Source organism: Thioalkalivibrio thiocyanoxidans ARh2 (genome assembly GCF_000385215.1).
Classification (GTDB): Bacteria; Pseudomonadota; Gammaproteobacteria; order Ectothiorhodospirales; family Ectothiorhodospiraceae; genus Thioalkalivibrio; species Thioalkalivibrio thiocyanoxidans.
The window spans coordinates 1-55,570 of the sequence record NZ_ARQK01000049.1; the positions used below are offsets into that span (position 1 = coordinate 1).

The 55,570-nt window shown below is 67.5% G+C and carries 55 protein-coding genes and 2 pseudogenes (1 of these 57 cut by a window edge); 30 read left to right on the top strand and 27 right to left on the bottom strand.

From position 1 onward, the window contains the following. Positions 1 to 955 precede the first annotated feature (955 nt). From G372_RS0106585 to G372_RS14340, 3 genes are read right to left on the bottom strand one after another with little or no spacing between them, the layout of a single operon-like run. Positions 956 to 3,316 carry an ABC transporter permease gene (locus G372_RS0106585; protein ID WP_019624737.1) on the bottom strand — a complete coding sequence of 787 codons (2,361 nt, stop codon included), beginning with the start codon at positions 3,314 to 3,316 and terminating at the stop codon, positions 956 to 958. Positions 3,317 to 3,331: 15 nt separating this feature from the next. Then, positions 3,332 to 4,066 carry an ABC transporter ATP-binding protein gene (locus tag G372_RS0106590; RefSeq protein WP_026182188.1) on the bottom strand — a complete coding sequence of 245 codons (735 nt, stop codon included), beginning with the start codon at positions 4,064 to 4,066 and terminating at the stop codon, positions 3,332 to 3,334. Further along, entirely contained in the window at positions 4,063 to 4,221 is a 159-nt protein-coding gene (locus tag G372_RS14340; RefSeq protein ID WP_019624738.1) for a hypothetical protein, read from the bottom strand. Before G372_RS14340 ends, G372_RS0106590 begins: the two co-directional genes overlap by 4 nt. A 646-nt stretch (positions 4,222 to 4,867) precedes the next feature. Here G372_RS14340 and G372_RS0106600 point away from each other — a divergent pair. Next, a complete protein-coding gene (locus G372_RS0106600; protein ID WP_019624739.1) occupies positions 4,868 to 5,800 on the top strand; it encodes a carbohydrate kinase family protein in 933 nt (310 codons plus the stop codon). Positions 5,801 to 6,008: 208 nt separating this feature from the next. On the opposite strand, the gene G372_RS0106605 is transcribed toward G372_RS0106600, so the two are convergent. Then, the gene (locus G372_RS0106605) at positions 6,009 to 6,485 is read right to left on the bottom strand and encodes a YbhB/YbcL family Raf kinase inhibitor-like protein (protein WP_019624740.1); all 477 of its coding nucleotides are present in this window, start codon (positions 6,483 to 6,485) and stop codon (positions 6,009 to 6,011) included. Between the two features lie 99 nt (positions 6,486 to 6,584). Between G372_RS0106605 and G372_RS0106610 the strand changes: the two genes are divergently transcribed. Next, positions 6,585 to 7,016 carry a hypothetical protein gene (locus G372_RS0106610; RefSeq protein ID WP_019624741.1) on the top strand — a complete coding sequence of 144 codons (432 nt, stop codon included), beginning with the start codon at positions 6,585 to 6,587 and terminating at the stop codon, positions 7,014 to 7,016. A gap of 10 nt (positions 7,017 to 7,026) precedes the next feature. Further along, positions 7,027 to 7,989, top strand: a complete 963-nt coding sequence (locus G372_RS0106615) for a patatin-like phospholipase family protein (protein ID WP_019624742.1) — start codon at positions 7,027 to 7,029, stop codon at positions 7,987 to 7,989. A 102-nt stretch (positions 7,990 to 8,091) separates the two neighbouring features. Here G372_RS0106615 and G372_RS0106620 read toward each other — a convergent pair whose 3' ends face one another. Further along, a complete protein-coding gene (locus tag G372_RS0106620) occupies positions 8,092 to 8,346 on the bottom strand; it encodes a Smr/MutS family protein (RefSeq protein WP_018864801.1) in 255 nt (84 codons plus the stop codon). 7 nt (positions 8,347 to 8,353) lie between these two features. Further along, positions 8,354 to 8,842 carry a universal stress protein gene (locus G372_RS0106625; protein ID WP_019624743.1) on the bottom strand — a complete coding sequence of 163 codons (489 nt, stop codon included), beginning with the start codon at positions 8,840 to 8,842 and terminating at the stop codon, positions 8,354 to 8,356. Positions 8,843 to 8,985: 143 nt separating this feature from the next. On the opposite strand from G372_RS0106625, the gene corA reads away from it, so the two are divergent. Continuing rightward, positions 8,986 to 10,056: a magnesium/cobalt transporter CorA gene (corA, locus tag G372_RS0106630; protein WP_019624744.1), complete on the top strand. Its 1,071-nt coding sequence runs from the start codon at positions 8,986 to 8,988 to the stop codon at positions 10,054 to 10,056. Between the two features lie 234 nt (positions 10,057 to 10,290). Here corA and G372_RS0106635 read toward each other — a convergent pair whose 3' ends face one another. Beyond that, positions 10,291 to 10,665, bottom strand: a complete 375-nt coding sequence (locus G372_RS0106635; protein WP_018864798.1) for a PilZ domain-containing protein — start codon at positions 10,663 to 10,665, stop codon at positions 10,291 to 10,293. 658 nt (positions 10,666 to 11,323) lie between these two features. Here G372_RS0106635 and G372_RS0106640 point away from each other — a divergent pair. The 3 genes from G372_RS0106640 (at position 11,324) to G372_RS0106650 (ending at position 14,180) form a co-directional block, all read left to right on the top strand. After that, complete coding sequence (locus tag G372_RS0106640) at positions 11,324 to 12,271, top strand: Acg family FMN-binding oxidoreductase (protein ID WP_019624745.1); 948 nt, start codon at positions 11,324 to 11,326, stop codon at positions 12,269 to 12,271. A gap of 204 nt (positions 12,272 to 12,475) precedes the next feature. Next, positions 12,476 to 13,654: a trypsin-like peptidase domain-containing protein gene (locus G372_RS0106645; protein WP_019624746.1), complete on the top strand. Its 1,179-nt coding sequence runs from the start codon at positions 12,476 to 12,478 to the stop codon at positions 13,652 to 13,654. A gap of 193 nt (positions 13,655 to 13,847) precedes the next feature. Beyond that, positions 13,848 to 14,180, top strand: a complete 333-nt coding sequence (locus tag G372_RS0106650) for a DUF3634 family protein (protein ID WP_018864795.1) — start codon at positions 13,848 to 13,850, stop codon at positions 14,178 to 14,180. Positions 14,181 to 14,440: 260 nt separating this feature from the next. On the opposite strand, the gene katG is transcribed toward G372_RS0106650, so the two are convergent. Continuing rightward, positions 14,441 to 16,633: a catalase/peroxidase HPI gene (gene katG / locus G372_RS0106655; protein ID WP_019624748.1), complete on the bottom strand. Its 2,193-nt coding sequence runs from the start codon at positions 16,631 to 16,633 to the stop codon at positions 14,441 to 14,443. 798 nt (positions 16,634 to 17,431) lie between these two features. Here katG and G372_RS0106660 point away from each other — a divergent pair. The 3 genes and pseudogenes from G372_RS0106660 to G372_RS0106675 all read left to right on the top strand — a co-directional run bounded on the left by G372_RS0106660 (position 17,432) and on the right by G372_RS0106675 (position 19,858). Beyond that, the gene (locus G372_RS0106660; RefSeq protein WP_019624749.1) at positions 17,432 to 17,686 is read left to right on the top strand and encodes a YlcI/YnfO family protein; all 255 of its coding nucleotides are present in this window, start codon (positions 17,432 to 17,434) and stop codon (positions 17,684 to 17,686) included. A 22-nt stretch (positions 17,687 to 17,708) separates the two neighbouring features. Further along, a pseudogene (locus G372_RS13540) lies at positions 17,709 to 18,007 on the top strand (type II toxin-antitoxin system RelE/ParE family toxin). Positions 18,008 to 18,658: 651 nt separating this feature from the next. Beyond that, a complete protein-coding gene (locus tag G372_RS0106675) occupies positions 18,659 to 19,858 on the top strand; it encodes an NnrS family protein (RefSeq protein WP_019624751.1) in 1,200 nt (399 codons plus the stop codon). Positions 19,859 to 19,886: 28 nt separating this feature from the next. On the opposite strand, the gene G372_RS0106680 is transcribed toward G372_RS0106675, so the two are convergent. The 3 genes from G372_RS0106680 to G372_RS0106690 all read right to left on the bottom strand — a co-directional run bounded on the left by G372_RS0106680 (position 19,887) and on the right by G372_RS0106690 (position 22,125). Further along, the gene (locus G372_RS0106680) at positions 19,887 to 21,317 is read right to left on the bottom strand and encodes an RtcB family protein (RefSeq protein ID WP_019624752.1); all 1,431 of its coding nucleotides are present in this window, start codon (positions 21,315 to 21,317) and stop codon (positions 19,887 to 19,889) included. Positions 21,318 to 21,393: 76 nt separating this feature from the next. Continuing rightward, complete coding sequence (locus tag G372_RS0106685) at positions 21,394 to 21,840, bottom strand: archease (protein WP_018864788.1); 447 nt, start codon at positions 21,838 to 21,840, stop codon at positions 21,394 to 21,396. 15 nt (positions 21,841 to 21,855) lie between these two features. Beyond that, positions 21,856 to 22,125, bottom strand: coding sequence for a hypothetical protein (locus tag G372_RS0106690; RefSeq protein ID WP_231362424.1), 270 nt, complete (start codon positions 22,123 to 22,125; stop codon positions 21,856 to 21,858). A 321-nt stretch (positions 22,126 to 22,446) separates the two neighbouring features. Here G372_RS0106690 and G372_RS0106695 point away from each other — a divergent pair, with 321 nt between their 5' ends. The 5 genes and pseudogenes from G372_RS0106695 to G372_RS13940 form a co-directional block, all read left to right on the top strand. Beyond that, positions 22,447 to 23,076, top strand: coding sequence for a MarC family protein (locus G372_RS0106695; protein WP_018864786.1), 630 nt, complete (start codon positions 22,447 to 22,449; stop codon positions 23,074 to 23,076). Between the two features lie 116 nt (positions 23,077 to 23,192). Beyond that, positions 23,193 to 24,026 (top strand): M48 family metallopeptidase, encoded by an 834-nt coding sequence (locus G372_RS0106700; protein WP_018864785.1) that lies wholly within the window; start codon positions 23,193 to 23,195, stop codon positions 24,024 to 24,026. 82 nt (positions 24,027 to 24,108) lie between these two features. Next, positions 24,109 to 24,675, top strand: a complete 567-nt coding sequence (locus G372_RS0106705) for an endonuclease dU (protein WP_018864784.1) — start codon at positions 24,109 to 24,111, stop codon at positions 24,673 to 24,675. Positions 24,676 to 24,782: 107 nt separating this feature from the next. Continuing rightward, the gene (locus G372_RS0106710; RefSeq protein WP_019624753.1) at positions 24,783 to 25,517 is read left to right on the top strand and encodes a DUF72 domain-containing protein; all 735 of its coding nucleotides are present in this window, start codon (positions 24,783 to 24,785) and stop codon (positions 25,515 to 25,517) included. A 13-nt stretch (positions 25,518 to 25,530) separates the two neighbouring features. After that, positions 25,531 to 25,629 (top strand): annotated as a pseudogene (locus tag G372_RS13940) (DUF3012 domain-containing protein); the annotation flags it as partial. Between the two features lie 108 nt (positions 25,630 to 25,737). On the opposite strand, the gene G372_RS0106715 reads toward G372_RS13940, so the two are convergent. Beyond that, a complete protein-coding gene (locus G372_RS0106715; protein ID WP_018864782.1) occupies positions 25,738 to 26,502 on the bottom strand; it encodes an SDR family NAD(P)-dependent oxidoreductase in 765 nt (254 codons plus the stop codon). A 142-nt stretch (positions 26,503 to 26,644) separates the two neighbouring features. Beyond that, positions 26,645 to 27,013: a nucleotide pyrophosphohydrolase gene (locus G372_RS0106720; RefSeq protein WP_019624754.1), complete on the bottom strand. Its 369-nt coding sequence runs from the start codon at positions 27,011 to 27,013 to the stop codon at positions 26,645 to 26,647. A gap of 282 nt (positions 27,014 to 27,295) precedes the next feature. Between G372_RS0106720 and G372_RS0106725 the strand changes: the two genes are divergently transcribed. After that, entirely contained in the window at positions 27,296 to 27,715 is a 420-nt protein-coding gene (locus G372_RS0106725; protein WP_051075147.1) for a hypothetical protein, read from the top strand. Positions 27,716 to 27,761: 46 nt separating this feature from the next. On the opposite strand, the gene G372_RS0106730 is transcribed toward G372_RS0106725, so the two are convergent. Both G372_RS0106730 and G372_RS0106735 read right to left on the bottom strand, forming a co-directional pair. After that, positions 27,762 to 28,508, bottom strand: coding sequence for an RES family NAD+ phosphorylase (locus G372_RS0106730; protein ID WP_019624755.1), 747 nt, complete (start codon positions 28,506 to 28,508; stop codon positions 27,762 to 27,764). A gap of 14 nt (positions 28,509 to 28,522) precedes the next feature. Beyond that, the gene (locus tag G372_RS0106735) at positions 28,523 to 28,882 is read right to left on the bottom strand and encodes an MbcA/ParS/Xre antitoxin family protein (RefSeq protein ID WP_018864778.1); all 360 of its coding nucleotides are present in this window, start codon (positions 28,880 to 28,882) and stop codon (positions 28,523 to 28,525) included. Between the two features lie 236 nt (positions 28,883 to 29,118). On the opposite strand from G372_RS0106735, the gene G372_RS0106740 reads away from it, so the two are divergent. Further along, entirely contained in the window at positions 29,119 to 29,961 is an 843-nt protein-coding gene (locus G372_RS0106740; protein WP_038070671.1) for a M48 family metallopeptidase, read from the top strand. Positions 29,962 to 29,973: 12 nt separating this feature from the next. Continuing rightward, complete coding sequence (locus tag G372_RS0106745; protein ID WP_026279054.1) at positions 29,974 to 30,300, top strand: DUF3634 family protein; 327 nt, start codon at positions 29,974 to 29,976, stop codon at positions 30,298 to 30,300. Positions 30,301 to 30,341: 41 nt separating this feature from the next. Here G372_RS0106745 and G372_RS0106750 read toward each other — a convergent pair whose 3' ends face one another. Further along, entirely contained in the window at positions 30,342 to 30,908 is a 567-nt protein-coding gene (locus G372_RS0106750; protein ID WP_026340446.1) for a Spy/CpxP family protein refolding chaperone, read from the bottom strand. Between the two features lie 126 nt (positions 30,909 to 31,034). Further along, complete coding sequence (gene parE / locus G372_RS0106755; RefSeq protein WP_019624757.1) at positions 31,035 to 32,921, bottom strand: DNA topoisomerase IV subunit B; 1,887 nt, start codon at positions 32,919 to 32,921, stop codon at positions 31,035 to 31,037. Between the two features lie 333 nt (positions 32,922 to 33,254). On the opposite strand from parE, the gene trxA reads away from it, so the two are divergent. Then, a complete protein-coding gene (gene trxA / locus G372_RS0106760) occupies positions 33,255 to 34,130 on the top strand; it encodes a thioredoxin (RefSeq protein ID WP_019624758.1) in 876 nt (291 codons plus the stop codon). A 105-nt stretch (positions 34,131 to 34,235) separates the two neighbouring features. On the opposite strand, the gene G372_RS0106765 is transcribed toward trxA, so the two are convergent. The 4 genes from G372_RS0106765 to G372_RS0106780 form a co-directional block, all read right to left on the bottom strand. Beyond that, entirely contained in the window at positions 34,236 to 34,949 is a 714-nt protein-coding gene (locus G372_RS0106765) for a DsbC family protein (RefSeq protein ID WP_019624759.1), read from the bottom strand. A gap of 96 nt (positions 34,950 to 35,045) precedes the next feature. Then, on the bottom strand, positions 35,046 to 35,951 hold the full coding sequence (gene xerD / locus G372_RS0106770) for a site-specific tyrosine recombinase XerD (protein WP_018864771.1): 906 nt from the start codon (positions 35,949 to 35,951) through the stop codon (positions 35,046 to 35,048). Positions 35,952 to 35,965: 14 nt separating this feature from the next. Continuing rightward, a complete protein-coding gene (locus G372_RS0106775) occupies positions 35,966 to 36,781 on the bottom strand; it encodes a slipin family protein (RefSeq protein WP_018864770.1) in 816 nt (271 codons plus the stop codon). 39 nt (positions 36,782 to 36,820) lie between these two features. Next, complete coding sequence (locus G372_RS0106780) at positions 36,821 to 38,341, bottom strand: NfeD family protein (protein ID WP_019624760.1); 1,521 nt, start codon at positions 38,339 to 38,341, stop codon at positions 36,821 to 36,823. 137 nt (positions 38,342 to 38,478) lie between these two features. On the opposite strand from G372_RS0106780, the gene mobA reads away from it, so the two are divergent. The 3 genes from mobA to moeA all read left to right on the top strand — a co-directional run bounded on the left by mobA (position 38,479) and on the right by moeA (position 40,922). After that, on the top strand, positions 38,479 to 39,045 hold the full coding sequence (gene mobA / locus G372_RS0106785) for a molybdenum cofactor guanylyltransferase MobA (protein WP_019624761.1): 567 nt from the start codon (positions 38,479 to 38,481) through the stop codon (positions 39,043 to 39,045). Between the two features lie 76 nt (positions 39,046 to 39,121). Further along, on the top strand, positions 39,122 to 39,658 hold the full coding sequence (gene mobB, locus G372_RS0106790; protein ID WP_019624762.1) for a molybdopterin-guanine dinucleotide biosynthesis protein B: 537 nt from the start codon (positions 39,122 to 39,124) through the stop codon (positions 39,656 to 39,658). Between the two features lie 19 nt (positions 39,659 to 39,677). Next, positions 39,678 to 40,922: a molybdopterin molybdotransferase MoeA gene (gene moeA / locus G372_RS0106795; RefSeq protein ID WP_019624763.1), complete on the top strand. Its 1,245-nt coding sequence runs from the start codon at positions 39,678 to 39,680 to the stop codon at positions 40,920 to 40,922. Positions 40,923 to 40,973: 51 nt separating this feature from the next. Here moeA and G372_RS0106800 read toward each other — a convergent pair whose 3' ends face one another. After that, the gene (locus G372_RS0106800; protein ID WP_018864765.1) at positions 40,974 to 41,339 is read right to left on the bottom strand and encodes a PilZ domain-containing protein; all 366 of its coding nucleotides are present in this window, start codon (positions 41,337 to 41,339) and stop codon (positions 40,974 to 40,976) included. 62 nt (positions 41,340 to 41,401) lie between these two features. Between G372_RS0106800 and G372_RS0106805 the strand changes: the two genes are divergently transcribed. Beyond that, on the top strand, positions 41,402 to 41,938 hold the full coding sequence (locus G372_RS0106805) for an RDD family protein (protein WP_019624764.1): 537 nt from the start codon (positions 41,402 to 41,404) through the stop codon (positions 41,936 to 41,938). Positions 41,939 to 41,981: 43 nt separating this feature from the next. Here the strand turns inward: G372_RS0106805 and G372_RS0106810 are convergent, their stop codons facing one another. From G372_RS0106810 to lptF, 3 genes are read right to left on the bottom strand one after another with little or no spacing between them, the layout of a single operon-like run. Next, positions 41,982 to 42,638, bottom strand: a complete 657-nt coding sequence (locus G372_RS0106810; protein ID WP_019624765.1) for a GDSL-type esterase/lipase family protein — start codon at positions 42,636 to 42,638, stop codon at positions 41,982 to 41,984. Further along, positions 42,635 to 43,708: an LPS export ABC transporter permease LptG gene (lptG, locus tag G372_RS0106815; protein WP_018864762.1), complete on the bottom strand. Its 1,074-nt coding sequence runs from the start codon at positions 43,706 to 43,708 to the stop codon at positions 42,635 to 42,637. The genes G372_RS0106810 and lptG overlap by 4 nt, the downstream gene beginning before the upstream one ends. Next, positions 43,705 to 44,820: an LPS export ABC transporter permease LptF gene (gene lptF, locus G372_RS0106820; protein WP_018864761.1), complete on the bottom strand. Its 1,116-nt coding sequence runs from the start codon at positions 44,818 to 44,820 to the stop codon at positions 43,705 to 43,707. Before lptF ends, lptG begins: the two co-directional genes overlap by 4 nt. Before the next feature lie 89 nt (positions 44,821 to 44,909). Between lptF and G372_RS0106825 the strand changes: the two genes are divergently transcribed. Both G372_RS0106825 and G372_RS0106830 read left to right on the top strand, forming a co-directional pair. Continuing rightward, on the top strand, positions 44,910 to 46,388 hold the full coding sequence (locus tag G372_RS0106825; RefSeq protein ID WP_019624766.1) for a leucyl aminopeptidase: 1,479 nt from the start codon (positions 44,910 to 44,912) through the stop codon (positions 46,386 to 46,388). Positions 46,389 to 46,404: 16 nt separating this feature from the next. Next, positions 46,405 to 46,824: a DNA polymerase III subunit chi gene (locus G372_RS0106830; RefSeq protein ID WP_019624767.1), complete on the top strand. Its 420-nt coding sequence runs from the start codon at positions 46,405 to 46,407 to the stop codon at positions 46,822 to 46,824. A gap of 30 nt (positions 46,825 to 46,854) precedes the next feature. On the opposite strand, the gene G372_RS0106835 is transcribed toward G372_RS0106830, so the two are convergent. Next, complete coding sequence (locus G372_RS0106835; RefSeq protein ID WP_019624768.1) at positions 46,855 to 47,454, bottom strand: DUF938 domain-containing protein; 600 nt, start codon at positions 47,452 to 47,454, stop codon at positions 46,855 to 46,857. A gap of 90 nt (positions 47,455 to 47,544) precedes the next feature. Here G372_RS0106835 and G372_RS0106840 point away from each other — a divergent pair, with 90 nt between their 5' ends. Next, complete coding sequence (locus tag G372_RS0106840) at positions 47,545 to 48,411, top strand: bifunctional nuclease domain-containing protein (RefSeq protein WP_018864757.1); 867 nt, start codon at positions 47,545 to 47,547, stop codon at positions 48,409 to 48,411. Between the two features lie 19 nt (positions 48,412 to 48,430). Here the strand turns inward: G372_RS0106840 and pgi are convergent, their stop codons facing one another. After that, positions 48,431 to 50,089: a glucose-6-phosphate isomerase gene (gene pgi, locus G372_RS0106845; protein ID WP_019624769.1), complete on the bottom strand. Its 1,659-nt coding sequence runs from the start codon at positions 50,087 to 50,089 to the stop codon at positions 48,431 to 48,433. Positions 50,090 to 50,246: 157 nt separating this feature from the next. Between pgi and glgA the strand changes: the two genes are divergently transcribed. The 4 genes from glgA to G372_RS0106865 all read left to right on the top strand — a co-directional run. Next, positions 50,247 to 51,722 carry a glycogen synthase GlgA gene (gene glgA, locus G372_RS0106850; RefSeq protein ID WP_019624770.1) on the top strand — a complete coding sequence of 492 codons (1,476 nt, stop codon included), beginning with the start codon at positions 50,247 to 50,249 and terminating at the stop codon, positions 51,720 to 51,722. An 84-nt stretch (positions 51,723 to 51,806) separates the two neighbouring features. After that, on the top strand, positions 51,807 to 54,647 hold the full coding sequence (gene ppc / locus G372_RS0106855) for a phosphoenolpyruvate carboxylase (protein ID WP_019624771.1): 2,841 nt from the start codon (positions 51,807 to 51,809) through the stop codon (positions 54,645 to 54,647). Positions 54,648 to 54,715: 68 nt separating this feature from the next. After that, entirely contained in the window at positions 54,716 to 54,997 is a 282-nt protein-coding gene (locus G372_RS0106860; protein WP_018864753.1) for a PP0621 family protein, read from the top strand. Positions 54,998 to 55,018: 21 nt separating this feature from the next. After that, positions 55,019 to 55,570, top strand: the start of a protein-coding gene (locus tag G372_RS0106865) for a sensor histidine kinase (protein ID WP_019624772.1). It continues 1,083 nt past the right edge of the window; only the first 552 of its 1,635 coding nucleotides appear in the window; it begins with the start codon at positions 55,019 to 55,021; its stop codon lies off the right edge, out of view.

Here is a 55,570-nt window from a genome sequence, read left to right on the forward strand (position 1 = left end):
CTCATCGCCATAGGCTCAGTCTCGCAAATCCCGCCATCCGGCGCTCCCCCTCATCGCCCGGCACACCGGGGCGCCGATATACAAGCTGCCACCCTCGGTTATCACCTGAACTGTGGTGGGCGACCAGCCGCTGTGAGGCTAAGCATGGTTCGGCATCCGGTGTTTATGGTGCCTTCGTCTGGCCGCCTGCCTGCGCTGTCTCGGCAGCGCACCCCGAGGTACTTTCTTGCTTGCCCAAGAAAGTACCCAAAGAAGGGCACCCGGATTCCGCCCGGGAACCTTGCTCCAGGGCCCTCGGGCCGGCGGCGCTGAAACTCGCTTCGCTCAGACAGTCAGCGCCTCTCTTCCGTCCCGAGGACCCTTCCGCAAGGGGCTTCATACGGGGGATGAAGGTCAAAACAGAAGGTATCCCCACGCCTGCAGCCAATCTGGCCTCTGTAGGGTGCAGTTGAGCGCAGCGAAACGCACCGTTCCGACGTCGGGGCAACCCTGATGCGATTCGCTACGCTCATCTGCATCTACCCCTGACGCCCGCTGGCGGGCGCGGCACGCCATGGCCGTAGGCCGCGCGTGCCCAAGATGTCGGAAGACCCAACCTCCATCCATGTGCTACGCCGCTGGGACAGCCGTTGTTTGGACCTTCACCCCCGTTGTCGTCGCGCCGAGTGGAGAGGGTTTTCGCGGGAAGAGAGGCGCTGACTGTCTGAGCGAAGCCGAAGGCGCAGCGAGTTTCAGCGCCGCCCGCGAAAAGCCTCGGAGCGAGGGAAAGCCCGGCCCGCGCAGCGGGCCGGGGTCGCGGCAGTCGGGCGTGTTTCTTGGGTACTTCTTTGCACGAGCAAAGAAGTACCTCGGGGCGCGCTGCCGAGACAGCGCTTGGCAGGCGGTGGACCAAAGCCACCGTAAACACCAGATGCCGAACCAGGACCAGCCACAAAAAGGCGGGCAATAACGACCGCTACTCCGCTGCCTTCAGGGCCTGTACGCGGTCGAGCTGCTGCAGGCGTCGCCAGGCGAGGAAGGCGGTCAGGCTGGCCGCGACCAGGATGCCGAGTGCGGCGAAGCCGTAGGCCTGCGGCGTGATCACCAGCGGCACGCGGAACAGGTCCATCGCAAAGGCCTGGTTCAGCAGCCAGGCGAAGCCCGTGCCGGTCAGCCAGGCGACCGGGATCGCCGCGATGGTGAGCACCGCGATCTCGCCGAGCAGGATCCAGCTGACCTGACCGCGCGAGTAGCCGAGCACCTCCAGCGTGGCCAGGTCGCGGGCGCGTTCGGCATAGGTGATGCGGGCGTTGTTGTAGGTCACGGCAAAGGCAATGGACACGGCCAGCGCGACGAACACCATCGCGAACACGATGACGGTCTCGCCGATGTACTCGCGGATGTTGCGCTCGGCCTCGGCGATCAGTCCGACGCTGGCGACCCGCGGGCGGTCGGACAGGCTGCGGAACAGCGCGTCCTCCTGTGCGCGGTCGGTCAGCAGCCATGCGCCGGAGACGGCCGGCCCCTCGCCGATCAGGCGGTTCAGCGCCGGGCGGTGCATATAGGCGCCGACACCGATGGGCTCCTCCACCACGCCGGCCAGCGGCACCGTGACCGTGCGGCGGCGGCCCTCCAGGATCTCCACCTCCACCGGGTCGCCCACGCGCAGCCCGAGCTGTTCGGCCAGGTAGTCGGTCAGCAGGATGCCCTCCTCCGGCAGTCGGCCGCGCCCGCCGCCCATCGGCAGCTGACGCAGGCGCGGCTCGGCGTCCAGCCCCAGCAGGCGCACGCGCTCCTCGCGGTTCACGCCGACCAGCCGCACCGGTACCGCCCGGAAGGTCTCCACCGCCAGCACGCCCGGCTCGTGGCGCAGCTCGCCGGCCGCGCGCGCCGGCACCGGGTCGGTGAACTGCAGGTCGATGTCCATCTGCAGCACCTGCCCGTACTGGGTGTCCAGCATCTGGGTCACCGCGTTCAGCTGGTAGGCGCCCATCAGCAGCAGCCCGCCGGACAGGCCGATACCGATCACCGACAGCACGGACTTGAGCCGGTGGCGCGCGAGGTTGCGCAGGATGATCCGGGTCGGCTGATCGAACGCGCCCCAGGCCGCCGAGCGCTCCAGCCAGCCGCGGTGAAAGCGCTCCGGTGCCGGCGGACGCATGGCCTCGGCCGGTTGCATGCGCACCGCCTGCCAGACCGCGCGGAAGGTGCCGAGCATGGCCGCGCCCATGGCCACGCCCACCGCCAGCACCATCACCCAGCCCTGCAGGCGAAAGCTCATCTCGGGGAAGCGGAAGTATTCCGCATAGATCCCGGCCAGTCCCTGTGCGGCCCAGGCCCCGAACGCGAGCCCCAGCGCACAGCCCACCAGCACGATGCCGCCGGTCAGCAGGGCATAGTGTCCGGCGATCGCGCCGTTGCCGTAGCCGAAGGCCTTGAGCACGGCGATCGGTTCGCGCTGGGAGCGAATGATGCGCCCGACGACGACGTTCAGCAGAAAGGCCGCGACGGCCAGGAAGATGGTCGGCAGGATCGCCGCCTGCGCCCGCAGCTGGGTCAGCTCCTCGGACAGAAAGCGATGCGAGAACTGGTCGTCGCGGCCATAGGCCCCCATGCCGCCATAGCGCGCCAGCTCCCGGTCCATCGCCTCGATCACGGGGGCTGGGTCCGCACCCGCCTCCAGGCTCACGGCCACCGAGTTGAACGCCCCTTCCATGCCGTGTGCCGCCGCGAGCGCACGGCGGTTCATCCACAGGATGCCGTAGCGCTCGTAGTCCGGCAGCAGATCGGTGGGGCTGATCTGATAGACGAACTCCGGCGACAGCGCGATGCCGCTGATCTGCAGATCGGTCAGGCGCCCGTCGATGATTGCGCGCAGGGAGTCGCCGGCCCGCAGCTCGTGAGCCTCCGCGAAGGCCTCGCTGACAACCACCTCGCGCTCGCGCCCGGCCTCCGGCAGCCGCCCCTCGCGCAGATAGAGCCGGTTCAGCAGCGGCTCGCCCCCGTCGGGTATGGAGAGCACGGTGCCACGGATGGGATCGTCAAAACCGGCGACCTCCAGACGCACCGGGGCCTGCACCCGTGTCTCGATCTGGTTGATCCCCGGCGTATCGCGAAAGCGCTCCACCGCGCTGTCCGGCGCGCGCGTGATCTCCGCGAACACGTCGGCGAACTGGTATTCCGAATAGAAGCGGTCCTTGGTAATCGTCAGGGCATCGAGGCTGGTCACGGCGATCACCAGGGTCATCACGCCGCTGGCGATCACCAGCGCAATCGCGGCCGCCTGCCCCTTCAGGTGGCCGAGATCGCGCAGGATCTTGCGGTTCAGCGCGCGCATGGTCGGCCGCGGTCGCTACCAGTGCAGCTCGGCCGGCGACTGGCGCGTGGCGTTTTCGTGGATCTCGCTCACGCGCCCGTCGCTCAGGTGGATCACCCGGTCGGCCATCTCGCCGATCACTGCGTTGTGGGTGATGATCGCCACGGTCGTGTCCAGGCGCTCGTTGATGTGCTGCAGCACCTCCAGCACGCGGATGCCGGTCTTCGAGTCCAGCGCGCCGGTCGGCTCGTCGCACAGCAGCACGGCCGGCTGCTTGGCGATCGCGCGGGCAATCGCCACGCGCTGCTGCTCGCCGCCGGAGAGCTGCGAGGGAAAGTGGTCCATGCGGTCCTCCAGCCCGACCAGCGCCAGCGCCTCCTCCGGTGACATCGGGTCGCGCGAGATCTCGGTGACGATCGCCACGTTCTCACGCGCCGTCAGGCTGGCAATCAGGTTGTAGAACTGGAACACGAAGCCGACATGGTCGCGGCGAAAGGCCGTCAGCGTGCGCTCGGAGGCCTGCGCCAGGTCCTGGTCGCGGTAGCGCACCTCGCCCTCGGTCGCGGTGTCCAGCCCGCCCATGATGTTCAGCAGCGTCGACTTGCCGGAGCCCGAAGCCCCCAGCATCACCACCAGCTCACCGGTGTACAGCTCCAGGTCCACCCCGCGCAGGGCGTGGATGGTCACCTCGCCCATGCGGTAGACCTTGGTCACCCCCGCCGCGCGAAAGATCGTCTCCCGCGTGGCCACGGGGGCCGGAGACGCGCTCATGCGGGAGCGGCCACCACGTGCGTAGTCTGCGGCGCCGAGGCCCCGGGCTCGGGCGCGCTCGGCAGGATGCCGCCCTCGCCATCCAGGCTCATGGACCACAGGCTCAGCAGCAACAGCAGAATGATCAGGATCGGGATCAGGACACGTGGTTTCATCGGACAGGCCTTCGTTCGCGGCAATACCTCCATGCTGCCACAAAGCCTTCGGCGCGGCGTCGGCAAAAGCAGCGCCGCCACCCCGGCCGGACCAGCGTCGGGGTTGCGTCCGGAGATCGCCACATCGCTTCGCGACTCGCGATGACGTTGTTTCCTGTCCCGTTATTGCGAGGCCCCTTCAGGGGCCGTGGCACACAAGCGCGCAGCGCGTTGAACGGCCGCAGGCCGGCCCGCATGGAGAGCGAAGCGAATAATCTCCTGACGCTGTCACCCACGGCGAATCGTGGACGCCCCGCCGGCTTTCGGAGGTTGCTTCGTCGCTGCGCTCCTCGCAATGACGGGGGCAAAAGCAAAGTCATTGCGAGGAGCCGAAGGCGACGTGGCAATCGGCCAAAGCTGTCTGCACGCAGGAACAGGTGGCTTCGAACGGAGATCGCCACATCGCTTCGCGACTCGCGATGACGGGGGGTACGAACGACGTCGCGCGAGCCCCCGATTTGTTGTTTTGCGCCCAAATACTTACCCTATGCACACCATTCGGCCCGTTTTCGGCGCGCAATCGAGGATTTCAGCGCGCGCCACGGGACCATCTGTGCCGCCTGCAAGGGCGCGCGACAACGATTTCCGCCAACGCTAAGGAGTAACAATGTCCGCATTGATCTGTGGGTCCATCGCCTACGACACCATCATGGTGTTCCCCGACCGCTTCAAGAACCACATCCTGCCGGACAAGGTGCACATGCTGAACGTGTCCTTCCTGGTCCCGGACATGCGGCGCGAGTTCGGCGGCTGCGCCGGCAACATCGCCTACAACATGAAGCTGCTGGGTGGCGATCCGACCATCATGGCCACCGTCGGCGGCGACTTCGCCCCCTATGCCGACTGGATGGACAAGCACGGCATCTCGCGCAAGCACATCAAGGAGCTGAACGACACCTACACCGGTCAGGCGTTCATCACCACCGACCAGGACGACAACCAGATCACCGCCTTCCACCCGGGCGCGATGAGCTTCTCGCACCAGCAGAAGGTCACCGAGGCCGACGGCATCAAGGTCGGCATCGTCTCCCCCGACGGCCGTGACGGCATGATCGAGCACGCCCAGCAGTTCGCCGAGGCCGGCATCCCGTTCATGTTCGACCCGGGCCAGGGCCTGCCGATGTTCGACGGCGATGACCTGAAGCGCTTCCTGGACCAGGCGACCTATGCCGCGTTCAATGACTACGAGGCACAGCTGACCTCCGACCGCACCGGCCTGAGCCTGGACCAGATGGCCGAGATGGTCGACGCGATGATCGTCACCCGTGGCGGCGAAGGCTCCGACATCTACACCGGCGGCAAGAAGATCACCATCCCGTCGGTCGAGCCGGCCGCGATCAAGGACCCGACCGGCTGTGGCGATTCCTACCGCGCCGGCATCCTGTTCGGCCTGGAACAGGGCTATGACTGGGAAACCACCGGCCGCATCGCCTCGCTGATCGGCTCGATCAAGATCGCCCACTCCGGCACCCAGAACCACCACTTCACCGCCGACGAGTTCGCCGACAAGTTCGAGAAGGCCTTCGGCTACCGCTACTAAGCGACCACACGCCGCCCCGGGCACCCGCCTGGGAACGCAAAAGGCCCGGCCCGAGCTCCCTCGGTCCGGGCCTTTTTTGTGGATGGCACTTGCTCCGACCCCTGCCCCCGTGGGAGCGTGCTTGCACGCGAAGCCCCTGCCGGCATCCGACTTTGGCGGGAGCTTCGCGTGCAAGCACGCTCCCACAACAAGAACTGTGACTCCAGGGCTAGTCGCGCTGGTAGGTGCCAACCAGACGGTTCATGCCGATCACATGGGGCTCGGCGCGGTCCAGGAACTGCCAGAGCGTGAGGCCGGCAGGAAGCTGCAGGTCGCGATCCAGCGCCAGCAGCCAGAAGAAGTAATGGTGCTTGCCGTGACCCTCCGGCGGCATCGGGCCTCCGTAGCCGGTACCGCCAAAGTCGTTCTCGCCGACATCGCCCAGTTTGGCCGCCTCGGGCAGACCGTCGGTATCCGGCGGCACGTTGTACAACACCCAGTGCACAAAGCCGTAGGTGCCGGACTTGATCAGCGGGGCATCCGGGTCATGGCAGATGACGGCCAGCGAGCGGGTTTCCTGCGGGAGGTTGCTCCACTGCAGCGCCGGAGACGTGTCCTCGCCCTCGCCCGTGTGGCGCTTCGGGATCGGCTGGCCGGGGCCGAACGCGGAACTGGACAGCTGCATGTCGGACAGTGCAAAACCCATGACCAATCTCCTGTCGAAACGTAGCCACCACCCTACCGCGCACGGCGGACCCAAACCAACCGCTTGCAGCCGATCGCCGTCACGCGGATCATCTAAGCCATGCTGAACGCCGTAAAACGCTGGCTGGGTCGCGAAGACCCCCTGACCGGGGCCGCGCGAGCGATCGACCGCGGCCGCTCGGGGATCGAGACCGTGCTGGGCCTGCCCCACCGGCTCGCGGTACCGCTGCTGCGCCGCCACTTTGGCGAGGCAGTGCATCCCTCCGACGAAGAATTCCGCGAGACGGGCAAAAACGGATACTGGTCCCTGCCCACACCCGGTTCGGAGTTCGAAGTCCGCCTGTTCGGCGATGATACTGGGCGCGTCACGGTCGGCACGATCCGCGGTACCAGCGTCTACTCGGGTCTGGTGGTCGTCAGCGAATGGTCACCGGAAAACCCTGTCGCCGTATGGCAGGTGCGCCTGGAAGAGTCGGCCACGGACTCCGCGCGGGCCCTGCACGACTTCCTTCTGGGTGACGCCTCGTCCTGACGATCCGACGATGCGCGACCATGAACAGTCCATCTCGCTGGTACTGGGCAGCGGCGGGGCCCGCGGCCTGACACAGATCGGGATCATCCGCTGGCTGGAGGAACACTCGGACTACCACATCCGTTCCATCTCGGGCTCCTCCATGGGCGCGCTGATCGGCGGCATCTACGCGGCGGGCAAGCTGGATATCTACGAGGACTGGGTAAAGACCCTGCGCCGCCAGGATGTCTGGCGGCTGCTGGACTTCTCGTTCAGCGGCGCCGGGCTGATCCGGGGCGATCGCCTGATCGAAAAGCTGCGCGACATGCTCGGCGACATCGACATCGAAGAGCTGCCGATCTCCTTCACCGCCGTGGCTACCGACATCGAGCGCGAACGCGAGGTCTGGCTGAACACCGGCTCGCTGTTCGGCGCCATTCGTGCCTCCATTGCCATCCCCACCGTGTTCACCCCGGTGCGCCACCAGGGGCGGCTACTGGTGGATGGTGGCCTGCTGAACCCGGTGCCCATCGCGCCGACGCTGAACGATCACACCGACATCACGGTGGCCGTCAGCCTCAACGGGCGCATGGGCGACGAGCTCACGCGCGTCACCCGCCCCAATGCTTTCGATGACGCCGACGTGGACAAGCTCGCCCGCAGCGGACTGAACAAGCGGTTGCAGGAGGTATTGCCGGACCGGGTCGGTGGCTGGCTGCAGGACTGGCAGGACAAGCTGGGCCTGGGATCCACCACCGAGGGCATGAGCCGCGCCCAGGAGGCGCGGGCGCTCGGCCTGATCGATGTTGTCTCCCACTCCATCGAGGCCATGCAGGGCTCGATTGCGCGCTTTCGCATCGCTGCCTACAACCCCGAGCACCTGATCGAGGTCCCGGTCAACGCCTGCGGCATCTTCGACTTCCACCGCGCCCAGGAGATGATCACTCTCGGCCACCACCTCGCCGAACGCAGCCTGGGCCACCAACAGCGTTAGCTCCACCCCCCGTAGGAGGCCAGCCCCCTGGCCGACGGGGTTTTACCCGCGCCCCATCGGCCAGAGGGCTGGCCTCCTACACGGGAAAGGGAACGGCCTTGTTCAGTGCTTGAAATGCACGAACAGGCGCCCGTGATTCTTCGAATCCTTCTCCACCCGGTGATAGCGCTGCTTGACCTCCGGCTGCTGCAAGAAGCGCAGCACCCGCTTTTTCAGCTGCCCGCTCCCCTTGCCGTGGATGATCTCCACCGTCTTGATGCGCTTGTCGCAGGCCTCCTCGATCACGCCGTTGAGCGCTGCATCGATCTTGCGCCCGTCGCGAAAGCACTCGTGCAGGTCGATCGACAGCCGCGACATCCCGAACTCAGTTCACCGTCACCACGATGCAGCGCGCCAACTGCTGCACCTTGTTCGACACACTGCCTGACACCAGCCCCTTCAAGTTGCCCAGGCCGCGCGCGCCCATCACGATCATGTCCGCGTGGTGATATTCGGCCTGCTGCAGGATCACCCTGGCCGGCGAGCCGTCCTGGACGTGTCGCTCGATATCCGTCACGCCCCGTTCCGTGAAGTACTCGCTGGCCTTTTCGGTCAGTTTCTTCGCGATATCGTGAAGCACCTTCGGCGGTACAGCACCCGCGACCGCCGCACCGCCTAGCGCCACGGGCGGATCGTCCGGATCGGGCAGATCCGACAGCTTGCGGATGTGCGGGGGCACCTCCTCGCCCTGCAGTAGCACGCTAAGCAGGACCACTCGTGCCTGGTACTTCGCGGCCAGATCCGCGGCCACCTCCACCGCCCGCCAGGCGTTGTCCGAGCCGTCCACCGGCACCAACATGGTCTTCAGCTCCATTGTCCCCTCCCCATCCACTGCTGCTTGGCCAGACCGCTCCGGCGACAGCTCCAGCCTGCCAGACTTGCTGGACGGGCGCACGGCCGGCCCCCGCCCCCTATACTCCCGAACAGGAACGACCATCCCGGCCAAAGAGAGCCCCGATGACGCGACTGTTCGAGAAGACCTACCCCCAGCCCGGAACCGCCCCCGGGCACGGCGCACACAGCCCCGAACACCCCGCCGGAGAGGTCCGGCTTGAAGCCTGGCGCTACCACAACGAACAGCTCGAACCGCTGGACCCGCAACAGGCCCTGGCCGAGGGCGAACCGGAATCAGGCTTCGTCTGGCTGCACCTGCAGGGCTGCCCCGGCCCGGAACAACTGCACGCCCTTGGCGAGGCCTTCGGGCTGCACCCGCTGGCGCTGGAGGATGTGCGCCATCGCGGCCAGCGCCCCAAGCTCGACTACTTCGGCGAGCACGCGGTAATCATCCTCAACCAGCCGCAACTGGACGGCGATAGCGTGCGCCTGGACCAGTTCAACCTGTTCGTGAATCCGCGCTTCGTCATCAGCGTGCACAGTGGCGAGACCGACCCGTTCGAGCCCATCCGCCAGCGCATGCGCGGCACCAACCGCAACTTCAACCGCCTGGGGGCCCCGTATCTGGCCTATGCCCTGATGGACGTGGTCGTGGATCAGGCCTTTCCGCTACTGGAGGAACTCGGCGACCGCATCGAAGCCCTGGAAGAACGAGTGCTCTCGCAGCCCGACCACGACACCCTCGGCCGCATCCATGTCGTGCGCCGCGAGCTGCTGGTGCTGCGCCGACAGCTCTGGCCCACGCGCGACGTGATCACCCGCCTGATGCGCGACGACCAGGACCCGTTCGGCCCCGAGATGATGCCCTGGCTGCGGGACGTCCACGACCACACTATCCAGATCATGGACCTGCTGGAGTCCTACCGCGACATGGCCTCCAGCCTGATCGAGGCCTACCTGTCGGCCGTCAACCAGCGCTCCAACGACGTGATCCGCGTGCTCACCATCATCGCCACCATCTTCATCCCGCTCACCTTCATCGTCGGCATCTATGGCATGAACTTCGACCACCCGGAAAGCCCGTGGTCCATGCCCGAGCTCTACACCTATTACGGCTACCCCATCCTGCTCGGCATCATGTTCGCCATCGTCCTCGGCATGCTCTACCTGTTCCGCCGCCGCCGCTGGCTCTAACCCCCAATCACCTGCAGGAGGCCAGCCCTCTGGCCCATCCGGCGCAGGCAGAATCCTATCGGCCAGAGGGCTGGCCTCCTACAACCCATATCCCGTCACCCAAATGGGGACAATGGCGGGGCCGGAACATGGTAAATCTCTGTCTTTAATTGCCTTTTTGCCTTTAGGATCGGACCTTGTCTATCGCGCCTGGTCGGCGCCGAAAACAAACGGCCAGGTGTGATCCCGTGGTGTCTAGGGTGTGCAGAGACTGTCATGCCGCGGACCACCCTGGACCGAGCGGAGGCCGATGCTCTCGCGCATCAGATCCAGCAGGCCATCGACCGCAAACGGATCTTCAGGCTCGAACATCGCTCCCACGCCATGCTCATCCAGTCGCATCACGATGCAATGCCAGACATGGGCCCGGCCATCCCCGGACTCCTCCGGGCTCACGGTCAGCCGCAGTCTCGTATTTTTCGAGACAACCGAATCCGTCAGTTCCAGATACAACCCGCTAAGGCTGACATCGCGGACCCGGCCGCTTGCTCTGCACTCAGAGTCGCCGGCCTTAGTCTCCACCTCGGCTTCCATACGTACGGCCCTGCGGCGCCCCTCTCGAAGATCCATTATCTAACTCCCGTCTTGGCCCCATCGGGCACTGGATTTTGATTTGGCGACCCCAGACTCTAATGCATGCGGATAGCTCGGTTAACGGTACCGGGCAGTCCGTGAGCCAAGGCTCAGGACGGGATCGCACCGTGATAACCAATTGACGTGACGCGCTTTTATATTTCGAAGTGGCACTATCGTGGTACTCGAATGCGCGTTCGGGTCCAGAAATTCCCCTCGGGGTACCAGGCTCGGCATGCCCCCCACGAGTGGGAAAAAACACGCCCACCTTTCCATTGGCAGGCCACGTCTCCCATGCACTCCGCACCTGGCGCCAGCGGGTCGGTCCACGGGCCACACGGAACCTGGTTCACTTCAGGCCGGTCTCGTCCCTCCGCCCCGACAGACCCTTTCTAGGCCTGCCACGAGTAAACATACAAGCCTGCTTGCAGGCGAAGCCCCGGCCAAAGCCGGACACGGGCAGGAGCTTCGCGTGCAAGCACGCTCCTACAATTTGTGCCCCCTCATCCTCCCGACCGCAACGCCACGAAGAGCCAGGGCCTCCCCCACGCAGCCCCCCTACGCGAGAAAGCTCGAGAAAGAAGACACCCATGTTCTTCGGGCTCGGGCGACGGCACCCATCGCCCGTGCGCGGCAGGGACGGTATGTTGGCGAAATGGAGATCGACCCCGTCATCCGCGAATGGCTGCACCTGGCCGGTCAGGCGCCCTCCTCGCATAACACCCAGCCCTGGCGGTTCCGCGTGGACCGCGCGGGGGTGGAGGTCTGGACGGACCCGGCGCGTTCGCTTCCGGTGAACGACCCGACCGGGCGCGAGCGCATCATCAGCTGCGGCTGTGCGGTGCTGAACCTGCGCGTGGCCGCCGCCACTGACGGCCACGGGCTGAACGTGCGCCCGGAGCAGGCGGGCGACGGCCCGTTCGTGCGGTTGCTGACCGGGCACCACGGCGGGGCGGGCCGGCGGGATCTGGCGCCACTGCGGGACTGGATCGGCGAGCGTCGTTCCTGGCGCGGCCGCTTTCTGGCTGACGAGGGCTCGCCGGACATCGTCGAGAAGCTGGTGCAAGCCGCCCACCATGAGGGAGCCTGGCTGCGCCCGGTCACGGACGCCGAGATCCGCAGGGAGATCGCTGACCTGATCCGGGCGGCGACGACGGCACAATGGAAGAACCCGGCCTGGCGCCGCGAACTGGCGCACTGGATGCGCCCGCCCTCCCGCGGGGACGGGCTGCCGGTCGGGCGTGTAACCGGCAGTCTGACCCGCTGGAGCGTCCGCCATCTGGTGTCCGCCCGGGCGATGGCCCGCGGCGAGGCGCATGTGGCCCGGGCAGCCCCGCTACTGCTGGCACTGGGCACGGGGATCGAAGGCCCGATGCAGTGGCTGACGGCCGGACAGGCCCTGCAGCGCGTACTGCTCGAGGCCACCCGGCACGGGCTCTGCGCACGCTATCTGAATCAGCCGATCCAGCAGGCCGAATGCCACCCGAAACTGGCCGAGGTCCTCGGCGGAGGCCAGCCACAACTGCTGTTTGCGCTGGGCCGCCCGGACGGCACGCCCCGCCCCACACCGCGCCGCCCGCTGGACGAGCTGCTGAAGCACTGAGGCAAGCGGGAGCTTGGGGTCTGCCTGCGGACTTGGCAGGTCCGGGGATCCATCACCGCGGTACAGCGTCCGCCTTTTGGTATGGCTGTGCCTGCCCCCTGCGTCGGCGGCGGAGCGGGGTCTATGCTCGAGGGGACGTGGGTTCGGTGCGGATCCGCGCGATGCTGGCGAAAAGAGAGGGGCATTATGGCGGGGCCGTATCGGATGCTGCATGGGGCCGGATTGGTGCTGGTACTGCTGGCAGTGGTATCGGCCGCAGGCTGTACCATCAGCCCGCCGATGGAGGGCCTGGATGACGAGCGCAACACGATCGCGGTGGCGCGCGAGGCGGGGCCGAGCGTGGTCTCGGTACGGGTGTCGAGAGCAGCAGAAGAGGACGACGCGGACGCCGACGAGATGACCGAGGTGATCGGGGGCAGTGGCTTCGTGGTGAACGACGCGGGCCAGATCATCACCAATTTCCACGTGATCGCGGCCACGTTAGGCGAGGCGACGGAAGACCGCATCGAGCTGGCCCAGGGGGCCTCGCTGACGGTGTCGTTCCTGGGGACACCGGAGGTGGAGCACGATGTGCGGGTGGTCGGTGCCAACCCGGACGTGGATCTGGCGCTGCTGGAGCTGGTGGACCCGGAGGCGGCGCCCGACCCCGGTCCGATCCCGCTGGGGGACTCCGACCGGTTGCAGGTCGGCCAGAAGGCGATCGCGATCGGCAATCCGTTCGGTCTGCATTCGACGGTCACCGCCGGGATCGTGTCAGCGCTGGAGCGCGAGCGCCCGGGGCTGGTGGGGATCGAGATCCCCTACATCCAGACCGATGCGGCGATCAACCCCGGCAATTCCGGCGGGCCGCTGCTCGATTCCAGCGGCGAGGCGGTGGGGGTGAACAATGCCATCCTGGCGCCGGCCGGGACCTTCGCGGGCATCGGTCTGGCGGTGCCGAGCAACCTGGTCACCGAGGCGATGGCGGAGCTTCGCGCGGGCGGTTTTTCCGGCCTGGCGGCCGCGGCGGCGCAGCTGCCGGAACGCCCGCGCATGGGCATGGAGGTGGCGCTGCGGGTAGCGGACTACCCGCGCGGCCTGCGCGCGGAACTGGGGCTGCCGGAGCATGGCGTGGTGGTGACCGACGTCTCGCCCGACGGGCCGGCCGACCGCGCCGGCATCCGGCGGCCGGAGAACGTGGTGCTGGTAAACGGGCGCGCGTTCCCGGTGGATATCGACGTGATCACCCATATCGACGGTCAGCGCGTGACGCGGCCGATCGACATCCAGCGCGTGATCCTGGGGCGCGAGGAGGGCGACGTGGTGACGCTGAAGGTGTGGCGCGACGGCACCGAGCGCGAGGTGGAGATCGCGCTGGAGATCGTTAAGCCGGGCGAGGATTGAGCGCGAAGGGCGGGAACCGCCGCCCTCCTTGCCAGCCTGGGCAAATTGGGCAGCCACCTTTGTGTCCCCGGTGGCCCGCGGCACGGATCGCGAAGTAGCCCATCAATCGCGCTGACTCGACGACGGAAAACCCGGAACCGCGGTGGGCGTACGCTACACTGGGCGCCGTTCCCGTCCCGCGATGCAATCCATCATGCTGCTTACGTTGCTGATCATGTTCGTCCTGCTGGGCCTTGGCCTCGCGCTGATGCTCTGGCATGCACGGCAGGTGTTTTCGGTGGAGTTGCGCGATGGCGCGGCCCGCGTGCGGCGCGGCAAGCCGCCGGCCGGGTTCGTGCGTGGCTGCGAGGACGTGGCACGCCAGTTCGGCCTGACGCGGGGCCGGATCGCCGCCGTGCGCACCGACTCGGGTGTTCAACTGCGCTTCTCCCGCGATCTGCCGGAGAAGACACACCAGGCCTTTCGCAACGTCTGGACACCACCGCCGGGCGGCGGAGGTGGCGGCGGCATGCGCGCGACGGGATAGCGGGCCGATCCAGCGGATTGCCGTGGCCTCGGCAAGGGCTCGCAATGACGAAAGGGTCCACGCTCGCGGGGAAAGGCACGCCTTGAGGGGCAGGCCCTGGTTCTTTCCCTCGAACAGACGCGGGAGCAGGAGGCGTGCGGCCCAGGATACGCGCACCTGCGACCAGCAGGAGCCAACGCCCTCCGCGGCAAGAAAACGCCCGGGATGAACCCGGGCGTCTTGGCCTGCACGCCGGACAAACTGTCCAGCTCAGACCAGCATCACTGCTGAAACTGCTCCAGGTCGAAGCGGTCCGCGTTCATCACCTTGGTCCAGGCCTTGATGAAGTCCTGCACGAACTTCTCCTCGTTGTCGTCCTGGGCGTACACCTCGGCGTAGCTGCGCAGGATGGAGTTGGAACCGAACACAAGGTCGATGCGGCTGGCGGTCCACTTCACCTGACCGTTCTGGCGATCGCGCACCTCGTACACGCCGTCGCCCGCGGGCTGCCAGGCGTATGCCATGTCGGTCAGGTTGACGAAGAAGTCGTTGGTCAGCTGCCCTTCGCGGTCGGTGAACACGCCGTGCTTGCTGCCACCATGGTTGGTACCCAGCACGCGCATCCCGCCGAGCAGCACGGTCATCTCCGGCGCGGTCAGGCCCATCAGCTGGGCGCGGTCGAGCAGCATCTCCTCCGGCTTGACCACATAGTCCTTCTTCAGCCAGTTGCGGAAGCCATCGGCCAACGGCTCCAGGGGCGCGAAGGAGTCGGCGTCGGTCATCTCGGCGCTGGCGTCACCCCGGCCCGGGATAAACGGCACCAGGACATCGTGACCGGCCGCCCGGGCCGCCTGCTCGATGCCCACGCTACCCCCGAGCACGATCAGGTCGGCCACACTGGCCCCGGTCTCGGCGGAGAGCTGCTCGTAAACCTTGAGCACGCGGGCCAGGCGTTGTGGCTCATTGCCTTCCCAGTCCTTCTGCGGCGCCAGGCGGATATGGGCGCCGTTGGCGCCGCCGCGCATGTCGGAGCCGCGGAAGGTGCGGGCGCTGTCCCAGGCGGTAGCGACCATCTCGGCGATGCCAAGGCCGCTCTCGGCGATCTTCTGCTTGGTGGCCTCGACGGAGTAGTCGGTATTGCCAGCCGGCACCGGGTCTTGCCAGATCAGGTCTTCCTGGGGTGCGTCCGGACCGATGTAACGGGTCTTCGGGCCGAGGTCGCGGTGGATCAGCTTGAACCAGGCGCGGGCGAAGCAGTCCTTGAAGTACTCGGGGTCCTTGCGGAACGCCTCGATGTACTTCCGATAGATCGGATCCATTTTCATCGCCATATCCGCATCGGTCATGATCGGGTTATGACGGATGGACGGATCCGTGGCATCGACCGGCTTGTCCTCCTCCTTCATGTCGACTGGCTCCCACTGCGAGGCCCCGGCAGGGCTCTTCTTGAGCTCCCACTCGTGGTCGAGCAGGGCATCGAAGTAGCCCATGTCGAACTGGGTCGGATGCTTGGTCCAGGCACCCTCGATACCCGAGGAAACCGCGTTAGTGGCCTTGCCCTGCATATTGGGGTTCTTCCAGCCAAAGCCCTGTTCCTCGACATCGGCCCCTTCGGGCTCGGGACCGAGGATGGAGGCATCACCGTTGCCGTGACACTTGCCTACAGTGTGGCCGCCAGCGGTCAGCGCCGCGGTCTCCTCGTCGTTCATCGCCATGCGGGCGAAGGTCTCGCGGACCTGCTCGCCGGTCTTGAGCGGGTCGGGCTTGCCGTTGACCCCCTCCGGGTTCACGTAGATCAGGCCCATCTGGACGGCCGCCAGGGGGTTCTCCATGGTCTCGGGCTTGTCGACGTCGCCATAGCGCGTGTCGGAGGGTGCCAGCCACTCCTTCTCGGCCCCCCAGTAGGTGTCCTTCTCGGGGTGCCAGATGTCCTCCCGGCCGAAAGAGAAGCCGAAGGTCTTCAGGCCCATGTTCTCGTAGGCCACGTTGCCGGCCAGGATGATCAGGTCGGCCCAGCTGATCTTGTTGCCGTATTTCTTCTTGATCGGCCACAGCAGGCGGCGCGCCTTGTCCAGGCTGACGTTGTCCGGCCAGCTGTTGATCGGCGCGAAGCGCTGGTTGCCGGTGCCCCCGCCCCCCCGGCCATCGGCGATGCGGTAGGTGCCTGCCGCGTGCCAGGACATGCGGATCATCAGGCCGCCGTAGTGGCCCCAGTCGGCCGGCCACCAGTCCTGGCTCTCGGTCAGCAGCGCGTGCATGTCCTTCTTCAGCGCTTCGAAGTCGAGCTTCTTCACCTCTTCCCGATAGTCGAAGTCCTCGCCCATCGGGTTCGTCTTGCGGTCATGCTGGTGCAGGATGTCCAGGTTCAGCGATTCCGGCCACCACTCCGTGACGGAGTGGCCCTCGGTGGTCTGGCCACCATGCATGACCGGGCACTTGCCCATGTTCTGCTGCTCACCCATGTCGTTCTCCATGTTCGCTGCGTCGAGATTGTTCGTCTTTCGGAAACCGCCATCCGTGCACACGGCAATAGGCTTCCTCGAGGGCGGCGAACCATTCCACTCCGGACTCCAACCGGCCGAAGAGCGGCTTGCTACCCGTTTGTTTATGAAGGTAGGCCCCAGGAGTCATGAGTACCAGTTGAGATTGCCCATCCCGGCGATAGCCGGCGGTTATCGCGTCGGCGAGTGCTACGGATTGCGCACAGAGGGCAACATCCAGTCCACGCCCCCACCAACATCCCTGCCCCGCTCACCTTCATCATCCGCAGATACGGTTACCCAGTCCGACCCGCCAACCGGACTCCCGTTCACCCCGCCCCCCAGCGCCGATTGCGCCATCCCGGCCACTGTGCGCAGTGAAGTGAATCGGCCGTCAGCGCGACCACGGCAACGCGGCGGGCCACCCCCCACCACAAAGCCACCACATCCCTAACGTCACGCGGCATCTGGTAGCACAACCCCCATTTCCCACACTCCCGCCGCACCACGCGGAACCGACGAAACAGCCGGCACCCCGTCGATCGCTGTGCCGGAACACGCGGAGGCCTTTCTCGACCGCTGCCGCGACAGCAACCGCGCGGTCAACCCTGCCACTGCCGCCTGACACGCCCAACGACCCGCACCGTCAACGACTGACCGCCCGCCCCAGGCCCCAGAAGCCATCAAAACCGCCGCAAGAAACCCGGTACAGAACACCACGCTTCCAATGTGTGCCGGCATCCTGTAGTGCATTTGCGATACGGTGCGGGGAGGTCGTTGTGGAGACACAGGATGAAAAACACGACGTTGCCAGCCCTGCGGGTCAGCGATGGCTTTGGGCATCAGGTGGAGCAAGCCCTTGGGGAGGGAGAGACACTGTCGGCCTTCATCGAGGAGGCCGTGCGGCACGAGATTGACCCTCGGCGAGCCCGGGGCGAGTTCCTGGCGCGCGGCCTGGAGTCAGCGCGCAGCGCCCGGGAAACGGGGGAGTACTACCCGGCCCAATCGGTGCTGGACGATCTCGACCGTCTGTTAACCAAGCAGTAGCCCGCCCGCTGGAGTCTCAAGGATGAGTTACTCGGTACGCTTCACGGCGCAGGCACGCGATGATCTCCTGCGACTTGCCGCTTTCCTCGCCGATCGCGACCCGGCGGCCGCGGCCCATGCCCGAGCCGCCATCGGCGAGGCGGTATCACTACTGGAGCGCTTTCCGCTGAGCCGCCGCATGCCCGACGCCTCCTACCCCGCATCCGCGAACTCCTGATTCCGTTTGGCCGCTCTGGTGATGTCGCCCTGTTCGAGATCGACGATGCCGAGACGGTCACCCTGCTGGCGTCTCGGCACCCGCGCGAGGACGACTATTTCTAATGCGCCCGGAGGCAATAACAGGACCAGGCCATTGGCTCAGAGGGTGTCACAGCGACCGCCAATCAATGGGCTTCCATGGAGCCATGACCGCGGACGACATAGCCATTCGCCATCCGAGAGGAGCTGCGCAGATGGCAATCACTGAAATTCGCGGGATCCGGGTGGGTTAGTCGCGAATGTTGTGGCCTGTACTTCTTCCCATTTTTGTTCTCGGGATGGCTGTCGCGATCCTCATTTCGCGGGATCGAGCGGGTTTCGGCACGCGCGCGTCGTATGCGTTGCTCGCAATCCTGGCGCCACTTGCGCTTCTTGCAGTGGGGAGCTGGCTGCAGGTGGGCCAGGCGTCCGGATGGCTGCTCAACGGATGGGTGATCCTGACTTTGGTCAGCCCCTACTTGGTGCGGACGCTGTACGTATTCCGGGAATCCCGCCGGGGCGTCAACGACTAATGCGGTCATCCGAACCAGCGGGGTCGGACCATGCCTTTTGCCCTTGGACCTCATCGAGTCGCTTCGCCCAAGCGACCGGTGCCTTGCGCGCCGGCTCGCATGAAGCAGTAATAAAAATGCAAGATAAGGGGAAGGGCCGATTTTCTGGGTGGTGCCCGTAGCGATGGCAGGTACCGGCTCGGCGGAGCCTAAGGGGGCAAACGTGAGGGTAAACATCGAGGTTCCGGGACAGTATCGCTTCGGCCTGAGCCACCTTGGCTTCCGCCCGTTCTTTCTGCTGGCCGGGCTGTACGCCGTGCTGGTCGCGGGTCTGTGGACCTGGCTCTACCACGTCGACATGGCGGCGCTGCCCACGGCCGCCTTTGGTGGGCCCTTCGCCTGGCATGGCCATACGCTGATATTCGGCTACGGGATGGCAGTCGTCGCCGGTTTCCTGCTCACGGCCGTGCGCAACTGGACCGAGGTGCAGACGACCCACGGCCCCGCGCTGCTGGTGCTGGCCGGGCTCTGGCTCGGTGGCCGGGTCGCGGCGTTGTTCGGGGACCCCGGGCTGGTCGCGATGGCGCTGTTCGATCTCGGCTTTACCCTCTGGCTGCTGGCCGCCCTGGCCCGCCCGGTGTGGAAGGCGCGTCAGTGGGGCCAGCTGGCGGTGATCGGCAAAGTCGCCTTGCTGGGGGCCAGTAACGGCCTGTTCTACCTGGGCGCCTTCGACCTGCTCGACGGGGGGCAGCGCCTGGGGCTCTACTCCGGGGTCTACCTGCTGCTGTCGCTGATCCTGATGATGGGGCGCCGGGTGATCCCGTTCTTTATCGAGCGCGGGCTGGACGGGGCCTTTACGCCGGTGAACCGGGCCTGGCTGGACCGCCTGGCCCTGGTGCTGTTGCTGGCCTTCTGGCTGGTGGAGGTCTTCCTGCGCTGGCCAACGGTCGCGGCGGCGCTGGCGGCCGGTCTGGCCGTGGTGCATGGCGTGCGCTGGGCGGGCTGGCATACGCCGGCGCTGTGGGGCAAGCCGCTGCTCTGGGTGCTGATGCTGGCCTACGGCTGGATCGTGATCGGCTTTGCGCTGCGGGCCGCGGCCGAGTTCACGCCCCTCGCCCCGATAGCCGCGCTGCACGCCTTTACCTACGGGGGCATCGGCCTGATGACCCTGGGCATGATGACGCGCGTGGCCCTGGGCCATACCGGCCGCAATGTCTTCGATCCACCGCGCATCCTCGGGGTGCTCTTCGCCCTGCTGGCCATCGGGACGCTGGTACGGGTGGCCGGCCCCCTGCTCTGGCCGGCCCTGACCGCGAGCTGGATGGGCGCCTCGCAACTCCTGTGGATCGCCGCCTTCGCGGGATTCGTCTGGGTGTACGCCCCGATGCTGGTAAAGCCGCGCATCGACGGGCGTTACGGCTAGTGAGACGCCCTCTTCCGGCGGGACGTGTTCAGCCCTTGATGCACACCAGGGGCTCGACGCGGGCGACGAGGCGTGCAAGGCCGGCCTCGTGGGTGGCCTGCACGACCTCGGCGACGTCCTTGTAGGCGCCCGGGGCCTCCTCGGCCACGCCGCGCAGGCTGGGGCTGCGGATCACGATGCCGCGCGCGGCCAGTTCATCGACCAGGGCGCGCCCGCGCCACTGGCGGGTGGCCTGATGGCGACTCATCGCGCGGCCCGCACCGTGACAGGCGGAGCTGAACGACAGGTCCTCCGCCTGGCGGGTACCCGCCAGGATGTACGAGGCGGTGCCCATGGAGCCGCCGATCAGCACCGGCTGGCCGGCATCCCGCAGTGCGGCCGGGAGCTGCGGATGGCCAGGGCCGAAGGCCCGGGTCGCACCCTTGCGGTGCACGTAGAGTTCACGTTCGCGGCCGTCGATCACGTGGCGCTCGGTCTTGCAGGTGTTGTGCGAGACGTCGTAGAGCAGACCCAGCTGCGCCGCAGGCAGGACGTCGGCAAAGACCTGGCGGGTCAGGTGGGTGATGATCTGGCGGTTGGCCAGCGCGCAGTTGATGGCGGAGCGCATCGCCCCGAGGTAGCGCTGACCCACCTCGGAACGAATCGGCGCGCAGGCCAGTTCGCGGTCGGGCAGGTGGATCCCGTGCTCCTCGGCGGCCAGGGCCATCTCGCGCAGGAACTCGGTGCCGATCTGGTGGCCCAGCCCGCGCGAGCCGCAGTGGATGCTGACCACCACCGCACCCCCTTCCAGCCCGAAGGTGCGGGCTGTCTCCTCGTCGTAGATCTCGGTGACGTGCTGTACCTCGAGGTAGTGGTTGCCGGAGCCCAGGGTGCCCATCTCCTTGCGCTGCCGCTTGCGCGCGAGCTCGGATACCGCGTGCGGGTCGGCACCGGCCATGCGGCCGCGTTCCTCGGTGCGGTCGAGGTCGGTGTTCTCGCCATAGCCCTGGGAGACGGCCCAGGCGGCGCCGCCGTCCAGCATCTCGGTCATCTGCTGGTCCTGCAGGTGGATGCGGCCGGTGCTGCCGACGCCAGCGGGGACGGTGGCAAACAGCGCATCCGCCAGCTCGCGCTTCACCGCCTCGATGTCCTGGCGGGCGAGCCCGGTGTGCAGGGTGCGCACCCCGCAGGAGACATCGAAGCCGACCCCGCCGGCGGAGATCACGCCGCCCTCGTCGGGGTCGAAGGCAGCCACACCGCCGATCGGAAAGCCGTAGCCCCAGTGGGCATCCGGCATCGCATAGGAGGCCTGGACGATGCCGGGCAGCGTGGCGACGTTGGTGGCCTGTTCGGCAACCTTGTCGTCCATCTGGCTGATCAACTCGGCCGTGCCGTAGATAATCGCGGGGACCCGCATATCGCCCCTGGGCTCGAGCTGCCAGGCGGTGTCGGAGAGGCGGGAAAAGCGGCTCAGGTCCATGGTGTTCCTCCCGGCCTCGGGTAACCCCGCAACGGCCTTCAGGGGAAGGGACAACGGGCTGCCGCACACGGCGCGTTCAGATGTCGAGCACGCATTGTGCGAGCCAGCGCCCGTCGTCCTCGCGGCGCACGTCGAGCTGCGTGAAAGTGGCCCCCTTCACCTCCACGCAGGGCTGGTGACGCGCAACATCGGTCTTCTCGCCCCACGCCTCGGCCAGCAGGCGGTCGCCCTCGCTCCGCACGCGAAAGCGCGAGAACAGAAGACCGTTCACGGCCATCTCGTACACCAGGCCGTTGAGAAAATCATAGAGCAGGATTTCCGGGTCTGCGGCCTGCGCATGGATCTCCACGCGGATCTCCGGGCGCACGGCATCCGGATCGGTAATCACCGCGGTCATCGCGTGAGCAGCAGCGGCGAAGGCCTCGTCGAGGGTGCTACCGAACCCGCGCACACCCATATCGGCCACATGCGGGAAGTGCTCCCAGCGCTCCGCCGGGACCGGCCGTGGCGGCGTTGCGCTCATGCCGGCGGGCCCGTATCAGCGCATGCGCTGACAGGCGGCCAGCGGCCCCGCCCAGGCGTCGAGAAGCTGCTGGCGCACACGGGCATCGTCACAGCGGTGCAGTTCCTGTCGCGTGGCAGCGAAGGTGTGCGTGACCCAGCCATCGTCCGCAGCGCATTCGACCTGGATCTCCCAGCCACCGTCACGCGGCTCGACATCGAAGGTGTAGTTGCTCAGGTGCAATTCCTCCAGCAGGCCGCTGACGACCTCCCGGGCCCGGGCAACTTCCTCAATCGACAGCACCATGGTCTCCTCCGACATATTTCCCCGCAGCCACTGTCCGAACCGGCAGATGGCGTGTGCGAACGGCGGGCGCCACGTAGTGTCGGGGCGGGCCCATCCGCGCGGTCCGGCCCCTCGCGACGAGCGGCAGCAGACGCGCCCCACTCTCGAGGCCCGACATCGCTGTCACACCCGATCGGGCAGGACGCCTGGGCCTGCGCCCGTCATGCCGAGTCCGCAACAGGCTCGTGCATCTGCAATGATGTAGGCCATTGATGGCTCGCGTGCAACACAACGGCGGCCGCTGGAGCCTGGTACAGAACGCCAAAGGGAACGGGGAGAGTAATGCTGGAACTGGGTGTGGTCGCGCTGGCGACCTTCTTCGTGACCGTTGGCCCCGTGGACGTGGCGGTGGTCTTCGCCGTGCTGAGCCAGGGCATGACACGCGCACAGCGCCGCCGTATGGCCTGGCGCGCCGCGTTGCTGGCGACGGGCATCCTGATGCTGTTCGCCCTGCTCGGCGAGTCGCTGCTGTCGCTGCTGGGCATCACCATGCCGGCGCTGTACACCGCCGGCGGCATCCTGCTGTTGCTGATCGGGATCGACATGGTCTTCGCCCGCAGCTCCGGCGGGGTCTCGGCAACCCCGGCGGAAACCACCGAGGCACGCAGCCGGGGCGACATCTCCGTGTTCCCGCTGGCCACACCCATGCTGGCCGGGCCGGGCGCGATGGGGGCGGCGATCCTGCTGATGAGCCGGGCCGGCGACGACTGGGCAGCCCAGGCCGTGGTGCTGGGCGCGCTGGTGGCGATCATGGTGCTGGCCCTGATCTGTCTGCTGGTGGCCTCAAGGCTGCAGCACCTGCTGGGAGTGACCGGCGCCCATGTGCTGACACGCATCCTCGGCGTTCTACTGTGCGCGCTGGCCATGCAGTTCATGTTCGACGGCCTCGAGAAAAGCGGCCTGCTGGGGTAGGTTCGCAGGACCGCCCGGGGCCGCAGGTCTCCGGCCGGAAAATCCTCTATGCTCGGAACAAGGCGGCCCGTGTGGCCGGGGGTGGGCCCCTGCCACCACCCGCGGGAGGGCAAGCCATGCGTTCCAGTCTTGCTGTGCGGCGCCAGTCCCTGGCGATCATGCTGCTGGTAGTGGTGAGTTTCGCGCTGGCGGCCTGTGCGCCGCGGGTGACGGTGCAGGAGGAACGCGCCCTGGGGGCGGATCTGGCGCGGCAGATCAACCAGGAGCTGCCGATCGTCGACGACCCGGCGATCGACCGCTACATCAACCGGCTGGGCCGTTCGATCGCCCGCGTGGCCGACCCGCACGGTGACTTCGACTATACCTTCTACGTTGCCAACACCCCGGAGATCAACGCCTTCGCCGTGCCGGGCGGGCATGTCTATGTCTATCGCGGACTGATCGAACGCGCCGCGAACGAGTCGCAGCTGGCGGGGGTGCTGGCGCACGAGGTCGCCCATGTGGTGGAGCGCCACGGGATCGAGCAGTGGCAGCGGGCGCAGCAGGCCCAGCTGGGGCTGGCGGTGCTCTACGGCATCCTGCTGAACCGCGACCCCGGGGCCATCGAGCAGGTGGCGATCCAGCTCGGCGCCGCGGGGGTGTTCGCCGGTTACAGCCGCACCGCCGAACGCGAGGCCGACGATCTGGCGATCGGCTACCTGGTGGACGCGGGGATCCATCCGGCCGGGTTGGTGGAGTTCTTCGAGGTGCTGCTGGCGGAGCGTGACCGCGACCCGGGACGCCTGGAGCAGTTCTTCGCCACCCACCCGACCACGCGCGAGCGCATCGAGCGCACCCGGGCGGAGATCGAGGCGCTGCCGCCGGGCACCCTCGCCGGGCTGCGGCGTGACCACGACGATTTCCAGCGATTCCGCCGGCAGGTGAGCGCGCTGCCCGACGGCGGGACCTGACGGCGCGTCCGGCGTCGCCGCATGCGCTGAACAAGGCCGGGATGACTTTGTTCGGCACTGCCCCGGAGGGAGTTGGAAGGAGATGCAGGAGCGCCTTTCGCATATCGCAGGTTTCGACGACGCCCCCTTCGCCCGACGACATCGGGGCGACGTGATGGTGGTGGGCACGGTGTTCGCCGGCGCGCGGCTGGACGGGGTGATTTCGACCCGGGTGCGCCGCGATGGGGCCAACGCCACCGTGCGGCTAGCCGAATGCCTGCTGGCCAGCCCGTTCGCGCCGCAGCTGCACGCGATCCTGTTGCAGGGGATCGCCTTCGCCGGCTTCAATGTGGTGGACCTGCGGGCACTGCGCGAACGTACCGGACTGCCGGTGCTGGTGGTGACACGCCGGGCGCCGGATCTCCAGGCGGTGCGCCGGGCGCTGCTGGAGCACGTGCCGGGCGGCACCCGCAAGTGGCGGCTGATCGAGGCCGCCGGGCCAATGGAACCGCTGGCCGGGCTGCAGGTGCAGCGCTGCGGGATCAGCCGCGAGGCGGCGGGGCACTTGCTCGAAGCGCAGCAGATTCACAGCCGGCTCCCGGAGGCGCTGCGGGTCGCGCACATGATCGCGGGCGGCGTAACCGCCGGGGTCAGCCGCCATCGGCCATGACCATGGACACACAGGCCGTGTTTCGCGAGCAGTTCGGTTTTCAGGTGCCTGGGGATGAACCGCACGGGACGCCTGCACTCGTGTCAGGCCAACCACGAGGGTGACCGTTGGCTCGCGCGTATATCGGTACCTCCGGCTGGAACTACCGCGGGTGGAAGGACGACTTCTACTGCGGGATTCCGCAACGCGAGTGGCTCGCGCATTGCGCGCGCCACTTCACCGGGCTGGAGATCAACGGCACCTTCTACCGTCTTCCGGGGAGCGATACCGTGCAGAAGTGGGCGGAACAGACCCCGCCGGATTTCGGCTTCGCGATCAAGGGCAGCCGTTACGTCACCCATGTCCGCCGGCTGAAGGACGCCGCGGATTCGGTTCGGCTGCTGCGCGAACGCATGCAGCCGATGGGCGCGCGGCTGCGGGCGGTGGTGTGGCAGCTGCCGGCGAACTTCCGGTTGAACCACGAGCGCCTGGATGGGTTCACCGCCGCGCTGGGAGGCTGGCCGGAGGTAGGGCATGCAATCGAGTTCCGCCATGCCAGCTGGTTTACCGATGCAGTGGCGGAGCAGCTGGAGGCGGCGGGTGTCGGCATCTGTCAGTCCGATGCCCCGGACTGGCCGTGCTGGGAGGCGGTGACCGGCCCGCTGGCCTACTGCCGCCTGCACGGCCACACGCGCACCTATGCCTCGGCCTACAGTGATCGCCTGCTGGAGCAGTGGGCCGGACGGGTGCGCGAGTGGCTGGCGCAGGGACGCGAGGTGCATGTCTACTTCGACAACGATGCCGAGGGGGCCGCGCCACAGGATGCCCTCCGCCTGATCGAGCGACTGCAGGATGCCGCCTGAGGCATGACAAACAGGTGGTCCCGCCTCGTGCGAGGCCATGGCCAACACGCCCCAGGCCCAATGGACGATGAACGACGCCTTCGCCTTTGCGAGCCACTGCGTGGGGCGCTGATGCGGGTTTCCGGCGTAAGTCCCGGAGCCCCGCCTGGGGCTCGACCGACAGGTTGCCGCGGCCCCTGCGGGGCGCGCAGCACGATAACGAATGGCGCACCCCGGCTGACTACTGCGAGCAGAGGCCGCCGTCGACGACGTAGGTGTTCCCGGTGCAGCCGGAGGCGGCGTCGGACAGCAGGAATACCGCCATCCCAGCGCATTCCTCGTTGCTGACGTAGCGGCCCAGCGGGATCCGGGCCTCGAAGGACTTGTGCACCTCGTCGGCGTGGCCCGGGTTCGCCTGCTCCTCGATGGACTGCATCATGCGGTTGGCAACGGGCCCGGGGTTGAGCGTATTGACGCGGATGTTCTCCGGTCCCAGCTCGGCGGCCAGGCACTTCATCATACCCACCACCGCGTGCTTGCTGGACACGTACGGCGAGAGGCCGACGGCGCCGCGCAGCCCGGCCACGCTGGATGTGATCACGATGCTGCCGCCATTGCCACGGCGCAGGGCCGGCAGGGCCGCCTCCGCGCCCAGGCGCACGCCATGCACGTTAACGGCGAAGACCTTTTCCCAGGCCGAGTCCGAGCGGCTGTCGAACGGGCCGACCTCGCCTTCGATCCCGGCGTTCAGGAACACGCCATCCAGGCGCCCGAAACGTTCCAGCGCGGTCGCGACCATGCGCTCGTTGTCCTCGCGCCGCGTGACGTCCACGGCCAGGCCCACCGCCCGTTCGCCCAGGGACTGGGCAATGGCCTCGACCGGCCCGGCCTCACGATCGGTAATCACCACACTGGCACCCTGCTCGTACGCCATGCGCGCCGTGCTCTCGCCAATACCACCGGCGCCACCGGTGATTGCGATCACTTTTCCTTCCAAGGGACTCATGCTGTGTCTCCTTCGTCATGCAGTCGGGTAACCGCGGCAAGGCGCTCGCGGACAAAAACATTATCAGGCCGGCAAAGGCCCGGTATCTTGATGCGGGTCACGACTCTCTCCGCATACGCCTCCCGGCGGGACGAAGAACGATTTACAGGTTCGTGTACTTGCGCGCGAGGCCACGCGCCTTGTCCACCGGGTATTTCTTCGCGTTGGTTTCCAGCTTGTCGTTCGCGGCCTGTACGAGATCGATGTCCAGCTTGCGGGCCAGCATCAGCAGATAGATCTGCACATCCGCGATCTCGGACCGGACCTCCTCCAGCGCCTCGCCGGACAGGCCGCGCGACTGCTCCTCGGTCAGCCACTGGAAGTGCTCGATCAGCTCGCCGACCTCGCCTGCCAGCGCCATCGAGAGATTCTTCGGCGAATGGAACTGCGCCCAGTCGCGCTCCTCGACAAACGCCTCCAGCCGCGTCGCCAGCTCATCCAGTTCGCACCTGGTGGTCGACCCCATGGTCATCGCTCCCGTCGCATCCATTTCTCTGGACTCGACACCGTAACGAATCCGCTCGCTTCGGTAATAGCCCTGCCTCGCGCCAACCCGCCCGACACGGCATACGCCGAAATTCGGTAAGGTTTCCCGAACCGGCTTTTCAGCCCGGCAACAAGAGCGCGAAGGACTGCACCGATGGGACTATCAGACCGCAATTACGACCGCGACGGGCCACCACGGCGGAAGCGGACAAAGAGAGGACGCGCAACCCCCGAAGCGCTGCTGGATCGCAGCAGCAAGCAGCTCCTGCTGGTCGGGCTCATCCTGGCGTTCGTACTGGCGCTGGCGTACCTGGTGCATTACCACATGCAAATCCGGGCGGTGAACAACATGCTCGAGCGCCTGGGCCTGATCCAGGCCGAGACCGCCGAACGGCTCGTCACCCCGGCAGTCGACGCGCTGCACGAGCGTCAGGAACGCCTGCAGATCCAGCGCCAGCGCGAGCAAGCCGCCCGACAACGCGAGGCACAGCAAGCGCGCAGAGAACGCGCGTTCGAGCGCGCCTTCGTCGAACAGTACGAGGTCCCGGAAGGCTGCGATAGCTGGGACTCCCAGGCCCAGATGGTCGAATGCACCAACCATCGCATTCGGGCCCGCCAGGAGTTCAGGGCCGAGTTCTTCGGCGAGTCCACCCCCAACCAGATACTGCTGGAAAGCGGACCACGGTAGCCGCGATCACCCGTGGCGACCGGACCACAGCGCCCGGGAACAACACTCAGGCCGGTAGCGGCAACCCACCCTGATGGAGGAACCGGGTCAGCGGGAAGTCGTGGAATGTGCCATCGCCAGGCTTGAGAAAGCGGACGTGCTCGGCGGTGAGCTGACACAGCCAGGGATCCTGGCGTGCAGGCTTGTTGCGGGTGAATGGACGCGGGCTGTAGAGCGCGAGATTCAGGCCACCCGCGGTATCGCGGGCGGATGTGTATTCGAACAGCTCGATACCGGCCTCGCGCAGGATCGCCCCCAGGGCCTGGGTGGCCTGATAGTCGGCGGGGTGGCGCAATCGCTCCGCGTATTGCGCGAATGGCGGCCCCTGGAGCCGCAGACCGTCAGCACTTTGATAGCGGGCGGCGAACAGGGTGTGCTGGGTGTCGAGCTTGCGCGCCGGCGGCGTGGCCATACCGTGCCAGAAGACGAAGCGGTAGTAAGCGGCCTCGGCCAGGACGGTGCGCTCGCGCAGGGCACCATAGAACAGACTGGGCTCATGGCGCCGGCCAAAGCGCGAACCGTGGCGCAGTGGTGGATAACGAAACGGGGTCGCCAGCAGATAGTGCAGCCGCTCGGTACCCGGGCGCCGGGGCGGCTTGGTGGCCTCCAGCATCTCTTCCAGTACGGCCTGGCGGTCGAGCGAGGAGACAAGCTGGTTGGTGGCCACCTGCTCCTGGCTCTCGACCAGGCGCAGGACCTCGCCACGCAGCGTGACGCGCGGCGCCGTTGCCACCAGCGCATTCCAGTCCGGCATGGCAGTGCGCCGACTCAAAGCTTGCCGCGGATCGCGTCGAGATACTCCAGAACGCCGACCAGCCCCTGCACCGTGCGGATCTGCTCGGCCGGCACACCACCCGTGTGGTGGTTCCGCGTGTGCATCCAGTGCTTCATCGCAGCGGGATCGCCACCCGTCAGGACGTACAGGGCGCGGTAACAGCGAATCAGCAACAGCGCGAGCTCACCCGGCTTGCTGGCCGGGTCGATATTGCCCCGGCTGATGTCCGTGCGCCCGCGCCCGACGACCGCACCCAGGTCCGCCTGGGTCAGGCCCAGCGCCTTGCCGGCATTGACCAGTGCCTCGCGCAGGACATCTGCACGCTCCGCAGCCGGAATCGTTGCGACACTCACAGGCGACCTCCATAAACGTCCGGTTGCACAATTCCTGCAATTATGTGCTTGACGCACATTATGGACCCGCAGGCTCCAAAGCGCCAGTCACAAGGGTTCTCGACGTGCCTTGCAACCCGCAACGGGCGGAATGTCACGAACCGGACGTGCGCCGGCGTGACGGGGCTCCCGATCCACGACAAAACCCTCTAATGTTGGGAAGTGAGCAGACGCAATCGACCAGAAAGAGGCATGGTATGACGGCAATCGGGATGCGAGCGGTATATGGGCGACTTGCCGCCGTCTTGGCACTGGCCGGGATGTTTGTGCTGGCGAGTGCCTGCGCACCACGAGTATCGGTGCAGGAGGAGCGCCAGCTGGGCGAGGAGCTGGCCGAGGACCTGAACGCGGAGCTGCCCATCGTCGAAGAGCCGGCCATCAACGACTACATCAATTCGCTGGGGCGCTCGATCGCGGCGGTAGCCGATGACCGCGAAGAGATCGACTACACCTTCTATGTCGTCAACGGGCCCGACGTGAATGCCTTCGCGGTGCCCGGCGGCCATATCTATGTCTACCGCGGTCTGATCGAGCGGGCCGATGACATGTCCGAGCTGGCCGGCGTGCTGGCGCACGAGGTCGGGCATGTGGTGAAGCGCCATGGCATCGACCAGTGGCGCCGCGCGCAGCAGGCGGAAATGGGGCTTGCCGTCGTCTACGGCGTGATTCTCGGACGCGATCCTGGCGCGGCGGAGCAAGTCGCCGTGCAGGTCGGCGCGGCCGGCGTATTCGCCGGCTACAGCCGCGAGGCGGAGCGCGAGGCGGATGACGTCGCCATTGGCTATATGGTGGATGCCGGCATCCACCCCATCGGCCTCGTCTCGTTCTTCGAGACCCTGCTGGACGAGCGCGACCGCGACCCCGGCCGGGTCGAGCAATTCTTCGCCACCCACCCCACCACCCGCGAGCGCGTCGAGGACACCCAGGCAAGCATCGACGCGCTCCCGGAGGAAACACTGGACGGACTGGCGCGAGACAGCGATGATTTCCAGCGCTTTCGCCGCCAGGTCGAGGCACTACCGGAACCGGAGTCGGATTAGACCAACATGTCCATGCTCACCGCCTTACTGCTGATGATCGCGCTGCTACTGGCCGCGGCGGCATTGATCATCTGGCAGGCCAGCATCCTGTTCAGTCTCGAGATCGTGGACGGCAAGCCGCGGGCGCGGCGCGGCGACGTGCCCATGCACTTCGAGCATACCGCTCGGGATGTCGCCCGGCGCTACGGGATCCAGCGCGGGCGCGTGACCGCCATGCGTACCCGCGAGGGCGCGCGCCTGCGCGCCTCCGGCTCCATCCCCCGCGAGGCGCAGGGCGAGCTGCAAACCGCCCTGAAGCGCATCAAGCTCGGTCGCCGCAAACGCCGCAAGCGCCGCTAAACGAGCACGGGGCGCCGATCCGCGCCCTCGTACGGCACGGATCAGTGGCTGTGGTGATGGCCGTGATCGTGCTGATGATCATGCGCACCGGGCCGATCTTCGTCGTAGCCACGGGCACGCTGGTAGGCCTCCCTCTGCTCGCCAGACAGCAGCTCGTCCATTTCCAGGTGGTAGGACAGGTGGACGTGGCGTAGCCGCCCACGCAGCTCGCCGATCTCGACCGTCAGCGCCTCGATCTGGTCGCTGGTGATCTCGCGCGAGGCAAAGCGCTCGTCGAGTTCACGCTCCAGATCGACGATCCGCTGCCCCAGCTCCCGCGCCTGCTCGCGCATGGCATCGAACAGCCGCTCGGTTTCCGCCTGCTGTTCCGCGCTGAGGTCCAGTTGATCGGCCACCTCCAGCACGTGTTGCGGACCGGGATAGCCATGCAGCTCCGCCGGCAGGGCCATCCCCAGCCCCTGCCCGTCCAGCAGACCCTCCTGCTCCTCGGCCGACAGGGCCTTGATCTCGCGGTCCTGCATCGTCGTATACGGATTGGCCAGCGCGGGCACCATACAGCCGGCCAGCGCCAGTCCGAAAACCCAGCGCATGGGGGACAGAGATTTCATCGGGGACTCCATGGGTGATGATTCCTGGGGCATGACGCCTGATCGAGCCCAAAGGGATGGCCGGGTTCCGCCACAAGCCGCGGGCAACTGTCCGAGCGCGGACACATGTGTTGGCACGTGATCTCGTTAAACGGCGACGTCGGCCAGGTGGCCCTTGCCTTCCAGCCAGGCGCGGCGATCTGCGGCGCGCTTCTTGCCCAGCAGCATGTCCATCAGCTGCTGGGTGTCATCGGCGGCGTCCAGGGTGAGCTGCACCAGGCGCCGGGTGTCCGGGTTCATCGTGGTCTCGCGCAGCTGCAGCGGGTTCATCTCGCCGAGGCCCTTGAAGCGGGTCACGGCGACCTTGCCCTTCAGCTTTTCCGCCTCGATGCGCTCCAGCACGCCGGCCTTCTCGTCGTCGTCCAGGGCATAGAAGGTCTGCTTGCCGACATCCACGCGATAAAGCGGCGGCATTGCGATGTACACATGCCCGCGCTCGACCAACGGCCGGAAGTGCCTCAGGAACAGCGCACACAGCAGGGTGGCGATGTGCGCGCCATCGGAGTCGGCATCGGCCAGGATGCAGACCTTGCCGTAACGCAGCCCGTCCAGGCTCGCCTGGCCCGGGTCCACGCCCAGGGCGACGGAGATGTCATGGATCTCCTGTGAACCGAGCACCTGGTCCGGGTCGACCTCCCAGGCGTTCAGGATCTTGCCGCGCAGCGGCATGATCGCCTGAAAATCGCGGTCGCGCGCCTGCTTGGCGGAACCACCGGCCGAGTCGCCCTCGACCAGAAACAGCTCGGTGCGCTCCAGGTCCTGGCTGGCGCAGTCGGCCAGCTTGCCCGGCAGCGTCGGGCCCTGGGTGACCTTCTTGCGCACCACCTTGCGCCCGGCGCGGCTGCGCTTCTGGGCGTTCTGGATCGCCAGTTCGGCGATGCGCTCGCCCTGCTGCGGGTGCTGGTTCAGCCACAGGCTGAAGGCATCCTTGACCACGCCGGAGACGAACGGCGCGGCCTGACGCGAGGACAGCCGCTCCTTGGTCTGCCCGGCAAACTGCGGGTCCTGCATCTTGAACGACAGCACGCTGGCGACCCGCTCCCAGACGTCCTCCGGTGCCAACTTGATCCCGCGCGGCAGCAGGCTGCGGAACTCGCAGAACTCGCGCACCGCATCGGTCAGACCGGTGCGCAGGCCGTTCACGTGGGTCCCGCCCTGGGGCGTCGGGATCAGGTTCACGTAGCTCTCGCTGACCACCTCGCCGCCCTCCGGCAGCCAGGTCACCGCCCAGTCCACCGCCTCGGTGGCGCCGGCCATCGAGCCCATGAACGGCTCCTCCGGCAGACGCTCCAGGCCGTCCAGGGCCTCCACCAGATAGTCACGCAGGCCCGCCTGATAGCACCACTCGCAGGCCTCGCCGGTGGTCTCGTCGCGGAAGGTGACGGTCAGGCCCGGGCACAGCACGGCCTTGGCGCGCAGGATGTGCTTGAGCTTCGGCACCGAGAACTTCGCCGAGTCGAAGTACTGCGGGTCCGGCCAGAAATGCAGCGTGGTGCCGGTGTTGCGCTTGCCGACCTCGCCGACCACCTCCAGATCCTGCGTCTTGTGGCCGCCGGCGAAGGCCATGCGGTACTCGCGCCCGTCGCGCTTGATCTGCACCTCGAGCTGCTGCGACAGCGCGTTGACCACCGACACGCCGACCCCGTGCAGGCCGCCGGAGAACTGGTAGTTCTTGTCGGAGAACTTCCCGCCCGCGTGCAGCGTGGACAGGATCACCTCCACGCCCGGACGATTCTCGCGCGGGTGCAGGTCCACCGGCATGCCGCGGCCGTCATCCGAAACAGAGACCGAGTCGTCCTTGTGCAGGATCACGTCGATGCGTTTCGCATGGCCGCTGATCGCCTCGTCCACCGAGTTGTCGACCACCTCCTGCGCGAGGTGGTTCGGGCGGGTGGTGTCGGTATACATGCCCGGGCGCTTACGCACCGGGTCCAGCCCCTCGAGGACCTCGATATCGGATGCGGAATAGCTCACACAAACCCCTTTGTTGATATGGATCGTGCCCCGCGCCAGGCACGGCCTCGGCCATCATGCACCGTCATTGCGAGGAGCTGCAGGCGACGAAGCAACCTCCCAACGAAACCCCCGGCGTTGGTCCGGGCCAGCGTCGGGGCCGCCCGCGGAGATCGCCACGGCGCTGCGCGCCTCGCGATGACGAGGCTGGCTGGTATTACGTTGCCGGCGACCCGTGTGCCGAACTGTGCGCAGCGTACCAAAGCCCGCCGGGGAAAGGCTGCTTGCAATCCCGGTTCCGATCCCAACAATGCAGGGCAGATTCCGTATCCCCGCCTTCACAGGAGGTTTCCGATGGCAGAGGCCGCAAGCGTAACCGACGAGGACATCCTCGACGTCACCCAGGAAAGCTTTCAACAGGCCGTACTGGACGAGTCGCACCAACGCCCGGTGGTGGTCGACTTCTGGGCCGCCTGGTGCGGGCCGTGCCAGCAGCTGATGCCGCTGCTGCAGCAACTGGCCGCGCAGTACGCCGGCAAGTTCCGCCTGGCCAAGGTCAACAGCGACGAGCAGCAGGCCCTGGCCCAGCAGTACGGCGTGCGCAGCCTGCCCACCGTGATGGTCTTCCGCCACGGCAAGCCGGTGGACCAGTTCATGGGCGTGCAGCCGGAGCCGAACATCCGCGCGATGATCGACCGCTACCTGGAAAAGCCCTCGGACAAGATCCTCGAGCAGGCGCGTGAACAGGCCAGGACCGGCGACGTGGACGGGGCCCTGGCCACGCTCAAGGCCGCACTCGAGGAAGACCCCGACAATGGCGACCTGCGCATCGAGCTGGCCCGCGCACTGGCCCAGTCCGGCGATGCCGAAGCCGCCGAGGCGGAGCTGAACAGGCTGCCGATGGACCAGCACGAACAGGACGCGGTGAAGGAATTGCGCGCGCGGCTGGTATTCGCGAAGACCGCGGCGGGCATCGACCCGCAGGCCGTGGCAAAGGAGATCCAGTCCGGCGACCCCAGTCCCGAGGCGCTGGAGAAGATGGCCGCCTACGCGATGCTCTCCGGGCGGGCCGAGGAGGCGCTGGGGCTTTACCTGCAACTGATGAAGCAGCACCGCGCCTACAACGACGGCGCCGGTCAGAAGGGCCTGCTGGCCGCGTTCAAGGTGCTGGGCGATGACCATCCGCTGGTCGGACAGTACCGACGGCAGATGGCCTCGCTATTGTATTGATAAGGCAAGCCGCCCCATCCGCGCGGACGGGGGCCTCGTGGGCAGCCCCGCTCCCGCAGGTGCTGCATCGGCCAGAGGGCTGGCCTCCTACAGGGAGGTGCTGGCTCAGCTACCGCCGATGATCCGCTCGATCACGGCCTCCGGCTCCTGGTAGCCGGACATCTGCTGGCCGTCCTCGGTGATCAGCGCCGGGGTCCCGCGCACGTTCAGCTGCTGCCCCAGCGCCATGTGCATGTCCTGCGGGGTGTCGCAGCTGCCATCAATGTCTTCCAGCTTTTCACCGACCTTGGCGCGATCCATCGCATCCTCGCGATCGTCCGCACACCAGATGCGGTCCATGATCTGCGGGGAATCACGCCCCAGCACCGGGAACATCAGGTAGCGCACCTTGATCCCGGCCTCCAGGTACTGCGGGATGTCCTGGTGAAGCTCGCGGCAGTAGGGGCAGTTCGGATCGGTGAACACGTTCAGCACGCCGCGGGTGTCGCCGTTCGGCGAATAGACGACCAGCTCCCCGTCGTCGATCGCGGCAAACATGTCGGCACGCACCCCGCGCAGCGATTCCTGGGTCAGGTTGTCGCGGGTTTCGAGATCGATCAGGTTGCCTTGAAGCAGATACTGACCGTCCCCTGAGACATAGAAGATCTCGGTGCCGTAACGCACTTCAAAGACCCCTTCCATGCCGGTTTCCTGGATGCTGTCGATCTCGGCATCGGGGATAACCTGCGCCATGCGTTCCTCGATGGCATCGGTCGCAGCGGCGGTGGAGGTGAAGGCGGCCAGCAGGATGGCCAGGGGCAGTGCGCGTTTTACAAACATGGACTCTCTCGTGGCTGTGCAGGAAAAGGGGGCCAGTCTAGCAGGCTCACCAAATGCGGCCCGCGGGATTCCGGCGCAAGACTGGACTAGTAGACGTCAGCCGCGGGGATGATGTTCCGCATGCAGGCTCTGCAGGCGGGCGCGTGCGACGTGGGTATAGATCTGCGTGGTCGACAGGCTGCTGTGGCCCAGCAGCATCTGCACCACACGCAGATCCGCGCCATGGTCCAGCAGATGGGTCGCGAACGCATGGCGCAGGGTATGCGGCGACAGTGGCGCCTCGATGCCGGCCACCCGGGCGTAGTGCTTGATGCGATACCAGAAGGCCTGACGCGTCAGCCCCCGGCCACGCCGGGTCACGAACACGGTATCCACCGGCGGGTGGCCAGCCATCAGCTCGCTGCGCGCCTCGCGCAGATAGCGTGTCAGCCAGTGCACGGCCTCCTCCCCCAGCGGCACCAGGCGTTCCTTGTCGCCCTTGCCGGTCACGCGGACCACGCCCTGGCGGCTGTTCACCTCGGACTGTTCCAGACCGACCAGCTCGGACACGCGCAGGCCGGTCGCGTACATCAGCTCCAGCATCGCGCGGTCGCGCAGGCCGACCGCGGTATCCAGTTCCGGGGCCGCCAGCAGGGCGTCGACCTGGCCCTCGGACAGGCTGTCCGGCAGCGGCCGCCCGGCGCGCGGGGACTCGATCCCGGCGCTGGGGTCATCCTCGCGCTCGCCCTGGTGCACCAGATAGCGGTAGAACCGCCGCACGCTGGACAGGGCACGGGTGATCGACTTCGGCCTCGCGCCCGCCTGCATGCGGGCGCTGACGAATCCCAGCAGGTCGGCACCACTCGCCGCCTCCAGTGCGACCCCGCGCCCGTGCAGCCAGCGCGCCAGGGCCTCCAGATCGCGGCGATAGGCCGCCAGGGTGTGATCCGACAGGCCCTCGACCGCCCAGAGTTCGTCGAGGAAACGGTCGAGGGTGTCGGACTGGACAGCCGCGACGGTCACTTCCCGTGCTCGGCCTACGGGTTGCCTCCCGGGTTAGCAGGATTGCCCGGGGCTTCCGGGTTCTCCGCGCGGAACTTGCCGGCCAGGTTCTCGAACACCTTGGTCAACTCCAGCGGCAGCGGGAAGAAGATCGAGTTCGCGTTGCCGTTGGTCGACATGTCGGACATCGTCTGCAGGTAGCGCAGCTGCAGCGCGGCCGGACTGGACTCCATCTTCTGCGCCGCCTGCACCAGCTTCTCGGCCGCCTGCAGTTCGCCCTCGGCGTGGATGACCTTGGCACGCCGTTCGCGTTCGGCCTCGGCCTGGCGGGCGATCGCGCGGATCATCGAGTCGTCCAGGTCCACATGCTTGATCTCGACGTTGGTGACCTTGATGCCCCAGGCATCGGTCTGCGAGTCGAGGATCTCCTGGATGTCGTTGTTGAGTTTGTCACGCTCGGAGAGCATCTCGTCCAGGTCATGCTTGCCGAGCACCGAACGCAGCGTGGTCTGCGCGAGCTGGCTGGTCGCGGCATAGTAGTCCTCGACCTGGATCACCGACTTGGCGGAATCCACCACGCGAAAGTACAGCACCGCGTTCACCCGTACCGTCACATTGTCCTGCGAGATCACGTCCTGACTGGGCACGTCGAGTGTGATGATGCGCAGGTCGATCCGGACCATCTGCTGGATGCCCGGGATCACGATGATCAGGCCCGGGCCCTTCACCGACTGGAAGCGGCCGAGGAAAAAGATGACACCGCGCTCGTACTCGCGCAGCACCTTGATCGACATCACGATGATGGCGACCAGGATGACTAGCGGGACGACAAAGAAACCGAGATCGTTCATGTCCTGCTCCTTCTGGGTTGTAGGCCTTGCGGCGGCGGGTCAGCCGGCCGACGCAGCGCCCGGGGTGTCCTCTTCGGTCACGGGTTCGACCCGAAGCCTGAGCCCTTCGATGGCGGTCACGCGCACCTTCTGACCTTCGCGGACCGGTGCCGAGGTCTCCGCGTTCCACTGTTCGCTGTGGACCCAGACCCGACCGCTGCGGTCGAAGTCCTCGCGTGCCTCGCCGACCATGCCGATCATCTCTTCATAGCCGGTGGCGGGCTTCTTGCCGCGCAGGCTGAACAGCCGGCCCAGCACCCAGACCGACAGGATGCCAATGGCGATCGCCGTACCGACCACCAGCGGGATCGCCACATTCAGCTGCGGGTCGTCCCACAGGATGATGGAGCCAACGATGAAGGCCACGATTCCTCCTATGCCCAGCGCCCCGAAACTGGGTACGAAGGCCTCTGCAATCATGAAGATCATGCCCAGCAGCATCAGCGCCAGGCCCGCGTAGTTCACCGGCATCACCTGCAGCGCGAAGAACGCCAGGATCAGCGCAATCGAACCGATCACACCGGGATAGATCGCGCCCGGATTGGCCAGCTCGAAGATGATGCCGTAGATCCCGATCAGCATCAGGATATAGGCGATGTTCGGGTTGGTGATCAGCGACAGCAGCTGGGTGCGCCAGTCCGGGTCCATGCGCACGATCTCCAGCCCCTCGGTGGCCAGCGTGCGTTCGCCGTCGTGCATGCGCACGGTATGGCCGTCGATTTGCGCGAGCAGGTCGTCGAGGTTGTTCGCGACGAAGTCGATGACGTTCTGTTCCAGCGCGGCGGTCGCGGTCAGGTTGGAGCCCTCGCGCACCGTCTCCTCGGCCCACTCGGCGTTGCGATCATAGCGCTCGGCCAGCCCGCGGATGTAGGACACCGCATCCTCCAGCACCTTGCGCTCCATCGCATCGTCGCCCCGGCGTGGCGAGGGGGGATCGTCGTCCAGCAATTCTTCCTCGGTGGCCGGCTCGACCTCGCCGTTGTTGCCATTGCCATTACCGTTCTCGCCGTTCTCCCCGTTCTCGCCGTTGCCATTGTCCTTGGCCTCGTCGGCCGCTTCTTCTTCCTCTTCCGGCGGATCCATGCCCGGCAGGCCGCCCCCGCCCATTTGCACCGGCGTGGCAGAACCAAGGTTGGTCGCCGGGGTCATCGCGGCGACATGCGAGCCGTAGAGGATGTAGGTCCCGGCGCTGGCCGCGCGGGCGCCCGAGGGATGGACGTAGGTCACCACCGGGACATCCGACTGCAGGATGTTGCGGATGATGCTGCGCATGCTGGTATCCAGCCCGCCGGGGGTATCCAGCATCAGCACCATGATCTCGGCGTCCTCGGCCTCCGCACGCTCGATACCACGGCGGATGTAATCCCCGGTGGCTGGACCAATGGCATCTTCCACGGTCAGCACCAGTGCCTGCCGTTGCCCGGTGTCCGCCAGTGTGGACACCGCCAGCCAGCCAGCCCCCAGCAGCAGGAACGCCAGCCAGATTACGGTTCGCCAGAGGCGCATGCCGCCTCGCTTCATGGGCTTCCTCTCCCGTCAGTCCTGTTTCGTCGTACACTCGGCAACGGTTCGCCCGGTACGCACTCCCACCCTAAACCATAGGCTATTGCGCCGCTGATTCCCCAATCCCGATGTCCACATCCCAAACGAACAAGGCAATGCATCGGCCACTCGGCCTGATCCTGGCCGGCGGGCGGGGGCAGCGCATGGGCGGGCGCAACAAGGGCTGGGTGGAGTACCAGGGCCACCCACTGGTGGAACAGGTGATCGAACGCCTCCGGCCGCAAGTGGACTCCATCGTGATCAGCGCCAACACCGATATCGACCGTTATCGCGCGCTGGGGTTTCCCTGTCTGCCGGATACCCGCCCGGACTATCCCGGACCGCTGGCCGGCATCGCCACGGCATGGGCGCACTACCCCGGGCACACCCTGCTCTGTGTCCCGGTGGACGCCCCGCACCTGCCAACGGACCTGGCCAAACGCCTGAGTCAGACACTGGAAGCCGGCGATGCCCAGGCCGCGATCGCCCACGACGGTGATCGCCTGCAACCGCTGTTCGCCCTGCTCGGGCCCGGGCTGGCCGCGCGCCTGGAGGCGGACCTCGCGGGTAGATCGCTGGCGGTCGGCCGCTGGTTCCGCGATATCGGTGCGACCGTGGTCGACTTCTCCGACCAGCCCGGGGCCTTCGTCAATCTCAACACCCCCGAGGATCTGGTCCGTTGAGCGTCCATTCCCCCGTTCCGCTACAACCAGTTGTCGCTATACTCGGGCGGGCTCAAGGAAACGCAAGCATACCGCCATGACCCAGCACCCGACCAACCTCCCGCGCATCGGCTTTGCCGCCTGGAGCGGCAGTGGCAAAACCACTCTGCTCAAGGCGGTGATCCCCGCCCTGCGCGCCCGCGGCCAGCGCCCGGCCGTGATCAAGCATGCCCATCACGCCTTCGATGTGGACACCCCCGGCAAGGACAGCTACGAGCTGCGCCACGCCGGCGCGGACCAGATGCTGGTCGCCTCCTGCCGCCGCTATGCGCTGATGGTGGAGACCCCGGAGACCGACGATGGCCGCGCGCCGGACCTGGACATGCTCTGCTCGCACCTGGACCCGGAGCGCACGGACCTGATCCTGGTCGAGGGCTTCAAGCAGGCCGATTTTCCGAAGATCGAGATCCACCGTCCCTCTGTCGGCAAGCCCCCGCTCTACCCGGAGGTCCCCGGCGTGATCGCGGTCGCGACCGATGCCACCGAACTGGACTTCGACGGCCCCCTGCTGCCGATCAACGACCCCGATGCGGTCGCCCGCTTCATCATCGACTACTTCAACCTGCACCCCTGATCCGGAGACGCCGAGCGCCATGTCCGTGCCCAGCTGCGACGAGTTCGACCCCAACGCCCTGACCCTGGAGCAGGCGCGCGCGGCCATCCTGCAGGCCTGCGATGCGCTGGCCGAATCCGAGACGGTGCCGCTGGCATCGGCCCTCGGCCGCACCCTGGCCGAACCGATCGCCGCCCGCATCGACGTCCCGCCGGCCGCGGTCTCCGCCATGGATGGCTATGCCCTGCGTGCCGGCGACGCGGTCGAGGGCCGCGAGCTGATGCTGGCCGGGACCTCGGCCGCCGGGCACCCCTGGGACGGCACGGTGGCACCGGGCCAGTGCGTGCGCATCCTGACCGGCGCCGTGGTCCCGGAGGGGGCCGACGTCGTGATCATGCAGGAGCAGATCGAGCGCGTCGGCGAGACCGGGATCCGCCTGCACAACGGCGGCCTTGCGTTCGGGCACAACATCCGCGGCCCGGGCAGCGACACTGCCCGCGGTACCGCTCTGTTCAACCAGGGGCAGGTCATTGGCGCCGCCGAGATCGGCGTACTGGCCAGCCAGGGGATCGCGGAACTGCGCGTGCTGCGCAAGCCGCGCGTCGCGTTCTTCTCCACCGGCGACGAGCTGGTGCCGCTGGGCGAGCCGCTGGGCCCGGGCCAGATCCACGACTCCAATCGCCACACCCTGCGCGCGCTGCTGGCGTCCTACCCGGTCGAGGCGCTGGACTACGGCGTGATCCGCGATACCGAGGCGGCGGTGCGCGAGGCGCTGGAGCGCGCCGGACAGGAGGCGGACCTGATCATTACCACCGGTGGGGTCTCGGTCGGCGACGCCGACCACGTGACCCGCGTGCTGCAGGCCTCGGGGCAGGTCGGCTTCTGGAAGATCGCGATCAAGCCCGGCCGCCCGCTGGCCTTCGGGCGTTTCGGCAACGCCCACTTCCTGGGCCTGCCCGGCAACCCGGTGGCGGTAATGACGACCTTCGCGCTGCTGGTACGCCCTGCCCTGCAGGCCCTGGCCGGACGCGACACCACGCCGCCGCACACCATCAGCGCGCGCCTGGTGGAGGACCTGCGCAAGACCCCCGGGCGCAAGGACTTCCAGCGGGCGGTGCTCGCCACCGATGAGCGTGGATGGGTCGTACGTTCGGCCGGCGGCCAGAGCTCGCACCAGCTGCGCGCGATGAGCGAGGCCAATGCCTACATCGTGCTGCCGCGCGAGTCCGACGGGGCGCGCGTGGGCGAATGGGTGGAGGTGCTCCCGTTCCGGGAGGTGTTCTGATCGCCGCATCCTCGATGGATGCGGACCGGAGGCTCCACCTGGAGGGCGGACCTACTCGCGGGTCGGGATGGACTCGGCCATGGCGGCAAACTCGCGCTCCAGCAGGGCCTCGTCGCCCAGATTGAGCTCGACTAGCCGGCGCAGGTGCGTCGCCGATTCCAGCGGCATCGCCTCGATCTCGAGCCCCAGCCACAGGCCCTCCTGCCAGCGCGCGCGGCCCTCGAACGCGATGCGCGCCTCGTCGGACAATGGGATGTCCAGCGTAACCTCCGCACCCGACTCCAGTACGGGGATCTGCGACCCCTCGACCAGGACACCGCGCAGCGAGATATCCTCGACGCGCACGGGACACTCCCCGTTCGCATGGATCAGGGTGGCCGGAAACTCCAGGGGGATACGTTGAAACCGTCGCTCCATACAGGAAGACTACGCGCTCCTTGCCCATTCCACCAACCCGTGCCCCGAACCCGACCCTGCCCATGAGCCAAGACCCCAAGAATATCGAAGGCCTGCCCGCCGGCCTGCTGCGCCGCTTCGGCGCAATCATCTACGACGCCCTGTTGCTGGTCGCAATCTGGATGGTGCTGGGCATGATCGTGGTGGCACTGGGCAACCTGACCGGCTGGTACTCCACCCGTGTGCATTTCATCGCCAACCTGTTCGTGGGCTGGGCGTTGTTTTTCTGGTTCTGGACACGCACCGGGCAGACGCTGGGCATGCAGACCTGGAACATCCAGCTGCGCACCGAGCATGGTCAGCCGGTCACCGCCTGGCAGGCCACGCTGCGCTATCTGGTGGCAGCCGCCCAGTGGCTAGTGATACTGATGGCGATCTGGGCGGTACGCCAGCACGGCGCCGTGGCGACCGTGGCGGTCACCGCCGCGGCGATCTTCGCGCTGGGGCTGTCGCAGTTCCATCCGCGGCGCTGGATGCTGCACGACTGGCTGTCCGGTACCGAGCTGGTGCGCATCCCGGGCCTGGCCAAGCCACGCTGGAAAAAGGACAAGACGGACTGAGCCGTGGCCGCCGGCGGCCACGGAGCCCGCAGGGTCCTTTACATCAGGGGGCAAGCCACAGGCCAAGATCCTCCAGCCCGTCGGCGATTTGTTCCGCCATTTGCTGATAGCCCGCCGCATTGGGGTGGATGCGGTCCGCACGTAGATCACCATTCGAGAGCACCCCCGACAGCACCCCGCCGATCAGCGGGACATCTTCCTCGCGCGCCAGCTCCCCATAGATGCCGTCGTCGCGCAGGCGTCCCGTCGCCGCCGCAAAGGCCGAGGCCGAGGGCACACCAATCAGCAGCGGCTGGGCACCATGGTTGCGCACCTCGTGGATCAGGGCCCGCAGGTCCTCCTTGACCGCCGACGCGGCACGCTGGCGCAGGAAGTCATTGCCGCCGAGGCCGATGATCACCAGATCGGGATCGTGCTCGCGCAGGCTCGGGCCCAGCCGGTCGCGCGCGCTGTCCGCCCGGTCGCCCGGTACACCGTCGTTCACCACCTGCCAGCCGGTGATCTCGGCCAGCCGCGCCGGAAAATCCTCGCCGCGCGAGGCGCCGGTCCCGTGGGTCACGCTGTCCCCGAACGCCAGCACGGTGGCCGCGCGCGGCAGCGGATCCAGGTCACCGGGTCCGCTGCCGCCACAGCCGGCGAGCAGGGCCAGCAGCCCGGCCATCCCGCCTGCGAGAAACAGCCGCCGCGACCAGGCCATCATGCCCGTGCCGCCGTACGCCGCAGGGCGAGAAGGGCAATCACCAGGAACAGCAGCACCGGCAGACTGGCAGCCAGCAGCGGTGGCAGGTTGTACACCAGCCCGAGGTGGGTGATGGCCCGCATCACGATCACGAACGAAACCCCGATCGCGATCCCGATGAACAGGCGCTGGCCAGCACCGCCCTCGCGCTGCGAGCCGAACAGGAACGGGATCGCCAGCAGCAGCATCACGAAGGTGCTGGCCGGAAGGGTGAAGCGCTGCCAGAACGCGACCTCGTACGGGGCCGCGTCCAGCCGGTTCTCGCGCAAATAGTCGATATAGCGGGACAGATCGAGCGCGGCCATCTGGCTCGGCTCGACCACCAGCACATCGAAATACTCGGGCGCGATCAGCCGATCGATCGTCTCCTCCGCCCGGTGCTCGGTGACCACACGCTCATGCGACAGGCGCGAACGCTCCACGTCCTCCAGACGCCAGTCGCCGTCGCCGTACTGCGCCCGCGCCGCGCGGGTAATCTGACTCGGCTCGCGATCACCGGTGAACTCGATGATGCGCACACCCATCAGCTGATTCCCGGCCAGCACCGATTCGGCATGGATCATCCGCTGACCATCACGCGCCCAAAGCCCCATGGAGCCCACACTGATCTCCTCGTCGAAGGCCGAGGCCTTCAGTGCCTGGGCATGCGTCTCGGAGGCCGGGGCAAAGAACTCGCCGATAACGAGCATTACCATCACCACAACCAACCCGGCCTGCAGCACCCAGGCGATGAACCGGCCCAGGGTCATGCCCGCGGCCCGCATCGCCGTCAGTTCGCTGTTCGCGGCCAGGTTGCCGAGCCACAAGAGCCCGCCGACCAGTGCGGCCGGGGGCAGCATTTCGTACATCCGCCGCGGCAGAGTCAGGGCCACGTAGAGCATCGCCTCGGCCACCCCATAGTCGCCGGTGCCGGTGTCGCGCAGCTCGTCGATCATCGCGAACACCGCATCCAGCGCAACCAGCAGCACGACGGCCAGCGAGGTGCCGATCAGCACCTGGCGGATCACATAGCGCCCCAGCACCGTGGTCATGAGGTCCCTCCGGCATCCCGCAGCCGGGGCGTGGCCGGTCGCAGTCGCAGCAGGCCCTTGTGCCAGGCCAGGCCCACCCACAACAGCAGCATCAGGCCGTGGGTCCACCACAGCCCCAGGGCCAGCGGTGTGCGGCCGTCGGCCAGCTGCCCCTGCCCGAGGATCAGGAAGTTCGCGTACAGCACGTACACGCCGATCGCGGCGGGGATGCGCGCATAGCGCCCCGTGCGGGGCGGCACCTGTGCCAGCGGCAGCGCGAGCAATGCCAGCACCAGGATCGACAGCGGCATCGCCAGACGCCATTCCAGCTCGGCGCGGGCTTCGGGGTCGTCGCGCTGCGCCCACAACGCGGCGGTCGGCAACGCATCCAGGCTGGCGCGCCGCGTGGTTGGATCCGGCTCGGTGATCTGGGTGCGCAGACGCTCGAACTCCAGCATGCGGAAGCTCGCGGTACCGGGCTCGCCTACATACCGGTAGCCGTTCTCCAGCAGCAGGAAGCCGCTGCCCTCGGCGTCGGGATCGGGCACCGCGCGCTCGGCCACGGTGATCTGCGACTCGCCGTCCACCTCGCGATAGATGAAGACCTCCAGCAAGGCCTCGCGGTCCTCGCTCATGCGCTCGGCAAAGAAGACCTGGTCGCCCACCCGCGAACGCAGGAACCGGCCCGGGGCAATCCCCACCAAGTCGGAGCGCTGCTCGGCCAGGTCGCGCAGCTGGTCGATCTGCGCCTCGGTGCGGGGCACGACCATGGTCATCAGCACCAGCAACAGGATCGCGGCCGGGGCCGCCACCCAGAACAACGCACGGTAGAGGGCCGCGAACGACATCCCGCTGGCCTGCAGCGCGGTCATCTCGCTGTCGCGCTGCATGCGCCCGAACACCAGCATGAACGCCAGAAACAATGCGACCGGCCAGAGAAAGACGATGCCCTTGAACGCCCCGAACGCGACCATCCCGGGGAGGAAATCGACCGGCAGGCTGCCCTCGGCGACGTCGCGCAGTACCCGCGCCAGCACACCGCCGATAATGACCAGCAGCAGGACCACGCTCACCGCGGCCTGGGTCAGCCACAGCTCGCGGGCGATGAAGCGCTCGGCGCGACGCAGGATCATGCGCCCGTCACCCCGCGTCGGACGCGACGCGTGGTCGGGCGCCGCTCGGCGCTGGTAACATGCTCGGACTCATTTTCGGGAGGCATTTGATGCAATTCTCCGTCACCACCTCGACCCTCGACAAACCCCGCGCCGGCATCCGCGCCGCCGGGATCGTCCACAAGCGCAAGCCGGCCGCGGGCGCCAGCGCCCTGGATGCCGTGCGCGACGGCGAGATCGCGGCCCTGCTGAAGGCCGGCGAGATGGATGGCGACGCCGGCAGCCGCTTGTTGCTACCCGGCAGTGGCAGCAAGGGTAGCGCACTCCTGATTGGCCTGGGTGCGAAGAAGGACTTCGACGCCCGCGCCGCGCGCAAGGCGGCGCAGGCCCTGGCCGCCGCGCTGGTCGAGCGCCCGGCCACCAGCGCCGCGATCGCGGTCGCGGACTTCCAGCCGCGCGGCAAGGACATCGCCTGGGTGGTGCACACCCTGGTCGCGGCGATCGCGGAGGCCGCCTACCGCTTCACCCCGTTCAAGGGCAAGGAGAAGACCACTCCGGTGAAGCTGGCCAAGATCCAGCTGTGCGTGGAGCGCAAAGACGCCGAGGCCGCGAAAAAGGCCTGCACCGAGGCCGCGGCGATCGCCACCGGCGTGAACCGCGCGAAGGACCTGGGCAACACCCCGCCGAATGTCTGCTACCCGGAGAGCCTGGCCGACACCGCCCGCGAGATGGCGAAGCAGTACAAGCAGCTGAAGGCCACGGTGCTGGACGAGAAGGACCTGGAGAAACTCGGCGCCGGGGCCATCCTGGCGGTGGGCAAGGGTTCCGAGCGCCCACCGCGCCTGATCGCGATGGAGTACTCCGGCGGCAAGAAGGGCGACGCCCCGGTGGTGCTGGTCGGCAAGGGCATCACCTTCGACACCGGCGGCATCTCGCTGAAGCCTGGTGCCGAGATGGACGAGATGAAGTACGACATGTGCGGCGCCGCCAGCGTGTTCGGGGTGATCGAGGCCTGCTGCGAGCTGGGGCTGCCGGTCAATGTGGTCGGCGTGGTCACCAGTGCCGAGAACATGCCCGACGGCCGCGCAACGCGCCCCGGCGACATCGTCACCACGCTGTCCGGGCAGACCGTCGAGATCCTGAACACCGACGCCGAGGGCCGCCTGGTACTGGCCGATGCGCTGACCTGGGTGGAGCGCTACAAGCCGAAGGCGGTCATCGACATCGCCACGCTGACCGGGGCCTGCATCATCGCCCTGGGCCACCAGGGGGCGGCGATCCTGGGCAACAACGAGCGCCTGGCGAAGGGCCTGCTGGCCGCCGGCGAGGAGACCGGCGATCGCGGCTGGCAGCTCCCGCTGTGGCCGGAGTACCAGGAACAGCTGAAGAGCAATTTTGCCGACATGGCCAATATCGGCGGGCGTCCGGCCGGCACCATCACCGCCGCCTGCTTCCTGTCGCGCTATACCGAGGACTACACCTGGGCGCATGTCGACATCGCCGGCGTGGCCTGGAAGAGCGGCAAGGAGAAGGGCGCGACCGGCCGCCCGGTGCCGATGCTGATGCGCTACCTGCTCGACCAGGCCTGATCCGGGTCGGGCGCGGATGACCCACGTCAGCTTCTACCTGCTGCAGGACCCGGACCCGGAGGCGCGCCTGCGCTTCACCTGCCGCCTGGCGAAAAAGGCCAGCGGCCAAGGGCATCGCGTGCACATCCACACCGGCTCGCCAGAGCTGACGCGCACGCTGGACGAGTGGCTGTGGACCTTCGAGGACACCGCCTTCCTGCCACACAGCACCGACGTGCGCGACGCGGACGTCCCGGTCTCCCTGCACGAGGCCCATGCCCCGTCGGATCGCTGCGATGTGCTGATCAACCTGGCGCCGGAGGTGCCGCAGTACTGCGGGCGCTTCGAGCGCGTCGCGGATATCGTCGGCGGCGAGGAGTCGGCGCGCGAGGCGGGCCGCGCCCGCTATCGCTACTTCAAGGAACGCGGCTACCCGCTGAAGCACCACAACATCTGACACGCACCACGCCAGGGAAACACGGACCCTTCAGGCCTTGTGCCAGATCAGCACCTGGTTGTTGACCGGCATCTCCACCACCTCGGCCCGACCGAGTCCATGCTGCCCCGCCAGCGCGTCCAGATCGGCGCGGTCGCGCACGCCCATGCCCGGGTCCTGCTGGCGCAGCATCGCGTCGAAACGGGCATTGGACGCCGCCGTGTGCACGCCGTCATGCGCGAACGGACCGTACAGGGCGAAGACCCCGCCCGGCGCCAGCACCCGCCCCACGCCGGCAAAAAAGGCCTCGACCGCCGGCCAGTGCATGATGTGCACGGTATTCGCGCTGTAGACGTAGTCGAACGGCCCCTCGGGCCAGGGGTCGGCCAGCACGTCCAGCGCCACCGGCGCCCGCAGATTCGGCAGCGCCGCGTCCGCCCGCCAAGCCTCCACCCCCGGAAGATTCTCCGCGACATCGCTCGGGAGCCAGTCGAGGTGTGGCAGGGCACCGGCGAAATACACCGCGTGCTGCCCCGTTCCTGCCCCGACCTCCAGTACGCGCCCGGGTGCCGCAAAACGCGCGCGCAGCACGGACAGGATGGGGTCGCGGTTCTCCTCCGCGGCCGGGGCATGGGGCTTGTGGCGGGACATCATCTCTCCTGCATCGGATTTCGGGTCATTCTGGACGCACCCGGGACGGACTGCCATGATCGAGGGACATCCTGACCACAGGCCCGCCCCATGTCGCATCCCCGCTGGTTTGCCTGGCCCCGGCTCCTGCTGCTTTCGCTGGCGCTCGCCCTGGTGCTTGCCGTCAGTGACGCCCTCGCCCGCGAAGTCGATCCGGAGGCGCTGGAACGCGTGCTGCCAGTGGAACTGGCGACCGTCGGCATGGACGCCCAGACCGGCGCCCCGATCGCCCTGCTGCGTGACCCCGACTCCGGCGACGTGGTACCGATCGTGATCGGCCCCGAGCAGGCGCAGTCCATCCTGCTGGCGATGCACGAGGTCCAGCTGTCGCGCCCGCAGACGCACGACCTGATGATCGACCTGCTGGAAGAGCTGGATGCGACCCTGGAACGCGTGATCGTTGACGGCCTGGTCGACGGCACCTACCTCGGCTGGCTGGAACTGCGTGTGGAGGGCGAGGACGAGCCGCGCTACGTCGACACCCGCCCCAGTGACGGCCTGGCCCTGGCCGTGCGCACCGGGGCCACGATTGCGGTGTCGCCCGACGTCCTCGAGGCCGACGTGCCGTTCGAATACAGCCCGCCCGGTGACGACGAGGTGGTGACCGCGCTCGGTATCACCGTGATCGCGGTGCGCGACGACCTGCGCGAGGCACTGGAACTGCCGGATGAACCCGGCGTGCTGGTCAGCCGCGCCCAGGGCGCGGCCGCAGCCGCCGGCCTGGCGCAGGGCGCGCTGATCCTGGAGGTGAACGGGCAAACACCCGAGACCCCGATCGAGTTCCTGGATGCGGTCTCCGAGACCCCGGATGGCGAAGAGGCGGAGATCCGCTTCTGGCTGGACGGCGAGGAACAGACCATCACCCTGCCCACCGACGTCCCGCAGATCGAGGAGGCGGACGACGCCCTGGCCGTGTAGCGGATCTCCGGGAAAGGAATCAGTCGGCAGCCGGCAGCCGCGGGCGCAGCCAGTCCAGCGTCGCGGCGGTGGCCGCGTCCGGCTGCCCACCCTCGCCGCGCAGGGCCTGCAGGGCCTCGCCGGCCAGCTGCTTGCCAAGCTCCACGCCCCACTGGTCGAAGGCATTGATGCCCCAGAGCGTCGCGAGCACATAGATCTTGTGCTCGTACAGCGCGATCAGTGCCCCGAACGTGGCCGGGTCGAGCTGCTCCAGCAGGATCACGGTGCTCGGCCGGTTGCCCGGGAAGGTGCGGTGCGGGGCCAGGGCATCGATCTGCTCGGGGGCGACCCCGGCCGCGGCCATCTCCGCGCGCACCGCGTCCTCGTCCTTGCCCAGCGCCAGGGCCTGCGCCTGCGCCACCAGGTTCGCCAGCAGCAGCGGGTGCTGGGCCGGCAGATCGTGCTCCGGCCGGGCCACGCCGATGAATTCCGCCGGGATCACCCGCGTGCCCTGATGCAGCAGCTGGAAGAACGCGTGCTGGCCATCAGTGCCGACCGCCCCCCAGACGATACTGCCGGTCTCCTCCTCCACCGGCCGGCCGTCCAGCCGCACCCGCTTGCCGAGACTCTCCATCTCCGCCTGCTGCAGATAGGCGGGCAGCAGGGCCAGGCGCTCGTCATAGGGCAGGACCGCGCGGGCGCAGGCCCCCAGCAGGTTCTGGTTCCAGTAATCGACCAGGGCCATGCGCACGGCGGCATTGCCGGCCAGGGTCGTGCCGCGCACGTGCTCGTCCATCGCATGCGCCCCGCCGAGGAAGGCGCGAAAGCCGTCCATGCCCAGCAGCAGCGCTACCGGCAGACCGATCACCGACCACACCGAATAGCGGCCGCCAACCCAGTCCCAAAAGCCAAACATGTTGGCCGGGTCGATCCCGAACTCCACCACCCGCTCGCGCGCGGTGGACACCGCGACGAAATGGCGCGCGACCGCCTCCTCGGGAAAACGGCCGAGCAGCCAGTCGCGCGCGGCGCGGGCATTGGTCAGGGTCTCCTGCGTACCGAAGGTCTTGGAGGCGACGATGAACAGGGTCGTCTCGGGGTCGGCCTCGCGCAGCTCGGCGGACAGCGCGGCACCATCCACGTTGGAGACAAAGCGCACGGTCAGGGGACCACCCTCGGCGGTCGGCCGGGCATGCGCGGCCAGTGCACGGCAGACCATGCGTGGCCCCAGGTCGGAGCCGCCGATGCCGATATTGATCACGCGCCGGATCGGCCGGGCGGTGTAGCCCGTGTGTTCGCCCGCGTGGACCCGGCGCACGAAGGTCTCCATGCGCTCGAGTTCGGCGTGCACCGGCCGGGCCAGATCCTCGCCTTCGACCTCGCAGCGAGCCCCGGGCGGCAGGCGCAGCGCCGAATGCAGGGCCGCGCGCCCTTCGGTGGTATTCACACGCTCGCCCGCGAACAGGCGTTCCAGCGCCCCGGCCACACCGCAATGCTCCGCATGCGCCGTCAGGGCCTGCCAGGCCGGGCCGTCCAGCCGCTGGCGCGTCCAGTCCAGCCGCAGCCCCGCGATCGCCTGCACATCCCGCTGCACCCGGCCCGCATCCTGTTCCAGCAGGCTTCGCAGGGGGTGCTCGTTCAGTCGCTCCGCATGTCCAGCCAGATCATCGTGCCGTACCGATCGGTTCCCTGACGCCATCCGTGTGCTCCTCGCGATAGTGTTCCCAGATTGCAGTGCTCGATCCGGCGGTTCAATGCCCCCGCCCTGCGGGCCACCCCGTTCCATATTGCCGCGGGCGCCTGCGTTACACTCTTGGAAACGCAACCGGGGCTTCCGGTTCCACCAGGGAAATATCATGCGCATCCTTTTCGCCAGCAGCGAGGCCTACGGCCTGACCAAGACCGGGGGCCTCGCCGACGTCAGCGCCAGCCTGCCCGTCGCCCTGCGCCGGCGTCGGCAGGACGTGCGGCTGGTCGTGCCCGGCTATCCGGAGGCCTGCAGCCAGCTGGCCCACGCGCAACCCCTGCCCGGGCCCCCAGATGCGCCCTGGCAGCTGATTGAGGGCCATCTGCCCGGTACCAAACTGCCTGTCTACCTGGTCGACTGGCCGGAGTATTTCCAGCGGGCCGGCAACCCCTACAGCGCCAGCAATGGCATGGACTGGCCGGACAACGCCCAGCGTTTCGCCGGGTTCGCCCGGGCGATCACGGCCATCGCCCGCGACGAGGCCGGGCTCGACTGGGCACCGGAACTGGTGCACCTGAATGACTGGCAGACCGGCCTGGTCCCCATATTCCTGGACCCCGAACGCAGCGGCGCCCCGCGCCCGCGAACGATCTTCACGATCCACAACCTCGCCTATCAGGGCCTGTTCCCGGCGCAGGCGATGGACGATCTGGGACTGCCGTCCGATTTATGGACCCCGGACGCCCTGGAGTTTCACGACCAGTTGTCGTTCATGAAGGCCGGGCTGGTGTTCGCCGATGCCATCACCACCGTCTCGCCCACCTACGCCGGCGAGATCCAGGAACCGGAATCGGGCATGGGCCTGGACGGCGTGCTGCGCGCCCGCGCCGAGGATCTCTACGGCATCCTGAACGGGGTCGACTACCGCGCCTGGGATCCCTCCCGCGATCGCCATATCGCCCGGCACTACTCGGCAGAGGACCTGGCCGGCAAGGCCGAGAACAAGGCCGCCCTGCAAAAACGCATGGGACTGGACGTGGACCCCGACGTACCGCTGCTCGGGCATGTCGGGCGCATGGTCGAGCAAAAGGGCGTGGACCTGATCCATGCGGCCTGCACCCCGTTGCTGGAGGCCGGTCGCGTGCAGCTCGCATTGGTCGGTTCCGGACAGAAGGACCTGGAGCACGCGACCGGCGCCCTGGCGCGGACCTACACCGGCCGCGTCGGGGTACATATCGGCTACGACGAGCCGCTGGCGCACCAGATCGAGGCCGGTTCCGACCTGTTTCTGATGCCCTCGCGCTTCGAGCCTTGCGGCCTGAACCAGATGTACAGCCTGCGCTACGGCACCCCGCCGGTGGTGCATGCCACCGGGGGTCTGGCGGACACCGTAGTGGACGCCACTGCCGAGCACCTGGCCGATGGCACGGCCACCGGGTTCAGCTTCACGCCGGACACGGTCAGTGCGCTGACACAGAGCCTGGAACGCGCCCTCGAGCTCTACCACCAGCGCGCCGACGGGCGCTGGGAACAGCTCCAGCGCACCGGCATGAGCCAGGAATTCGACTGGGGCACCAGCGCCGAGTGCTACCTCGCCCTGTATCGCCAGCTGGCTCCCCGCAAGCGCCAGGCTACGACGGCCTGATCTGCGCTATAATAATGGTCTTTTCGCGCGTGCAACGATCCCCAAGGCCGGCCCAGCGCCGGCCTTGTGCTTGCAGAAGGGCCTATGACTCAGAGCGACCAAGACGACCGATTCCTGCCCAAGGACAAGGAACTGCGCGCCCGCGTGCGCCTGTTCGGCGAACTGCTGGGTAACGTGATCCGCAAGCTGGAAGGCCAGACCGTGTTCGACGCGGTGGAAAAACTCCGCCGTGGTTTTGTGAGCCTGCGCAAGGAAGAAGACCCTGAGCTGCGCCAGCGCCTGATGGCGGACATCACGCACTTCGATGCGGCCCTGACCGAGCGCGTAATCCGAGCGTTCAGCATCTACTTCAGCCTGGTCAACATCGCCGAGGAGGACCTGTTCTACCGCTGGCGGCGCGCCCAGGTCTCCAGCGGCGAACCGCTGTGGACCGGCTCGTTCGACCAGACGCTGCGCGAACTGCACGACGAGGGCGTGACCGCCGCCGAGCTGGAGCAGCTTCTCTCGGAACTCCACTACCAGCCGGTGTTCACCGCGCACCCCACCGAGGCCCGTCGCCGGACCACGATGGAGAACCAGCGCCGGGTGTTCGAGACAGCCGACCGCCTCAACCAGCCGGGGCTGGGCGAGGACGAACGCCGGCTCATCATCGAGGAGCTGGAGACCCAGATCCAGTTGTTGTGGCGCACCAACGAAGTGCGCGTGAAAAAGCCGCAGGTGCAGGACGAGATCAAGTACGGGCTGTTCTATTTCGAGGAGAGCCTGTTCGAGGCGATACCGCAGTCCTACCGCTTCCTGGAGAAGGCGATCCGGCGCATCTACGGCGTGCACGCCGACGGCAGCCTGCCGGTGCGCATCCCGGCCTTTCTGCACTTCGGTTCCTGGATCGGCAGTGACCGCGACGGCAACCCGAACGTCACCCCGGAAGTCACCGAACTGGCCTGCCGCCTGGCGATGGAGCAGGTCCTGCGTGAATACATCAAGCGGGTGAACCACCTGCGCAATGTCCTGACCCACTCGGCCTACATGTGCCAGCCGTCACAGGTATTCCTCGACAGCCTGGACGCCGACAGCAACATCGCCAACGCCGTCTTCCATGGCGCCTCCGACCGCTTCGAGAGCGAACCCTACCGGCGCAAGCTGTACATCATGCGCTATCGCCTGCGCGAGACGCTGGGGACGGTCTGCCGCCGCATCCAGGGCGAGGCGGCCGTACTGCCGACCAACAGCACCTACGCCAACGCCGATGCCTTCCTGCAGGACCTGAACCTGATCCGCGACTCGCTGATCAGCCATGGCGACCGCAACATCGCCTCCGGCGCGCTGACCGACCTGATCCGCCTGGTCGAGACCTGCGGCTTCCACCTGCACCACCTGGATGTGCGCCAGGAGTCCACGGTCCACAGCGAGGCCGTCACCCAGTTGCTGCAGCAACTGGCCCCGGAAGACGACTACAACGCGCTGGACGAGACCGGCCGCCAGAAGGTGCTGAGTGACCTGATTGCAGCCCCGTCACTGCCCGAGCTGAACCGCGAGGCCCTCGGCGAGAGCGCGCTGGAGACCCTGCGCGTGTTCGAGGTCATCCAGGCGATGCGTCGCGAGATCGGCCCGAATGGCATCGGCACCTACGTGATCTCGATGACCCACGCCGCCTCGCATGTATTGGAGGTCCTGCTGCTGGGCCGCCTGGCGGGTCTGGCCGGCGAGGACGAGAACGGCGAGCCGTTCTGTCACCTGCGCATCTCGCCGCTGTTCGAGACCATCGAAGACCTGCTGCATGTCGAGGACGTGCTGGAAGGCCTGCTGTCCAACCCCGTGTATGCCCGCCTGCTGGCCGCCTCCGGCAACATCCAGGACGTGATGCTCGGCTACTCCGACTCGTGCAAGGACGGTGGCATCCTCGCCTCCTCCTGGAACCTCTACGAGGCCCAGAAGAAGATCGTCGGTATCACCGACCGCTTCGGCGTGCGCTGCCAGCTGTTCCACGGGCGTGGCGGCACCGTCGGGCGCGGCGGCGGCCCGACCCACGAATCCATTCTCGCCCAGCCCCCGGCCACCGTGCAGGGCCGGATCAAGTTCACCGAGCAGGGCGAGGTGCTGTCGTACAAGTACTCCAACGTGGAGACGGCGGTCTACGAACTGGGCATGGGCGCGACGGGATTGATGCTCGCCTCGCGCAGCCTGATCCGCCCGGCGCGCCAGGACCGCGATGACTACCGCGCGACCATGGACGAACTGGCCCGCGCCGGCGAGGACGCCTACCGCGACCTGATCGACCGCACCCCGGGGATCCTCGACTACTTCTACGAGATCACGCCGGTACAGGAGATCGGCTTCCTGAATATCGGCTCGCGCCCCTCGCACCGGCGCAAGACGGATCGCTCCAAGAGCTCGATCCGCGCAATACCCTGGGTGTTCGGCTGGGCGCAGTCACGCCATACCCTGCCTGCCTGGTACGGGATCGGTTCAGCCCTGCAACAGTGGCGCGGCGACAACCCGGAACGTCTGGAACAGCTGCAGCGGATGTACCAGGAATGGCCGTTCTTCCGCTCCCTGCTGTCGAACTGCCAGATGGCGCTCACCAAGGCCGACATGCGCACCGCGGCCGAGTACGCGCGCCTTTGCAGCGACCCGGAACTGGCCGAGCGGCTGTACTCGCGCGTGCGCGAGGAACACACGCGCACGGTCAACGAGGTCCTGCGCGTGGCCCGGCTGGACAACCTGATGAACGAGACACCGCTCCTGGCGCGCTCGCTGCAACGGCGCAACCCGTATCTGGACCCGCTCAACAGCATCCAGATCCACCTGCTGCGCGAGTCCCGCCAGTTCGACGCCCACGCCGACGACGGCGCGGACAACCCCTGGCTGTCGCCCCTGCTGCGCTCGATCAACGCCATCGCCGCCGGGATGCGCAACACCGGCTGAACGGCGCTACCCACTGCCCCTGCCGACCCGTGGGGGCGGCGCGCACATCCATGCGTTAGAATCGCAGCATGCGCCTGCTGCTGCTCATTGTTGCCATCGTCGCCATCTTTCTGGCGGTCCGCACCCTGGTGCGCTCCACCGGCGCACGCAAGAAGCCCGTCTCGCGCGACGCCCGCCCCGAGCGCCTGAAGGAAGGCGGTGCGGTGATCCGCTGTGCCTTCTGTGGCGTACACGTCCCGGAGGCCGAGGCCTACCGCGATGGCGATCGCCTGTACTGCTCCCCGCAACACGCCCAGGTCGACCGCAACCGGCAGAACACCGGGTCCGGCTCCGACTCGGGCCCCGACTGACTGACCGGGAGGTCGGCATTCATGGGGGAGCCCATCGCGCTTGATGCCGACACGCGCCGCTCGGCCTGGCTGTTCGCACTCTATCGAGTCTTTGTCGCCAGCGTCCTGCTGATCCTGGGACTAATCCCCGAGGGTCCGGTGGGGCTGCACGCCGCGGCCCCGGAGATGTATCCGGCAGTCGCCGGCGGCTATCTGGTCTTTGCGCTGTTTGTCGCGGCGATGACCTGGCACCCGACCCGCGATCCCGCCACGACCAGCCTGGCGACCCTGGCGCTGCTGGGCGGGATTGGCGACACGATCAGCCTGGTCGCGCTGGTCCTGGTCGCCGGTGGTGTAGGCACCGGCATCGGCCTGTTGCTGATCCCCGCGGTGGTGGCCGCCACCCTGCTCTCCGGCGGACGCCTGAGCCTGTCGCTGGCGGCCGTGGCCACCCTGGGCCTGCTCACAGCCGAAGCAGCCGCGATTGTCCTGCTGGGCCAGGATGGCTCGGGCCTGACACAGGCCGGGCTGCTCGGTGCCACGCTCTTTGCCGCCGGGCTGCTGGCGCGGCACGTCGCACGCCGCGCGGGGGCG

Bases quoted from the DNA above. Each gene is read 5' to 3' on its own strand.
- G372_RS0106840 (WP_018864757.1), top strand. From the start codon at position 47,545: ATGTCGCATCCCCGCTGGTTTGCCTGGCCCCGGCTCCTGCTGCTTTCG.
- G372_RS0106625 (WP_019624743.1), bottom strand. From the start codon at position 8,842: ATGGAGCTGAAGACCATGTTGGTGCCGGTGGACGGCTCGGACAACGCC.
- G372_RS0106745 (WP_026279054.1), top strand. From the start codon at position 29,974: ATGCTCACCGCCTTACTGCTGATGATCGCGCTGCTACTGGCCGCGGCG.
- G372_RS0106800 (WP_018864765.1), bottom strand. From the start codon at position 41,339: ATGGAGCGACGGTTTCAACGTATCCCCCTGGAGTTTCCGGCCACCCTG.
- G372_RS0106810 (WP_019624765.1), bottom strand. From the start codon at position 42,638: ATGATGGCCTGGTCGCGGCGGCTGTTTCTCGCAGGCGGGATGGCCGGG.
- G372_RS0106700 (WP_018864785.1), top strand. From the start codon at position 23,193: ATGCGTTCCAGTCTTGCTGTGCGGCGCCAGTCCCTGGCGATCATGCTG.
- G372_RS0106690 (WP_231362424.1), bottom strand. From the start codon at position 22,125: ATGGTGCTGTCGATTGAGGAAGTTGCCCGGGCCCGGGAGGTCGTCAGC.
- G372_RS0106585 (WP_019624737.1), bottom strand. From the start codon at position 3,316: ATGCGCGCGCTGAACCGCAAGATCCTGCGCGATCTCGGCCACCTGAAG.
- G372_RS0106695 (WP_018864786.1), top strand. From the start codon at position 22,447: ATGCTGGAACTGGGTGTGGTCGCGCTGGCGACCTTCTTCGTGACCGTT.
- G372_RS0106750 (WP_026340446.1), bottom strand. From the start codon at position 30,908: ATGAAATCTCTGTCCCCCATGCGCTGGGTTTTCGGACTGGCGCTGGCC.
- G372_RS0106740 (WP_038070671.1), top strand. From the start codon at position 29,119: ATGACGGCAATCGGGATGCGAGCGGTATATGGGCGACTTGCCGCCGTC.
- mobA (WP_019624761.1), top strand. From the start codon at position 38,479: ATGCATCGGCCACTCGGCCTGATCCTGGCCGGCGGGCGGGGGCAGCGC.
- lptG (WP_018864762.1), bottom strand. From the start codon at position 43,708: ATGACCACGGTGCTGGGGCGCTATGTGATCCGCCAGGTGCTGATCGGC.
- G372_RS0106660 (WP_019624749.1), top strand. From the start codon at position 17,432: ATGAAAAACACGACGTTGCCAGCCCTGCGGGTCAGCGATGGCTTTGGG.
- G372_RS0106620 (WP_018864801.1), bottom strand. From the start codon at position 8,346: ATGTCGCGGCTGTCGATCGACCTGCACGAGTGCTTTCGCGACGGGCGC.
- G372_RS0106780 (WP_019624760.1), bottom strand. From the start codon at position 38,341: ATGAAGCGAGGCGGCATGCGCCTCTGGCGAACCGTAATCTGGCTGGCG.
- G372_RS0106650 (WP_018864795.1), top strand. From the start codon at position 13,848: ATGCTGCTTACGTTGCTGATCATGTTCGTCCTGCTGGGCCTTGGCCTC.
- G372_RS0106645 (WP_019624746.1), top strand. From the start codon at position 12,476: ATGCTGCATGGGGCCGGATTGGTGCTGGTACTGCTGGCAGTGGTATCG.
- mobB (WP_019624762.1), top strand. From the start codon at position 39,122: ATGACCCAGCACCCGACCAACCTCCCGCGCATCGGCTTTGCCGCCTGG.
- G372_RS0106835 (WP_019624768.1), bottom strand. From the start codon at position 47,454: ATGTCCCGCCACAAGCCCCATGCCCCGGCCGCGGAGGAGAACCGCGAC.
- corA (WP_019624744.1), top strand. From the start codon at position 8,986: ATGACGCGACTGTTCGAGAAGACCTACCCCCAGCCCGGAACCGCCCCC.
- G372_RS0106590 (WP_026182188.1), bottom strand. From the start codon at position 4,066: ATGAGCGCGTCTCCGGCCCCCGTGGCCACGCGGGAGACGATCTTTCGC.
- G372_RS0106610 (WP_019624741.1), top strand. From the start codon at position 6,585: ATGCTGAACGCCGTAAAACGCTGGCTGGGTCGCGAAGACCCCCTGACC.
- G372_RS0106715 (WP_018864782.1), bottom strand. From the start codon at position 26,502: ATGAGTCCCTTGGAAGGAAAAGTGATCGCAATCACCGGTGGCGCCGGT.
- G372_RS0106685 (WP_018864788.1), bottom strand. From the start codon at position 21,840: ATGAGCGCAACGCCGCCACGGCCGGTCCCGGCGGAGCGCTGGGAGCAC.
- G372_RS0106605 (WP_019624740.1), bottom strand. From the start codon at position 6,485: ATGGGTTTTGCACTGTCCGACATGCAGCTGTCCAGTTCCGCGTTCGGC.
- trxA (WP_019624758.1), top strand. From the start codon at position 33,255: ATGGCAGAGGCCGCAAGCGTAACCGACGAGGACATCCTCGACGTCACC.
- pgi (WP_019624769.1), bottom strand. From the start codon at position 50,089: ATGGCGTCAGGGAACCGATCGGTACGGCACGATGATCTGGCTGGACAT.
- G372_RS0106830 (WP_019624767.1), top strand. From the start codon at position 46,405: ATGACCCACGTCAGCTTCTACCTGCTGCAGGACCCGGACCCGGAGGCG.
- G372_RS0106640 (WP_019624745.1), top strand. From the start codon at position 11,324: ATGGAGATCGACCCCGTCATCCGCGAATGGCTGCACCTGGCCGGTCAG.
- G372_RS0106720 (WP_019624754.1), bottom strand. From the start codon at position 27,013: ATGACCATGGGGTCGACCACCAGGTGCGAACTGGATGAGCTGGCGACG.
- moeA (WP_019624763.1), top strand. From the start codon at position 39,678: ATGTCCGTGCCCAGCTGCGACGAGTTCGACCCCAACGCCCTGACCCTG.
- G372_RS0106860 (WP_018864753.1), top strand. From the start codon at position 54,716: ATGCGCCTGCTGCTGCTCATTGTTGCCATCGTCGCCATCTTTCTGGCG.
- ppc (WP_019624771.1), top strand. From the start codon at position 51,807: ATGACTCAGAGCGACCAAGACGACCGATTCCTGCCCAAGGACAAGGAA.
- G372_RS0106825 (WP_019624766.1), top strand. From the start codon at position 44,910: ATGCAATTCTCCGTCACCACCTCGACCCTCGACAAACCCCGCGCCGGC.
- G372_RS0106680 (WP_019624752.1), bottom strand. From the start codon at position 21,317: ATGGACCTGAGCCGCTTTTCCCGCCTCTCCGACACCGCCTGGCAGCTC.
- G372_RS0106775 (WP_018864770.1), bottom strand. From the start codon at position 36,781: ATGAACGATCTCGGTTTCTTTGTCGTCCCGCTAGTCATCCTGGTCGCC.
- G372_RS0106805 (WP_019624764.1), top strand. From the start codon at position 41,402: ATGAGCCAAGACCCCAAGAATATCGAAGGCCTGCCCGCCGGCCTGCTG.
- G372_RS0106705 (WP_018864784.1), top strand. From the start codon at position 24,109: ATGCAGGAGCGCCTTTCGCATATCGCAGGTTTCGACGACGCCCCCTTC.
- G372_RS0106615 (WP_019624742.1), top strand. From the start codon at position 7,027: ATGCGCGACCATGAACAGTCCATCTCGCTGGTACTGGGCAGCGGCGGG.
- G372_RS0106600 (WP_019624739.1), top strand. From the start codon at position 4,868: ATGTCCGCATTGATCTGTGGGTCCATCGCCTACGACACCATCATGGTG.
- G372_RS14340 (WP_019624738.1), bottom strand. From the start codon at position 4,221: ATGAAACCACGTGTCCTGATCCCGATCCTGATCATTCTGCTGTTGCTG.
- katG (WP_019624748.1), bottom strand. From the start codon at position 16,633: ATGGAGAACGACATGGGTGAGCAGCAGAACATGGGCAAGTGCCCGGTC.
- G372_RS0106730 (WP_019624755.1), bottom strand. From the start codon at position 28,508: ATGCCGGACTGGAATGCGCTGGTGGCAACGGCGCCGCGCGTCACGCTG.
- G372_RS0106635 (WP_018864798.1), bottom strand. From the start codon at position 10,665: ATGGATCTTCGAGAGGGGCGCCGCAGGGCCGTACGTATGGAAGCCGAG.
- lptF (WP_018864761.1), bottom strand. From the start codon at position 44,820: ATGATCCTGCGTCGCGCCGAGCGCTTCATCGCCCGCGAGCTGTGGCTG.
- glgA (WP_019624770.1), top strand. From the start codon at position 50,247: ATGCGCATCCTTTTCGCCAGCAGCGAGGCCTACGGCCTGACCAAGACC.
- G372_RS0106765 (WP_019624759.1), bottom strand. From the start codon at position 34,949: ATGTTTGTAAAACGCGCACTGCCCCTGGCCATCCTGCTGGCCGCCTTC.